At 51.1% G+C, this 57,671-nt stretch carries 37 protein-coding genes (1 of these 37 running past the window's edge); 8 read left to right on the top strand and 29 right to left on the bottom strand.

Features of this window, described 5'->3' with window-relative positions:
* From ICL55_RS33100 to ICL55_RS33070, 7 genes are all read right to left on the bottom strand, one after another.
* On the bottom strand, window positions 1-656 hold the 5' portion of the coding sequence (locus tag ICL55_RS33100) for a SusC/RagA family TonB-linked outer membrane protein (RefSeq protein ID WP_246496822.1). Its footprint begins 2,458 nt before the window's first position; only the first 656 of its 3,114 coding nucleotides appear in the window; it begins with the start codon at window positions 654-656; its stop codon lies beyond the left edge, outside the window.
* A 321-nt stretch (window positions 657-977) separates the two neighbouring features.
* On the bottom strand, window positions 978-4,166 hold the full coding sequence (locus ICL55_RS33095) for a PVC-type heme-binding CxxCH protein (RefSeq protein WP_188105970.1): 3,189 nt from the start codon (window positions 4,164-4,166) through the stop codon (window positions 978-980).
* 40 nt (window positions 4,167-4,206) lie between these two features.
* Complete coding sequence (locus tag ICL55_RS33090; RefSeq protein WP_188105968.1) at window positions 4,207-5,067, bottom strand: ThuA domain-containing protein; 861 nt, start codon at window positions 5,065-5,067, stop codon at window positions 4,207-4,209.
* A gap of 90 nt (window positions 5,068-5,157) precedes the next feature.
* The gene (locus ICL55_RS33085; RefSeq protein ID WP_188105966.1) at window positions 5,158-6,108 is read right to left on the bottom strand and encodes a 2-hydroxyacid dehydrogenase; all 951 of its coding nucleotides are present in this window, start codon (window positions 6,106-6,108) and stop codon (window positions 5,158-5,160) included.
* Window positions 6,105-6,593: a VOC family protein gene (locus ICL55_RS33080; RefSeq protein WP_188105963.1), complete on the bottom strand. Its 489-nt coding sequence runs from the start codon at window positions 6,591-6,593 to the stop codon at window positions 6,105-6,107. Before ICL55_RS33080 ends, ICL55_RS33085 begins: the two co-directional genes overlap by 4 nt.
* A 15-nt stretch (window positions 6,594-6,608) precedes the next feature.
* On the bottom strand, window positions 6,609-7,775 hold the full coding sequence (locus tag ICL55_RS33075) for a mandelate racemase/muconate lactonizing enzyme family protein (RefSeq protein ID WP_188105961.1): 1,167 nt from the start codon (window positions 7,773-7,775) through the stop codon (window positions 6,609-6,611).
* Window positions 7,776-7,782: 7 nt separating this feature from the next.
* Window positions 7,783-8,667, bottom strand: coding sequence for a sugar phosphate isomerase/epimerase family protein (locus ICL55_RS33070; RefSeq protein WP_188105959.1), 885 nt, complete (start codon window positions 8,665-8,667; stop codon window positions 7,783-7,785).
* A 239-nt stretch (window positions 8,668-8,906) separates the two neighbouring features.
* Between ICL55_RS33070 and ICL55_RS33065 the strand changes: the two genes are divergently transcribed.
* On the top strand, window positions 8,907-9,812 hold the full coding sequence (locus tag ICL55_RS33065) for an AraC family transcriptional regulator (protein ID WP_188105957.1): 906 nt from the start codon (window positions 8,907-8,909) through the stop codon (window positions 9,810-9,812).
* A 10-nt stretch (window positions 9,813-9,822) separates the two neighbouring features.
* Here ICL55_RS33065 and ICL55_RS33060 read toward each other — a convergent pair whose 3' ends face one another.
* Together ICL55_RS33060 and ICL55_RS33055 are read right to left on the bottom strand one after the other, a co-directional pair.
* Entirely contained in the window at window positions 9,823-10,269 is a 447-nt protein-coding gene (locus ICL55_RS33060) for a DinB family protein (protein ID WP_188105955.1), read from the bottom strand.
* A gap of 6 nt (window positions 10,270-10,275) precedes the next feature.
* Complete coding sequence (locus ICL55_RS33055; RefSeq protein ID WP_188105953.1) at window positions 10,276-10,785, bottom strand: RidA family protein; 510 nt, start codon at window positions 10,783-10,785, stop codon at window positions 10,276-10,278.
* Between the two features lie 66 nt (window positions 10,786-10,851).
* On the opposite strand from ICL55_RS33055, the gene ICL55_RS33050 reads away from it, so the two are divergent.
* From ICL55_RS33050 to ICL55_RS33035, 4 genes are all read left to right on the top strand, one after another.
* Window positions 10,852-11,247, top strand: coding sequence for a Fur family transcriptional regulator (locus ICL55_RS33050; RefSeq protein ID WP_188105952.1), 396 nt, complete (start codon window positions 10,852-10,854; stop codon window positions 11,245-11,247).
* Window positions 11,248-11,536: 289 nt separating this feature from the next.
* Window positions 11,537-12,130: a hypothetical protein gene (locus ICL55_RS33045; RefSeq protein ID WP_188105950.1), complete on the top strand. Its 594-nt coding sequence runs from the start codon at window positions 11,537-11,539 to the stop codon at window positions 12,128-12,130.
* A gap of 97 nt (window positions 12,131-12,227) precedes the next feature.
* Window positions 12,228-13,295, top strand: a complete 1,068-nt coding sequence (locus ICL55_RS33040) for an MFS transporter (RefSeq protein WP_246496820.1) — start codon at window positions 12,228-12,230, stop codon at window positions 13,293-13,295.
* A gap of 114 nt (window positions 13,296-13,409) precedes the next feature.
* On the top strand, window positions 13,410-14,486 hold the full coding sequence (locus tag ICL55_RS33035; protein WP_188105945.1) for a heparin lyase I family protein: 1,077 nt from the start codon (window positions 13,410-13,412) through the stop codon (window positions 14,484-14,486).
* A 28-nt stretch (window positions 14,487-14,514) separates the two neighbouring features.
* Here the strand turns inward: ICL55_RS33035 and ICL55_RS33030 are convergent, their stop codons facing one another.
* From ICL55_RS33030 to ICL55_RS33015, 4 genes are all read right to left on the bottom strand, one after another.
* Window positions 14,515-16,566, bottom strand: a complete 2,052-nt coding sequence (locus tag ICL55_RS33030; RefSeq protein WP_188105943.1) for a GxGYxYP domain-containing protein — start codon at window positions 16,564-16,566, stop codon at window positions 14,515-14,517.
* 302 nt (window positions 16,567-16,868) lie between these two features.
* Complete coding sequence (locus ICL55_RS33025) at window positions 16,869-18,812, bottom strand: early set domain-containing protein (RefSeq protein ID WP_188105941.1); 1,944 nt, start codon at window positions 18,810-18,812, stop codon at window positions 16,869-16,871.
* 2 nt (window positions 18,813-18,814) lie between these two features.
* Complete coding sequence (locus tag ICL55_RS33020; RefSeq protein ID WP_188105939.1) at window positions 18,815-20,509, bottom strand: FAD-dependent oxidoreductase; 1,695 nt, start codon at window positions 20,507-20,509, stop codon at window positions 18,815-18,817.
* A 309-nt stretch (window positions 20,510-20,818) separates the two neighbouring features.
* The gene (locus ICL55_RS33015; RefSeq protein WP_188105937.1) at window positions 20,819-21,772 is read right to left on the bottom strand and encodes a hypothetical protein; all 954 of its coding nucleotides are present in this window, start codon (window positions 21,770-21,772) and stop codon (window positions 20,819-20,821) included.
* A 267-nt stretch (window positions 21,773-22,039) separates the two neighbouring features.
* Between ICL55_RS33015 and ICL55_RS33010 the strand changes: the two genes are divergently transcribed.
* Window positions 22,040-22,453 carry a hypothetical protein gene (locus ICL55_RS33010; RefSeq protein WP_188105935.1) on the top strand — a complete coding sequence of 138 codons (414 nt, stop codon included), beginning with the start codon at window positions 22,040-22,042 and terminating at the stop codon, window positions 22,451-22,453.
* Window positions 22,454-22,501: 48 nt separating this feature from the next.
* Here the strand turns inward: ICL55_RS33010 and ICL55_RS33005 are convergent, their stop codons facing one another.
* Complete coding sequence (locus ICL55_RS33005) at window positions 22,502-22,810, bottom strand: hypothetical protein (RefSeq protein WP_188105933.1); 309 nt, start codon at window positions 22,808-22,810, stop codon at window positions 22,502-22,504.
* 476 nt (window positions 22,811-23,286) lie between these two features.
* On the opposite strand from ICL55_RS33005, the gene ICL55_RS33000 reads away from it, so the two are divergent.
* The gene (locus ICL55_RS33000; RefSeq protein WP_188105931.1) at window positions 23,287-24,096 is read left to right on the top strand and encodes a hypothetical protein; all 810 of its coding nucleotides are present in this window, start codon (window positions 23,287-23,289) and stop codon (window positions 24,094-24,096) included.
* A gap of 264 nt (window positions 24,097-24,360) precedes the next feature.
* Window positions 24,361-25,044 (top strand): DUF4386 domain-containing protein, encoded by a 684-nt coding sequence (locus ICL55_RS32995; RefSeq protein ID WP_188105929.1) that lies wholly within the window; start codon window positions 24,361-24,363, stop codon window positions 25,042-25,044.
* Between the two features lie 79 nt (window positions 25,045-25,123).
* Here the strand turns inward: ICL55_RS32995 and fabD are convergent, their stop codons facing one another.
* The 15 genes from fabD to ICL55_RS32920 form a co-directional block, all read right to left on the bottom strand.
* Window positions 25,124-26,269, bottom strand: a complete 1,146-nt coding sequence (fabD, locus tag ICL55_RS32990) for an ACP S-malonyltransferase (RefSeq protein WP_188105928.1) — start codon at window positions 26,267-26,269, stop codon at window positions 25,124-25,126.
* A gap of 23 nt (window positions 26,270-26,292) precedes the next feature.
* A complete protein-coding gene (locus tag ICL55_RS32985; RefSeq protein WP_223151676.1) occupies window positions 26,293-27,585 on the bottom strand; it encodes a beta-ketoacyl synthase N-terminal-like domain-containing protein in 1,293 nt (430 codons plus the stop codon).
* A 71-nt stretch (window positions 27,586-27,656) separates the two neighbouring features.
* Entirely contained in the window at window positions 27,657-27,914 is a 258-nt protein-coding gene (locus ICL55_RS32980) for an acyl carrier protein (protein ID WP_188105926.1), read from the bottom strand.
* A 78-nt stretch (window positions 27,915-27,992) separates the two neighbouring features.
* Window positions 27,993-28,700, bottom strand: a complete 708-nt coding sequence (locus ICL55_RS32975) for an MBL fold metallo-hydrolase (RefSeq protein WP_188105923.1) — start codon at window positions 28,698-28,700, stop codon at window positions 27,993-27,995.
* Window positions 28,701-28,717: 17 nt separating this feature from the next.
* Window positions 28,718-29,695, bottom strand: coding sequence for an acyltransferase domain-containing protein (locus ICL55_RS32970; protein WP_188105921.1), 978 nt, complete (start codon window positions 29,693-29,695; stop codon window positions 28,718-28,720).
* Between the two features lie 33 nt (window positions 29,696-29,728).
* Window positions 29,729-31,105, bottom strand: a complete 1,377-nt coding sequence (locus tag ICL55_RS32965) for a DUF1302 family protein (RefSeq protein WP_188105920.1) — start codon at window positions 31,103-31,105, stop codon at window positions 29,729-29,731.
* 71 nt (window positions 31,106-31,176) lie between these two features.
* Window positions 31,177-31,968 carry an enoyl-CoA hydratase/isomerase gene (locus tag ICL55_RS32960; protein ID WP_188105918.1) on the bottom strand — a complete coding sequence of 264 codons (792 nt, stop codon included), beginning with the start codon at window positions 31,966-31,968 and terminating at the stop codon, window positions 31,177-31,179.
* A complete protein-coding gene (locus ICL55_RS32955; protein WP_188106318.1) occupies window positions 31,956-33,215 on the bottom strand; it encodes a hydroxymethylglutaryl-CoA synthase family protein in 1,260 nt (419 codons plus the stop codon). The genes ICL55_RS32960 and ICL55_RS32955 overlap by 13 nt, the downstream gene beginning before the upstream one ends.
* Before the next feature lie 85 nt (window positions 33,216-33,300).
* Complete coding sequence (locus ICL55_RS32950) at window positions 33,301-35,286, bottom strand: aminotransferase class V-fold PLP-dependent enzyme (protein WP_188105916.1); 1,986 nt, start codon at window positions 35,284-35,286, stop codon at window positions 33,301-33,303.
* Window positions 35,287-35,341: 55 nt separating this feature from the next.
* Window positions 35,342-35,965, bottom strand: a complete 624-nt coding sequence (locus ICL55_RS32945; protein WP_188105914.1) for a class I SAM-dependent methyltransferase — start codon at window positions 35,963-35,965, stop codon at window positions 35,342-35,344.
* Window positions 35,966-36,051: 86 nt separating this feature from the next.
* The gene (locus ICL55_RS32940) at window positions 36,052-37,206 is read right to left on the bottom strand and encodes a cysteine desulfurase family protein (protein ID WP_188105912.1); all 1,155 of its coding nucleotides are present in this window, start codon (window positions 37,204-37,206) and stop codon (window positions 36,052-36,054) included.
* A gap of 11 nt (window positions 37,207-37,217) precedes the next feature.
* The gene (locus ICL55_RS32935) at window positions 37,218-38,039 is read right to left on the bottom strand and encodes a C-GCAxxG-C-C family protein (protein WP_188105909.1); all 822 of its coding nucleotides are present in this window, start codon (window positions 38,037-38,039) and stop codon (window positions 37,218-37,220) included.
* An 18-nt stretch (window positions 38,040-38,057) separates the two neighbouring features.
* Window positions 38,058-51,665, bottom strand: a complete 13,608-nt coding sequence (locus ICL55_RS32930) for an SDR family NAD(P)-dependent oxidoreductase (RefSeq protein WP_188105907.1) — start codon at window positions 51,663-51,665, stop codon at window positions 38,058-38,060.
* Between the two features lie 62 nt (window positions 51,666-51,727).
* Window positions 51,728-52,966 carry a hypothetical protein gene (locus ICL55_RS32925; RefSeq protein WP_188105905.1) on the bottom strand — a complete coding sequence of 413 codons (1,239 nt, stop codon included), beginning with the start codon at window positions 52,964-52,966 and terminating at the stop codon, window positions 51,728-51,730.
* Window positions 52,967-52,987: 21 nt separating this feature from the next.
* On the bottom strand, window positions 52,988-57,671 hold a 4,684-nt coding region (locus ICL55_RS32920), incomplete at its 5' end, for an SDR family NAD(P)-dependent oxidoreductase (RefSeq protein ID WP_188105903.1).

Below are 57,671 nucleotides of genomic sequence, written 5' to 3'. Positions count from 1 at the left end.
TTGATGTAATCGATGGGCGTACTGCCGTTCCTCAAATCCACCGGGTTGAGTATCACGCCATCAATGACATACAGCGGATTATTGGACACGCTCAAAGAACTGGACCCACGGATACGGATATTGGTCCTGCCGCCCGGCCGGCCAGAATTGGATGATACGTTCACGCCCGTCACGCGGCCGGACAAACTTTGGTTCAACGAAGAAGCGGGGCGCTCCTGCAGTGTTTCCGCCTTCACGGTACCCACTGCTCCGGTCAGATCTGATTTCTTCGTGGTCCCGTAACCGACCACCACCACTTCATCTATCTTTTTCACCTGTGGCACCAGTCTGATCACCATCTCCGCGGTAACCGGCACCTCCTGCGTGACATAACCTATATAAGATATGATCAAAACGGCGTCGTTAGAGAGACCTTTAAGGACAAAGTTCCCTTCACCGTCCGTTGTTGTCGCCTTGTCGGCGTTCTTTACTTTAATGCTCACTCCTGGTACGCCCACCCCGTTCTCTTCCAACACCTTACCACGCACATCCATGAGCACATTGAATGGCGTAGCATGGGCCTGTGTGAAGACCGTTATCAGCAGGACTAAAGTGGCATAAATAATTTTCTGGCGTAGCGCCATCAGTTTAAGATTCACCGTGGAAAACTGTTTCATAGTTAAAAAGTTATCAGGTTAAATTTGATCATTCTTTACCCCGGCTACATCTGTTAAAGTCGGCCAGGCAATGGCAATAGCTGCCCATGCCGGAGGATGCCACCGGAACAAACAATTAAAAACAAAGGGAGATGATTGGCTTACCGTTTTTTTTCTGGTTGATAAATATATACCTTGACTATTATAATTAGATATCCTAACAATATTAAATATCCATACTGGTAGTTCCTTGTAATATTTTCGCTAAGTGAAATAGTAATTTAACAAAAGGATAATTTTACAGACGGGCGCAGTAGCGGCGCCCGTCTGCCTATGCACTGGTCATTTCTTTTCCATGGGATGCTCCTTCAGCAATTGTTCGGGAGAATAGAAATCTTTTTTGCTTTCTATTTTTTTCCTCACCTGTTTTACTTTCTCCGGAGAAATAGCTGTTCCCGTGTTACCGAAACTGTTACGCACATACGTCAGCACGGCTGCGATCTCTTCATCTTTCAGCAGGCTGCCGAAGGGGGTCATCGGCACCTGGCCCGGATACTTTTTATTGTTGACTTCTATTGGTCCCAGCATGCCTTTCATCACCAGTTTAATCAGCCGCTCGTCGCTGCCCGTTACCCATTGTGAATGGGCCAGTGGCGGAAAACCAGCGTCCGGCAAGCCTTTCCCGTCCGGCTGGTGGCATGTTCTGCAATAACCTTCTATCGAATAAATCTGTTTGCCCTGATTAAACAAGGCGAGTTCAGCGCCTTTCAGTTTGACGTTGCCTCCCGCTTCGTTTTCTTCTTTTACGTTCTCTCCTTTTAAATGAGCGACGGCGGCGTCATAAGCGTGGACCATCCATTCGTCGAGGGGCATTTTCTTTGCTTCTGCCAAAATGGGAAGACCTTTTTCTTTGCCTATCCAGGAAGCGGCCACAATAGCCATCAGGCGTACCCGGCTGTTTTCATCTTTAGCGGCCTGCAGGAGTAAATCTGCCTGGTCCCGCACCTGATGTCCGGTATAACGCAGCACCTGCACGGCGGCGGCTCTGGCGTGATAGTCCTTTGCTTTCAACACTTGCTTCAGGAGGTCCTGATCTACTTTATTCATTCCCCAGCTTACCCAGAGTCCTTCCAGCAGATGATGGTCGTATTTAGGATCGTTTTTATCGAGTTGGGCCACCCATGTTTTTAGTTTGGCGAGTACCTCGGAAACGTCCCGTCCTCTCAGTTCACGGCGGGTCCTATAGCGGGTCCTGTATTCCGGCAATTTGAGATTATCGAGCAGTTCGTCTATACTGGCTCCGGCGATATGGGCCGGTTTCACCAACGGCCTTGATGGATAGGTGATGCGGTATATCCTTCCATGGGAGTGGTCGCGCAGGGGATCGCGTGCATTGTGCTGCATATGCCCGATGAGGATGTTGTGCCAGTCGATGACATACAACGAGCCATCCGGCGCAAACTCCAGGTCTACCGGCCGGAAATTGGGATCGCTGCTCACGAGCAGGTCCATACGATGATGGCTTTTATAGCCGGTCCCGTCATCCTCCAGGGTGTGTTCCTTCGTGCCGAGGAAACCGATGGTGTTATTGATCAGGAAGTCTCCCTGTACCTCGTCCGGAAAGTGGCGGCTGGACACAAACTCCAGGCCCGATGTGGGCCGTACTTTATGTTTCTCTTCTACCAGCTGTATCGATTTATGGGTGTGCTGGCCATAGCGGGGCAAGACGGTGCCGGGGAGCATCCAGCGTACATCAGGGCTGGATGTTTCCGCAAAAAACGGCTGGCCCCAGTCATCGAACGCAATGCCCCAGGGATTGGGAATTTCCAGTTGAGCCGTCCGCTCCAGCTGGTGGCGTCTGGGGTCGTACCTGTAAAAGCCGCCGTTGGTGGCACGTACGGTACCATAAGATGTTTCCACGTGCGTATGCAGGAAAACGCCTTCTCCGGAATAGATGGCCCCGGAAGGGTCTACGGTAAAGGCGTGGCTGCTATGATGCGTATCATGGTCATCGAAGCCGCTGAGCAGGATCTCTTCTTTATCAGCTTTATCATCGCCATTGGTATCGATGTACCGTTTAAGATTGGTGCCCTGGGCCACGTATACCCCTTCCGGCGCTATTTCAAAGCCGATGGGCAGGTGCAGGCTGTCGGCGAAAGTGATTTGTTTATCCGCTTTCCCGTCGTTGTCGGTATCCTCCAGAATAATAATTTTATCGTTGGGCTTAGCATCTCCCGGTTTATAGTGCGGATAGCTGGGCATAACGGCCACCCATAAACGTCCTTTATTGTCAAACGACATCTGCATGGGTTTGGCCAGGTCGGGGAACTGCTCTTCGGAGGCAAAGAGCTCCACCTTGTATCCGGGCGGCACTTTCAGCTGATGTACGGCCTCTTCGCCGGTGAGATACCGGAGACTTCCGTTTTTAGCAGGATTGTAGTTGGTTTTAACGGTTGGCAATACTTTGGTGTGTTGGTCGGCTGCCGCGATGTCTTTTTTCTTTCCTTTAGAAGCCGCCAGCCACACTGCTGAGTCCCGGATCGCCGTCATTTCACGGATCTTCTCTATTTCAGCCGGATAGTTGTCCGGGCCATACGGATCGTACCGGCGACCAAATACATGCACGCCATTGGGGATCTTATAATCGTTGAGCCACATCCAGTTTTTTTCCTTCACTGCATCGTGCACCAGTTGTCTGTTGGCATCGGCCCTGGGGGAAGCTTTCCCGAAGATCTGGTCTACCAGCAGGCTTCCCAGCTTCTTATACCCTTCTTCATTCAGTTGGGAGCCGTCGATGGTCAATGGCTCCTTTGTCTCCTGATACCATTTTTTAGATGGCGTAAAAGCATCTACAAACAACACATGATGTTGCCTGGCCACCTCTTTCATGGCTTCGGTATACAGCGCCAGGTTTTCATTTTCTTTCTGTCCGTTGGGCAGATCGTATTTATCAGAGAGGTCTTCGAATGCGATCGGTGAAACGAGCGCCAGCTGTGGCGCTGACGTACCGTTGTATTTTTGTTGAAGCGTCCATTTGATGAAGGCGTCCAGTTCTGCTTTGTAAGCGTCCAGGCCAGCTTTGCCTTCGAATGATTCGCTGTAACCGAAGAAGGCGATGATCACATCTGTTTTGAGTCTGGTGAGCCATTGGTCGGGTGTTTCAAAGCGGCCCTGGCTGTGGTTGTCCATGGTTTCCACCTGTTTGGCCAGCTCCGGACGGAACTTCTCCGCACCCGGGAAAGCCCAGGGAGAATTTCTGCCGGAATGAGGGCGGAAGCCCGGTGTTTCGCCCCCATCGCACATATTGCGGATGAAGAGGTTATATTCCGGATAACGGACATAGAGTTCCGTTTCAAAATTATCGTAGTTGATCATTCTCGATCCCAGGTTATTACCGATCAGGGAGATATGTGATCCGTTGGAAACCGTAAGGGGCGCATGGCCGCCGGAACTACAGGCATCCAGTATCATTATCGCCAATACCAGGGGCACAAGCGGTACGTACATACCGATTTTAGATAGTCTGGACATTGTTCATCTATTTTAACGGGAATGAGTAAACGTTGGGTACTTATTTCGCTACCCGGTAGGGCACCTGGATGTCTATTTTGCCTTTCCATTTGCGGGGAACTTTCAGTCCCAGTTCATCATGGATGGCGTTGATCACGAGCCGCTGGAAAGGCTCCTGCCGGAAGTCTTCCGGATGGCCCATGGTGGTCATAAACACTTTGCCACCGAAGGAGTTGGTGCCTGTCCAGGCCACGGGATTTTCGATCGCCGCCTTATCGGGGTTGACCGCTTTGCCCATGAGCAGCCACGTAGAGCCTTTCACAGGGTAATCCGGCAACACACGGTACAGCCAGGAACGGACGTGGAATTTTTTTGCGACGCCTGTCAGTATCGGATTGGCTGCCTGGGCGGGTATCACGCTAACGTCTGTGCTGCTTTCATGGCCATAGTGCGTATGTTTTGCGGCGCCGCCCCAGCCCGGAGGGGCATTTAAAGCGAATTCGCCGAAGGCATTCCATTTTTCGCTGGCATGACCTTCCGGAAAATGGAACGCATGGGTGGTAGTACGGAAGCCCATCACCGGTTTGCCGCTTTTCAGGTAAGCTTCGATATGCGCAAGCTGTTCAGCCGGAAGCCTGCGCCAACGCAGATAGAAAACCGCAAGGTCCGCCTGTTGGAGGACTTCCAGGCCCGGAATATTTTCTTCGCTGTTATAATCAGGCGATGCTTTGAGCACAATTGTTTTCATGCCATAGTCTTTCTCCAGCGCAGCGGCTATGAGCGGCATGGTTTCTTCGCTGCTGTACTCATGGTCTCCGGTCACAAAAACTACCAGCGGCTTTTTCGCCTTTCCGGAAGATTGAGCAAGGAGTGCGCCGGCAGTGCCGGCGATCAGCAATAAACAAAGGAGAATTTTTTTCATTGTATGGCGGATTTTTTCTCGCAAAGGGCGTAAAGGTTTTTAAATTAAGTACGCAAAGAGCGAAGATCATTTTTTGCTGATGATGCTTTTTTATTGAATCGCGTGCCGGTTAAAAATGCTGTCCGGGTCCGGGCCCTTGCCGGTGAGGGCAGCCACCACATTGTTGATGGTGGTCATACATATATGCCTGTACGTAGTAGCGGTAAGGCTGCCGGAATGCGGCGTGACAATTACCTGCGGATGCCGGACCAGTTCCCGCGACTGCACCGGCGGTTCGTCCGGTAATACATCCGCCGCGTATCCTGCCAGCTTCTTTTCCTGTAAGGCCTGCAGCAGGGCGGTGTGATCCACCAACGCGCCTCTCGCGGTGTTGATCAGCAGCGAGCCTGCTTTCATTAGTCCGAGCTGTGTAGCGCCGATAATGCCGTTCGTTTCGTTATTAAAAGGAAGATGAAGGCTCACCACATCTGAACGTTGTAACACCGCTTCCATGGCCAGATACGGATAAGGCTGGTCGCTGGCGGATTTGCTCCAGTAGCACACGTCCATGCCGAAAGCCGCTCCCAGCCGGGCAACCCGTTTTCCGATATTGCCCATGCCCAGTATGCCGAGTGTTTTACCATGCAGTTCATCGCCGGCATATTGGTTGCGCCAGCTCCAGTTGTCCTGTTTCACCTGTGCCACCGACCCGTACATATCCCGCATCAGCATCAACATCAGCGCCAGCGTATGTTCCGCGATAGTGGCGGCATTACTGCCCGGAGCATTGATGACCATTATTTTTCTGGCAGAAGCTTCCGCAACGTCTACGTTGTCCAGTCCCACGCCGCATCTGGCAGCTACCTGCAAGTGCGGGCACGCGTCCATCAACGGTTTATTGATCAGCCCCTTCCCTCTGGTAATAACGGCATGGATCTCCTCCCTCGCCAGTATTTCTTTTACGTCCGTGTCATTATATCCCGTGTATACGTTCACGTGGTCCTGAAGAACAGCCAATGCCTCTTCCGCAATCGTTTCGAGCAGTAGTACGTTTTTTCTCATCTGTCGTGATATAAAGTAGCATCATCGGAGCGGTATCCTCTGAAATCATTTCTGTTGGAAACGTATAGTCCTTCTTCATACAGTTCATCCGTAAATATCCGCGGATCGATGTCTGCGCCTGGCGTGGAAGAGATCTCCACCAGATTGCCCGCAGGGTCGCGGACAAACATCTGCATGGCCCCGTCAGGCAGTTTCCTCACCTTTCCCCATGGGTTGATATCAATCACATTCAGCGCTTTCATGCGAAAGAAAAGGCTGTTGAAATCATCCACCTGCACACAGATATGCCCACGGAAGGAGGTTTTATCTTCCCATTCGGAGATATGCAATTGTTGTTCTTCATTGAATTTGAAGAACATCACAGGATAATCAAACCTAAAGGCGGCAAGCTGTGCTAAGCCCAATTCATGCTGATAGAAGGCCCCGGCTTTTTCCAGATTGTCTACGATCAGCGTAACGTGGTTAATTTTAAGTGCTTTAGCCATATATCTTTATTTACACTATACTTTTTGTTTAAAATCCCGTACAAAATCCCAGTCAGGGCTCACTCCCAGTCCCGGTGCGGTAGGCGCCGGCAGATGGCCGTCTGTCACCGTAATTTGTTCTTTTACCAGTTCATACATCATAGGGTTGCCACCGAGGGAAAACTCAATGATCGTCGCCGACGGTGATGCAAAGGCCACATTCAGTCCGGCCATAAAAGAGAACGCCGATCCCCAGCAATGCGGCGCCAGCTCCAGCTGATGCACGCTCGCCAGATGCGCTACCCGCACCGCTTCCGAGATACCGCCAATGATAGCGGCATCCGGCTGTACCACATCAATGGCCCGTATATCCAGCAGCTCATTGATATCGAAACTGGTATATTCACTTTCACCGGCGGCGATGGGAATATGGGTAGATGCCCGCACTTCCGCCGTTCCTTTTCTGTTATCGGGACTGATAGGTTCCTCAAACCAATAGAGGTTACAGTCCCGTACACCGCGACAGAATTGTTTCGCTTCCGGCACACTGAAAGTGCCGTGGGCATCTGTCATGAGTTTGATATCCGGCCCTAAGGCAGCCCGGGCTGCTTTCACCCTGTCGATGCTGTTCTGTACCGTCTTATCCATCACGCCCACGCGCATTTTAACGCCGCCAAAACCTTTGTCCACGTAACCTTTCAGCTGTGCGCCGATGTTGTCCGCGTCTGCCCAGCCACCGCTGGCATAGGCCGGCATCCTGTCTCTGCAGGCGCCCCCCAGCAGGTCCATCACCGGCACATTCAGCATTTTTCCTTTCAGGTCCCACAAGGCAGTGTCTATACCGCTCATAGCAGATACCGTGAGGCCTCTTCTGCCGAGGACGGGGAATTTCCGGCCTCTCGATAAAGCATAGTGGTCGCGCGTGCCATTATACATTTCCTCCCAGAGACGGGTGATATCTTTCACGTGCTTCCCTATCAAGGCAGGTTTCAGTTCATTTTCGATACAGTTCACAATCGAGGCGCATACCCCTGAAGATCCCACTGCTGCTTTGGCCTCACCAAATCCCTGCAGACCGTCTTCTGTGGTGATCACTACCAACGTCATGTCAAAATTGGCCAGTAGTCCGTAATCTGAAGTATGTTGTTTTTCTTTTGGGACGGGACAACGCAACCAAAATGCCTCTACATTAGCTATTTTCATCAGTTCTCTAAATAAGTTTTGATAAAGTATTAAAGGATTGAGTAGTGAGCATGGTGTAAAATGCTTCCGTGACGGACGTGCTGCCGTGGTCTACGAGAAACTTCGCCTGTTCAGGTGAAAGGTTCTCCGGGTGCTCATCGATGGAATCCGGATAAGGGTTGGCCGGTGTACGGTCCAGCGGCGCGCAGAATTCCACGGAAAGCACGCCGTCATACCCTACTTCTTTCAGCGTGGCAACGATCTTCTCCCAGTTGAGATGTCCCATCCCCGGCGCCATTCTGTTGTTATCGGCCACATGAAAGCCGGTCAATCTGCCTTTCGCCTTCCTGATGGAGGCATACATATCCGTTTCTTCCATATTCATGTGGAAAGTATCCAGACAAACGCCGCAGTGGGGACCTACGGCCGTCGCCAAAGCGAGTGCCTGTTCAGCCCTGTTGATGAAATAAGTTTCAAAGCGATTGATGGGTTCTATGCCGAGCAGTACGCCGGCCGCCTCGCTGTAGTCATATATCTCTTTCAGTGCGTCCACGGCCCATTTCCATTCTTCTTCCGGCCGGCCATCAGGAACAATTTTTCCCACGGTGCCTGGTACGACCGATACCATGTGCCCGTTGAGTTCCTTTACCATCTTCACCACGTCTTTTACGTATTGTACCGACCGTGCCCGCTGCGCCTCATCTCTGGCCACCAGGTTACGCCCACCCAGCATCAGCGTTACTGACCCCCAGCAGGACAAGCCATGGTCCTTCATGAGCTGGTTGATGTGTTTCGTATCATATTGTTCTGGATTCCCGGCGATTTCCAGCCGGGTATATCCAAGTGCAGCCACTCTCCTGATGGTGGTCTCTATTGTTTCGGCGCGCATCCAGTTGTGTATTCCCAGTTCCATAACGCATGAAGTATATGAGTGATTAAAAATTTTGGTTTATCTCTAAGAACGGCCAATAGCAAGGCATTGATAGTGCATCAACTGGTTGGGTCCATAACGGGAAAAGAATCATTGCTTCACAAACATATTCAGACTACCGTTGAAATAAAAGTACTGCATTTGCAAAATATTGATACTATATTTACCTTAATTCCGATTTCCCACGTTAGAAAATAAATAGTGTACTAAAAACACCAATTATGAAAGTTGCCTACCGACACATATCTACTCCGGAAGATGCCAGTTTTGTGATCAAGGAATTTTGCCAGCCACGCTTCACCAACACTTTTCATTTTCATCACGGGCACGAGTTAATCCTGATGGTAAAAAGTTCCGGCAAGGTATATGCGGGCAACAAAGTCATCAACTTCAGCGAGGGAGAGATTTACATGTTCGGTCCCGGTTTGGTCCACTGTTTTTGCAACGACAATACGCCTCCCGGCAGTGGTGAAGAAGTAGCCCACGCGATCATCGTACAATTCACAGAAGACTTCCTTGGCAAGGATTTTTTCGACAAACTGGAATTAAGGAAGATAAAAGAGCTGATGCAATTATCCGAGCGCGGCATTCAATTCAGGAAACTACCGCCGGTGCTCAGTACGATGTTTTTTCAGTTCCAGGCGAATCAGCAAATGAAAAATCTCATCATATTGCTGCAGCTGCTGGATGGGCTGTCTCAACAAAACAGTGACGATGTATTGCTGCTGACAGATGACCCGAGAAAGATACACTATAAGGACGTAGATTCAAAGAAGCTGGAATCTATATTTAAATACGTGCTGGAGAATTATCATACGCACGTGGACAGTAAATCGGCCGCCTCACTGGCATGCATGAACGAAGCCGCGTTTTGTCGTTACTTTAAAAGGCGGACCAGCAAAACATTCTCGCAATTTGTCAATGAAACGCGCATCAGTCACGCTACCAAATTGCTGATCGGTACAGATCATGGCATCGCTGAGATATGCTATGCCTGCGGATTTGACAACATCTCCTATTTCAACAGGCAGTTTAAAATCTACCAGGGCAAATCTCCCCGGGAATACCGGAAGGCCCTGGTGGAAAGCAATGCGGGCGCACCGAGCTTCCGGCCTACGGGAGATTGATCAGCAACAGTTATATTTTCTCATAAAAAATAAAATCAGTCATCACAGGCTGCAGTCCGCTCAACCGGAACTCCGTGGCTATTTGTGCCCGGTGATAGGTGGAGTGATTAATGATATGAAAAAGTATCTCCGACACCTTTTTGCTGAAAGGCTTCCCTTTGATCTTAGCATGCCGGATAATATCATTCAGGTCATAGTCATCTATAATAGATAATGTGTGTGCATAGCTTGTTTTATCCATATCCTGACATTGCTGTATGGTATGTACCTCCCAGATATCGGGGGCAGCGTCCCTTGCTGCTATCCTGTTATTCCAGATCAGATGTCCGTTGAGGATATGACAATATAACTTTATCGCTTTTTCAGACGCCTGGTCCGTGTGAGCACGTAATACCTCCAGCAATTGTTGATTGACGCCATGGTTATATTCAAATAATTCTTTGAAGAATGTTTTCATAGCCTGTTATTGTTCTTTAGAAATCAATGCTTCTATTTCTATTTCAATCATCGCATCCGGCAATCCCAGTTCTTTTACGCCAATCCAGCTGCCGGTAGGGAAATGATGAGTATATATTTTCTGCCGGTAGGCGGCGTTCTTTTGCAGAGCCGCCATACTCGTGGTATAGATGTTCTCCAGTACCACATCATCGAAAGTGCAGCCATAATGTTTAAGTACTTTTTCCAGGCTCGCGTAACAATTGGCCATTTGTTGTCCGTAATCGCCCTTCCCTACCGGGTTTCCTTTATCATCGATGCTGATGACGCCACCCACCTTCACGATATTTCCCATCCTTACCGCCTGCGTGTAGCCGTACATTTTCTCCAGTTCCGGGCGAAGCAGGAAGTACTCCGGTTTGGCTGTCTCCGTTTTGGGCGCCTCCTTCCTGGGCATTTCCTGGTTGCAGCTGTACAGGGCTGTCGCTATAATGATGGCTGACAGCGCTTTTCCATATGCATGAATAGGTCTGATCATGGTGGTTATTTTTTTGCAATAATAGCAAAAAATCTTATTATTGCAACTAAGTCGCAATAACAAAAAATGAAAAGAAGGAATACACAAGCCCAGACGGACATCCTGAACGTCCTGAAATTCACGGACAGGGCTTTAAGCCATGAGCAGCTGCAGGCGGAACTGGAAGCCAAAGTTGACAGAGCCACTATCTACCGCGTACTAAACCGGTTCTGTGAAGATGGGCTGGTCCATAAGGTCATGGACGAAGATGGCAAGCAGCACTTCGCTTATTGCGCCGGTTGCGATAAACCGAATAACAAACATCAGCACAACCATTTTCACTTTAAGTGCCGGAAATGTGGCACGGTGGAGTGCCTGCAACACAAGATACATATCCCCCTGCCGGAAGGCTATGTGATCACGGATTTTAACGGGATGATAGCCGGGTATTGTAAGCGGTGTGCGGAAGAGCGGGACGTTTGAGAGGCTTCCGGAGGTATTAAATCAGTAACAAGAAAAGAATAGCCCCCACGGTGCTGCCGGCACGAAAAACAAGCATCCCTTTTACTGTAGCTGTATTGCAGTATTCCTCCTCCGAGCGCTGCATCAATTTGTGTTGTCTGATTTTTTAAAATATTTTAATTTATTCTAAATTTATCAAATAGCACATATTGAAGTGATTGATATTGTGCCAGAAAATAAACCCAAATAGCAGATACCCAACTATATTCTATTATTCCAACATTTTACATCAAACAAATCTCCCCTATCAATGAAAAAAGGACTAAAGATCTTCCTGTATGTTTTTATCGGTCTGGTGGTACTCGGATTTATCGCCAATTTAACGGACAAGAAAAAGAAAGTAAGCGCCACAACCACTACCACCCCAGAGGGAAGCCCTACATCAACCGAAGAAAAAAAGGAGCCGGTGGAAGAGAAAAAAGCTTCAGCATGGGCCTACAATGAAGAAGAAGATAAAATGACTTCTAAGAAAAAGTACTTTGCTCAGGTTGACGCAAAAGAGCTATTGGAATTCGACTTTCCTTACAACGGAGGTTCTACCGCTACCTTGCTCCTTCGCAACAAAGACGGGGAAAACAATATTCTGCTGATGGTTTCTAAAGGACAATTCATGAGCAGCGTAACCGGCGGCGCCGTGAAAGTGAGATTTGACGAGAACCCGCCCATGACCATCCAGACCTCTTCTCCCAGCGATGGCAGTGCTAAAACTCTGTTTCTGTCTAAAGAGAAATCGCTGATTGCCAATCTTAAAAAAGCAAAGAAAGTATTGATAGAAGCAGAATTTTTCCAATCAGGCCTCCGTCAGATGGAATTTGACGTAGCAGGACTCAACTGGGAACACTAAGCTATTATGCTTATCTATAAAAAAGAGCTGGCTAATAGCCGGCTTTTTTTATTATCTGATTAATTTTACGCTTTCAATATCTCATTCCTGCATTCCTATGAAACAATTTTCGTCTTTCGTTGAATATGGATTTCGACGAGCCCTTATCACCTTTGCCGCGGTTTTCTGTATCTTTTTATCTGTTGTGAATGTCTCTGTTAGCAATGTGGCCGGCCCTGATATCAAAGCAAACCTGGGTATTTCATTTGACCAGGTGAACTGGATCATGGCTGCTTATTTCGTTGGTAACTTAGTGATCATGCCAGTCAGTGCCTGGCTTTCGTGGATGTTGGGCAGAAGAAATTATTTCCTCATTACGGTCCTTCTTTTTACGGTTTGTTCATTTTTCTGCGGTCATGCCACTGGTATAGGCGGGTTGATTATTTTCCGGTTTCTGCAGGGACTTGGCGGCGGCGGTATGTTGGTGTTGTCGCATACTGTTATCACAGAAAGCTGGCCTGTTGAAAAGAGGGCTACTGCACAGGTGTTTGTCATATCAGGCATCCTGGCGGGCAAAGTATTGACAGGGCCTATCGGAGGGTATATCACCGATAACTATTCATGGTCTTTTGTCTTCTTTGCCAATATTCCGGCGGGTATTATTGCGGGCGTGTTTGTACTGGCGTTTGTCAGAAACGGATCTTATGAAAGAGCAGCTATTGATATCACACTGGCAGGGCTGATACAAAACGTCCACATTCGTACAGCGCTTGTATTATCCTTCCTGACAGCCGTTGGCATCACCGGGTCTACTATTAACCCTACCTCTTTGGTGGTAACAGGCATACCAGCCCCCATCAATATTTTATGGTTTACCGTCCTGGCGGTAGTGGTGCTACTGGTCGTTACCGCGGTTGTCATTGAAAATACCAATGGATTGCGGTATGTCATCACAGCGGGCTTATTACTGCTGGCCATCAGTTGTTATATGTCATCCAGCTTCGCTTCGGTGGACCTCAACTGGCTACTGCCTGTCCGCGGTATAGCTATTACGTCGCTATCGCTGGCAGTGAGCACTTTAATGCTTACCAGACTGAAGGGCGAACAGATCGGCCAGGGTGTGGCGCTATATAACATGATGCAGCAACTGGGAGGCGTTATTGGTATTTTACTGTTTTCCGTATGATCTACCTGTATCGTTCGACCAATCCAATACCTGTTTTGGAGAAGATGGTATCTGTTTTATCACTGCCGGAGCATTATATTGGTTATCTCTCTATAACCCTTATAAACTACAGTTATGAAAACACCTCCGGCAATTGCCACCCTCCTATTGGCCAGCAGCGCCCTGTTCACCCTTACGCACTGTACCAAAAACATGAGCGACCTTGACGGTAAAAATGCTGTTACTGCTAACGGCCATCCTGTCGCTGCCGTCAATGTGCAGTCGCTCCTGTTTGATGGCGACGCTGCATTAGGCGCTTCCAACGTCTGGAAAGTACTCAACGTGGAAGGTTCAGGCACCATCACGGTGGATACGGACCCCACCTACGGGCAGGTATGGAAGTTCTACAAACCTGCCGGCAGCCACCGCACCGAAGGACACGGCGCTAAAAACTATCAGGCTGCGGAAGGCGATGACATCTACATCGGATGGCGGTCTAAGCTGGACATACCCGCCAATCAGAACACCAATGCGATATTCCAGTGGAAAGCGTATGGCTCTACCCTCCCCATGACGCAGAACTTCCCGATCGTAGTCAGCACCAATAGCACGGGCAACCTTCACCTGATGCATTACGCCCCTGGTAAGATAGGCACCGAAGTATGGGTAACACCGCTTTCCCGCAACACCTGGAATTCCATGGTGCTACACATCAAAGTATCCAGAGACGCCAGCATCGGGTTCATCGAGTTCTGGTACAACGGTGTCAAACAAACGCTCGTGAACGGTACCCAGCGATACCCCGCACGCACCCTCGATGCCGACTACTGCGATCCTAAATTCGGCGTGTACGGCGGAGATCCGGCCGACATCACCAATTATGTGCATGCTATTAAAATTGCCTCCTCCTACGCAGAGGCCGCACCGGACGGCGGCAGCAGTAACTTGTCCGCCACCCTGTACCAGAATTGCAGCTACGCCGGATGGTCCGCCGCTTTCGGCACTGGCTCCTACACCGCAGCCACTATTGCTGCCAAAGGTGGCATCGATAATGATGCCTCTTCACTCAAAGTACCGGCAGGATTAAAAGTTACCCTGTTCGACGGTGACAACTTCACCGGCGATTCGCTGGTATTAACCGCTGACGGCAGCTGCCTGAAGAACAATAACTTCAATGATAAGGTGTCTTCCTTAAAGGTAACATCCAACTAACCTACGGTACGTATATCCATCTCCGTTACTAATGCCTGAAATGCTGGACCGGCGCCCCTGAAGACTTCATCGTCCCACTGGTGGCGCCTGCCGGCAGCCCATTGGCCTCGCGGATCAGCTGGAAGATATGATCTGGCCGCACCAGCACATAATCTGCGTTCAGTGAGTTAGCAACGTTTTTAAAACTGGTAGGCGTTACGTTCTGCCACGGTTGCGCCTGTATGATAATGAAGCGCGGGCTGGTCCTGTTCCATCCGGCAGCGGCAGCGGCGATATGATCTTTCATGGCCTGTTCATTGGTGCAGTAATTACAGGATAGTGCCATTCCGGGCAGGCTATTGTTGTAAATCGTCAGGCCGCCACCGGTATTTTGTGCTGTCATACCCAATAATGACGGGGCTTTCAGCGCGAAAGTCTGCCCCGTGTTCTGATTGATACCACCGGTGATGGTATTCCAGATCGTTACCACCCGGAAGCCGGCACGCTGATTATACGTTTCAGTTTTGGCCACAAACTGATTCAGCAACTGCTGATCAGGCCAGCTATTGGGGTACGTATAGCCGTAACCGGAAGGACCGGATATCAGGTTGTCGTTATTGGTGGAAGACTGCCACAGGTAGTTGAGCGCACCGGGCATGGCATCTACCATGGCGGGCGACAGCGTCCATCCGATGGGAACAGCGCCGCGGTCCGGATTGCTCCACAGCTTACGCATCAGGTGCTCGATGTACTGCAGGTTATCGCCATCGCTCAGGATAAAGGCGACATAGAGTTTATTTTGCAACGGCGGTTTAGGCGGCATGGGCTTGATGTTGATCGTTCTGGAGGTGCCACTGTGCAATGTCAGGTTAGTGCACCAATCGCTCGCAATAGTGGGAATGCCATAGGTAGAAGAACGTTCCACGCCCGGCCCTTCTTCCGGCCACCATCCCATAAAGTTGGCGCCGGCAGGCATCGCGGCGAGGAAACTATTGAGCAGGGTACTTTCTGCCGGCACGGCGGGGTCCAGCCATATCACCGCCGCCCCCAGCGCGGCAGCGTATTCGCGCAAGGCTGCCTTGTGCGCCTCAGGATTCAGCCCTATCAACAAACGATGATCGAGATGAGGCCAGTAAGTATTATACAACGTTTGATACACCTGTAGCTTGCTGGTGAATTGCCCGCGCAGGTCCACCACAATAGGGATATTATAAGGCGCGGCCGTTAGCCGCGAAAGCAGCAATGGTGATACTACCAGCGCGCGACGGTCTTTGGCCAGCACCGTGGCCAGGTTAACGGTATGTATCTGTGCGGGATCGTACACGATCAGACCGGATATCTCACTGCGGTATTTGGCGATAAGGCTCCATTTATCGGTGACCTCAGACCAGTTCAGCCCCAACGACTGCAACCAGGTATAAGGCCCCTCTGCGAAAGCATCCCCTTCATAGGAGAAAATACGTGGCCGCGTGCTGTTAACGATGCCTTTCAATGAAGCAAACAAATACATCTCGGCAGAGGAGCTGTTCTGCTGAACGCCCACCCAGTCGACTTTTATGTACGCGGCGCCCCGCCAGTATATTCGTAGTTCTATAGACTGATTGTCGGCCGGAATGGTAAAGGGCAACGTAAAATTCGTATAGTTGGAAGCGATAGGAAACTGCTGCCGCGTAATGGTCTGTGAAGCCAGCACCTGGCCGGTGGTAGCGTTCCTTACGTCGATATCCACCACCGGGTCATTATTGGCGGTGTTGTTATCGATCTTCATCCGGAACTCGGCGATGTTAGGGCCGGCGGGCAGACTGTTGTCGTAAGGCCCATACACCATATGCTGATTAGGTGCATCGATACCGGTCTGGCACAGCCACCCGTCAGTTTCCAGCCGTCCGGTTTTATGGCTGAGAGACGGCCCTTCGGCTTCCCATCGGGAGGTGGTTTCACGGAGCATAATTAAGTCCTGCGTTTGTGCCGGCGCAGGGAAAGAAGGCAGGACCTGATTCGCCGGCCAGGAAATCTGGGCGGACAGCTGCATGGTCAATAATAGCGGTAAAGGCAACAGCACAGCGATGGTCCTGATAAACAGACGTTGTGGGTTTGACATAGATTTTAAATTAAAACGATCGTTAACAATGAGGGAATACGGCAATAACGTGGAGAACAGGAAAATTTAGTTTAGGTCAACCTATTTTAATTTGATCTGTTCTATTATAAAAATAATCATTAAACCTTAAAAAAAGTAGCATATGCAACTCCAAACACTGCTAGAAACTGTACTGATGTTAATCGTCGTTATTTTAGTGACGCTTTCGGCTATTATTACGCTCCCTAATAGCGGTATGTAATGTAGAAAAAGGCTTGCAGGGAATGCCTGCAAGCCTTTTGTATATGCCAGGAAATATCATCTCAATACACCAGCTCCATCTTCTTCTCCAAAAAACCATCTCCATAAGCCACGCCAATACGATCTCCTTTTTTGATCTTCACCCTGTCCTGTGCCAGCAGCAGGGAGGACTGCGCCACCTTCAGTACTCCTTTAAATTCCTGACTGCCGGCGGTGAGGGAAATCACCCCTTTTTTCTCTCCGTTAACAAATACCGTAAGCGGTAGTAACCCTGTTACCGGCGCCTGCCACGAAATATACAGGCCATCCTGCTTACGGGTAAACGACACCGGGTGGTTATCATACCAGCTCAACACGGCGAGACTCATATTCCAGGCGGTGTTATGCGCAATCCACCCTTCCAGGTGCCGGTCTTTCCCCAGCGGATGAAAGGGATACATTTCTGTTCCGGGCACACAGCTCAGCGAGCCACGACACAGTTCCAGCCGTGCCGTCACATCCTCAATATAGCCGTTGGGGTAACCTTTGGAGATGCCCCTGAACCCTTTTTCAGGGTGATGTGCCGCATGAGCGTTCAGCGGATTACGGCCATAGAGGTTATCAAAATGCGCATACGCGATCTGCTCCAGCCGTTGTTTTTTTGCAGGATTTTTCACGATCGATGCTGCCAACAACGCCGACGCAGGAAAGCCGGCCACGTTGCCTACTTCGTTGTACGACGGCACGGCCCACGCTGTGTCCCCATCGTACTTTCTGAAGTCCCAGGCATTATCGGAGCGGCGGACCACAATATCCGCCCACTGCTCTATTTTGGCTTGTAGTCCCGCAGGCGCCTGGTCTTTGTAACGCAACAGGTAGATAGCAATGCCCGACATGAGCATATGTTCGCTCATGCGTTGCCCTTTCGTCACCAGCGGATCTTCAAAGTTCAGCGAATCTATGATCCAGGCTACCTGTTTGTTCGCTGCCTGCAGATACGCGGCTGCGCCGGGAAGCTTTTCTCTTTTAGCCACTTCATACATCAGCAGATTAGGCAGCACGGAAAATCCAGGTGCATGGCGGCCTTTGGAGGAGCCTACTTCGCGTTGTACTTCCAGTAAACCGACTTTCTCCCAGTTGCTGCGCGCGAAATATAATGCCTGCTGATAGAGTTCCCGGGAAAACCATTTATCGACATACGGATACGCATATAGGAAAAAGGCGAACTGCGCAAGTGTTTGCGGATGCAGCTGCCGGGGCAGTGAATCGCCGCTGGGGTCCTTTGTTTCGGGGTTCATGAGATAATACCCGATGCCCCAGTGCACATTCATGAGCACATCCGGTATCTGTTTGCCCAAGGGCTTGTCCACCGTCGTAAAGTATTTCCGGGTAGATGCCAGGGCTGTTTCATCGGCCAGTCCCTTTATGAGTTTAAAATCCGGTTTCATCACCATCGCTTTCAGGCTATCATAAGAAACGGTGGCCGGCATGTTGTTATAGGCTGCGGGGTTAGACAGGTACATCCATATCAGGGAAGGCACCTCATAAGCGTAATAGGTGCCATCGCGCCAGGGGCAGCCACCATAGGCAGAATGGTGAACGCCTGTGACACTGCGACAATCATTCATGAACCACACGGAAGGCGCCAGTCCTTCTTTTTCTATCAGGAACGGGGCAATCCGAAAAGGGTAAGAAGTGCCATCCGGCAAACGGCCTCCTTTCACCTGTATCACATACGTCTGTGTCGGATCTGCCGGCCTGAAGCCGGTAAAATCACCGATGCCGTTATGTGTTTTTCCCTTATACAACGGCGTGTTGCCGGCACCGGTAGTAATGTAAAAATCGACACTGCCTTGCGGCGCCGTGGGCACAGTAAAGCGTTTGGGCGCCGAAGTGTTATAGCCTGTCTGGTTCACGCACACCCAGTGGGCAGCAGGACGGAAGGTAGCGTCCTGCGCATCGGCCATTGATACGGCGAATAGAAAAATAGAAACGGCCAGCCATGCCGACCTGATTTGTTGCATCATATTTACCGATTGAAAATGATCTGTCTGTCTTCCAATAAACGGGCACGCAGCAGGTCGTAAGGCACTTCCTGCACGGTAGTCTGACGGTCTATCGCCAGGCTCGCCGCCGTGGCGGCAGACTGGCCCAGCACCATGAAAACCGGCTCCATCCGGATGGAGCCATAGGCCGCGTGTGTAACGGAGGCGCAGAGCGGCACCAGCAGATTGCCACATTCTCCACGCCGCGGTATGATCGCACGATAGCTGATGCCAAATGGCGCCGGTATGTGCACGAACATGCCACCTTCGCTGGTGACGAAGCCTTGGGGTGATACGAAGAGTTTGATGGCGTGGGAATCCATGTGATATGATCCAAGCCCTACAGGGTCCGCCGCCACTTCCTTACCCAGGGTGGTGTGCTCAGTGATCACGACATCGCTGACCATGCGACGGGCCTCCCGGATATAAAGCTGAAACGGCCAATGTCCTGTATCCGTAAACTCGTCCTTTGCCAGTCCCCATGGAACATATTGCCGACGAACGGCTTCAGGGATGCGCGGATGGTGTTGTAAAGTCCAGATCAGTCCCCGCTGCCACTGTTCATGCATTTTAGCGATGCGCTCCCGGGTAACATAATCTGCCTCCGGATAATCGTGGTTCATGCCCACAAAATCCGTGGAAATATAGCCGTTGTTGTTAGTGTCGGTTTTACCATTCGGTAGCAGGTCAAGCTTTAGAAAACTGCCACCCAATGCCGTTTTGAAAAATTCGCTCTCCATCCCTCCTGCTTCGATGAAGCGGAACAGCAACTCATAATCTTCTTCCCTGTAATCAGCCGGTTTTTCAAAAGGTACCCTGTTTTCGGGAATGTTGGTCAGACATAACCGATAGTTGTAAGCCTGCACCCCTTCATCGCCTTCCCCTACTTTCCCGCCCCAACCGGGATAAACACGGTCCAGGAGACCGCTTTGGGGATGGCCTTTTATTTTGTACGGGTCGATACCTTCCGGAAACCTGCCCGGAAGCGGCAAAGGGCGGATGCCGTTGTTCGTTTCATGATACCGGTCATTAGGTTCCCGCCCAACTGTATAAGACACACCGGATGCAGCCATCAGATCGCCTTCATAGGTAGCGTCAATAAACATTTCAGCCGTAAAGACACGCCCCGATTCCATTTTGATGCCGGTGATTTTTCCGTGCTTCATGCTCACGCCACTGCCGCGATGAAGCCGTTCATGCCGCACAATGGTCACCTGTGCTTCCGTTGTCATTTGATTGAACAGCCGTTCTGCCACGGAAGGTTCTACGATCCACATCGTTTGATCGTTTGGTGGCAGCGGCACATGTTGCTCTGGCATGTGGTGCTTTTGCTCCCATTTCCAGGCGGCGTCCTGCTGATAATGTTGCCAAACCCGGTGGAAATACTCCCGTGCCAGTCCGCCTATCGTTTGCGGATCTCCAACGTCTACCCAGCCCAGGCCTCCGCTTGTCAGTCCGCCGAGATGGCTTCCCGGCTCTATCAACGCTACTTTGCGTCCCATGCGGGCAGCCTGCACGGCGGCCATTACGCCGCCGCTGGTACCACCGTAAACGACGATATCATATACGTCCGCCGCCGGCTGAAAAGCCGCTCCCTGCAAGCCCAACAACGGAACAGCTGCGCTCAGCGCCAGCAGGCCGGTGTTCCGGATAAAATTACGTCTGTTTAAATGGTCCATCTGTTTACCGGTTGCTCGTGGGAAAATTCCCGGGATGTAGGAAGATGTTTTCTCATAACGGTGGAACCTGGTCCTGGTCGGTGATCATACCTGGTCGCTAAAAGTACTGTCTAATATTGATTTAAATTTTGATAAAGAATTTGATGGAACAAAATATTTCGGGAGATATTTTTCGTGGGAACGCTCCCATTATTATGGGACTGTTCCCACGATGGAAGTGTGAGGGAGAAAAGAAAATACAAACTTAAAAACAAAGCCTTGCAGATAACTCCTGCAAGGCTTTTATGCCCGTCACCGTTTCGGGTGTTGTCAATAATAGATATCTACGATGCCGTTAGGCGTACCCTGTGTTACCACCGTAGAATGCTGGCCGCAATCCGTAACAGCATTGTCTACAGACCATGACAGGGGCGCCTGTGCGCCGCCCACTCTCAGATCGATACCACTGAGCCTTGTTTTGGCGGTATTGGGATAGTTGGAGCAGGTAACCACTCCATACGCTTCCATGGATTCCGCCGCCCAGTAGAGGGTGGGAATGTTGTTCACGGTAAGATTAATAGAAGGATAGCCGGTAAAGACTGACGTATAGCTGCGGGTGCTGCCGCTACCGCCAATGAGGCTCATGATGCCCTGCAAATTGGTGCCCGGGTTCACGCGTATCAGGTTGCTGTATACCGTGTTCGTACCTACGTACCAGTTAGCAATGGCCCAATAGTAACCACCGCCGGCAGCAGAGGGGCCCCACTGCAACACCGGCTGCAGGATGTTGTTGGCATTCTGCAATCCGTTGAAGAGGAAGATGGTCTGGCCGGAATTCACTGTCGGAGCGGGAGGGACCGTCCAGCTGGTAGCGAAATAAGAGATGGCCGAAGCGGTGTTGTTCGTCCAGTAGGTGTAAGTGATCCAGCCGGAACCCAGCGGGAATATGCCACCACCGGGCTTTTTGGATTTTTCCGGATTGAACGGCACCCTGGCGGCATCCTGTTCGATGGCGCCGTAATCGGCCAGCACCTTACCATTGCGGTCGTATTTACGCAGCCTGTTACCTTCACCGCTGAGGTATTCTCCGGTTTCAATATGATGTACCTGTGATTGGGCCACCCAGCCTGCCGGCGTAAGTACCTGGCCCTGGTGATCGTTTATTTGTACTTTGTCGGCCGGCGTGGCTGCGTTGTTCTCAGCTGAGGTGCCGTTCTGCTCTTTCTTACAGGCAGAAAATACCATGGCACTCAACAGCAACAAAGAGAGGATGTATTTGCTCATAAATAGGGGTTTGGGTTAAGAAATATGAGAAAAGGAGAAACGGATAGATCGGGCGACTACTAAAATAAAGCAAATCACTGCGAACAGGCGGTATATCCCGCCACCATGGCAGTCTTTAGGGGTTTATGCCTCAGGGGCCGGTATTGGGGTCGTATCCGGCTCGTTTCATCATAAAATAACATCTCATTCCGGAAAAAAAATCTATCTTAAATAGATAATCGAAAACCTGAGTTTTATTTTGAAAACCTGAATGTTAAATTTTAACCGATGAGAAAAACAGTTGTTTTAAGTGCCCTGTCAGCTTTATTTTTTGTACAAAGCCATGCCGCTTCCGTTACGGAGAAAACAGTAAACCCGTCGTCTGTTACAGAGAAGCCTGCCGACAAGATTTCACAGGAATTTAATGTCCGGATAACCCTGGTGGATATTCATGGGGCGCCTGTTACAGGAGGTTCAGGCCTGCGCGGCTATTGGGCGCAGAATGTAGCCACCGGTGAGTATTATTACCCCGGTGGACAGGAAGATGAAGACAAATTTGAAAACCTCCCTGCCGGCACATACACCTTTGGTGCATATCCTGGCAACTGGGATGGCGCTGTTTCCAAAACAGTAACGCTCAGCAGCGGAAATGTAGGCCCTGATGGCTACATCGTGGTAACATTAACCTATTGGGTAGAATAGATCACCTGCAAAAAATCAAATAAAAAGACCGGCCATAGGTCGGTCTTTTTATTTGCCCGGGCGGGCAACTTTCTGCAAACTAACATTCTCACATACGGCATATACCGCATAGAAGAACATCAGGGTAAATATGGTGTATTTGCTGGTATTCGCTCTGTTCACTACCGCATAGATGGTGATACCTGCCAGACAAAGCATCATTCTGCTGATCATGGCTCCGTATACACGAAGCATAAACACAGCATTGCTTTCTGCCTGTACGCCTTTGCGGCTCATGTTGTAGGTAAATGCTGACAGTAAAGCCAGTGCGAGGTTTCCGAAGAGCAACACATTGTGGTGTACTCCATTGTCCAACATCCAGTTCTTAAATAAAAATAATACGCCGTTCAGTAAAATAAAAACGCCAATGACTCTAAAGTAAAATCTATCCCACATTTCTGTTCAAAATTCTGTTCTAAAGTTGTGAATGAGGGCGCAAAGTTAAGATCAAAATAGATAACTGCAAAATGATAGCAGTAAAAAGAAGGATAATAAGGCATTATCCGCATAAGAATAGCCCCAAAAATCCCCCAAAGACCGTAACCAGTGTAAACACCAACTAATTAAAAATAATTAATATACTAAAAATTAGTGTTATTGCAATTACCTGCTTAAAGGAAAGCGCCGTTTACATCGAAACTGAAATATCCTGACTCCCCTGCCTGGTCACTTCCAAATTCCCAAGGCACACTCCACTTAAACAATAAGTTATCCTAACTACAAATGATCTGGTAAAAACTGTTTTGTTGTAGATTGTGATTCAATATTGTCGATCACCCCCAAACAAAAAAAGAATGTCTACTCCAAACACACCCGGAATTTATGGCCGGATCAAAGACAATTTAAGCATGATAGTATTACTACCTACGCTGCTGGGAGGAATCTGGCAGCTGGCAGAACTGCTGTGTATACACCCTTCCTGTATTCGTTTTTTTTCCGTAACTCAGTTAATTCCGGACGGCCTGCTTATTCTATCTGTCCTCTTGCTCATATGCCTCCTGAACGTGCTTATTATACAGTTACCCAAATGGGCTGTCCATACCATTCTGGGATCAGGCAGCATGGCCGGTAATAATAAAGAGCAGCCGGATCAGGAAGGTATAAAACCAGTACATCCTGTGTTTGGAAAGGATGAGATAAAAGTGGTTATCACATTTTCCCTGTCGGTTATCATGTTGTCACATTATTTTTGGGTAGACACGCTCCAGGCTGCATTCAAAGGTAAAAGAATCAGCTTATGGGGAATCATGAAAATTACCGTATTCTGCCCGCTAATATTTCTCATGTTAAAACTGATCTACCAAAAAATCAGGGCGCATTTTTCCCCGGCTGTAGAAATCATCATCTGTATAGTTCTTGTGATTTCCCTTGCTCCTTCCATTATGCTCTTTCTTTTCTGTCTGAAAGTGTTTCATAATTCATTTTTACTTCCCGAGAATTTTAAAAACACTACTAACATAACTCCCACCTCCACCCCAGCCCGGGAAATAATATATTTCAATGATAAATACATCTTCCTTAACAGAAAGGACGGACAATACCCCGACACTATTGAAGTGAGGAAATTTGAAGATTTTATACAAAACACTTCACCACAACCATAGTTGACAGATCGGAATACGCAATGGCATTTGTATACCGGATAAAAAAACTTATCTTCGCTTCCACAGTGCCGGAAGCCATGTAAACCCAATCCATGCTTATACATTCCGGCTGTACCTGTAATAACGAAAACCCGTATCAGGCAAGACATTCCGGACAGGGCGTTTAAACCTACAACTGCTGACCGCGCAGCGATGTAAAATTATCAATGATGCTCTGCTGCCTGAAACATCAAAACAATATTCTGGCCTGTAAAAAAACAACTTATGGATCTAATGCTAAGAAAGGAAAGACTCGCAGGTTTCTTATTTTTAGTAGGTATTCTTTCGGGGATATTTAGTGTTTCCCCTGCAATCGACTCTGCAAGGTACCTGACAGAGGCGGCCGCCAACAACAACAGGGTCATCCTGTCAGCGATCTTTCAGTTCATCATGTCGCTGTCGTATGTGGGGATTGGCATTCTGCTATATCCTGTTATCAAAAATTTTGGCAGTAGTTTATCCATTGGCTTTCTCAGCCTGCGCATAATAGCTGCCACGCTGGTGATCGTTGGTATCATCCTGCTGCTATCGGTATTGGTGGTTAGTAAGACATTCAGGGAAAATGAAGCGCAGGCTGCGTTTCATTATGCAGCGATGGGGGAAGTATTGAAGGTGACCCGTGATTATATCAACCACGTATTTATGATCCTGGTTTTATGCGCAGGCAACATCATGTTTTATACCCTGCTGCTGAAGGCAAAGCTGGTCCCGCAATGGCTCTCAGTATGGGGCCTGGTCGGCAATTTATTATCTGCACTGGCCAGTATCTTCAGTCTGTTCCAGCTGCTGGACATCATTACCACGGAATACCTGGCCATGAATGCACCGACCGCCCTCCAGGAAATGATCCTGGGAGGCTGGCTGATGATGAAAGGATTTGAGAAAAGGCCCGTGGCAGTGCCCACATAGCTGTGGCACAGCAATGCCTGTCCGGGCAGGAATTCCCCGGACAGGCATCAAACGCTTGTACGTTTCTTCAGCGATCAGGTCACTGGTTGACCGCCTTCACTTCTCTCAGGTCAAAATAACCGTTATAGCCTTTCATATATACCACCGCACGATGGCCGAAAAGCATCATGGCTTCGGTCCTGGTCTCCAGTTCATTGTCATAGTATGCCGACAGCACTTTGGTACCGGGCGGGCATGTTTTATTCCACCTGTCGATGAGCGCCGTTGTGGCTGCCTGTTGCTGCTGACGTGCCATCGCTTTTTCACTGAGCGCCACAGGAGGTGTTGCGGCCACCGCCTGCTCAATGCCTGGTTTGGCAGCGGTTTGCGCGGCAGGCGCATACTTTCTTTTGATCGCTGCGACCAGCTTCGTTAATACATCTCCTACTCCCAGCTCTTCAAATTCCATCTCTCCCTGTGATAACAGGTAGGTAATACTATCTACCCATCTTACACAACTGGATAACTGGCCGGCCAGATTCTCCCGTACATTTTCCGCGGTATAAGGCAGCCCTGTTACATTGGCGATCACCGTTATGTTGGGGGCGGAGAAAGTGATCTGTTGTATGAACTCCCGGAATTCATCTCCGGCGGGTTTCATATAGCGTGAGTGGAAAGCACCGCTGGTATTCAGTGGAATAAATACTGCGCCGGCCTTCTCAAAATGCGTTTGTGATTTATTAAGATCTTTCTGCAGGCCGGATACCACGATCTGATTGGGTGAGTTCAGGTTGGCAATATCAATGGTGGTGAGTTTTGCCTCTTTGAGCACTTCCCGTATCGCCTCTTCCGGCGTATTCAGAATAGCCGCCATGCCGCCGTTTTTGGCCTGGCTCATCAGTTCCCCTCTCTTCTTTACCATTTCGAGGCCACCTTCGAAGCTGATCACGCCGGCGGCCTGCAAAGCGTTATACTCACCCAGACTATGCCCGGCGAGATAGTCGGGCAGTTTTCCTGTCGTCTCAATTTTTTTCAGATACGACAACGCATTCACCACAAACAAAGCGGGCTGCGTATACTGTGTCTGATTCAGTTTGCGTTCAGGATCGTTCACACAGAGTTCTTCTATGGAATAGCCCAATATTTCATCTGCTTTTTTTACCAGCTCCGGAAAATGGCCGAAAAGGTCTGCTCCCATTCCTTTTACCTGCGAGCCTTGTCCGGGAAATACGTAAGTCTTTTTCATTTTATTTGATTTTTAAGACGTTGTTATAATTTTTCTCCATCCTGTTCCCGTCTGAAAATGATGCTGGTATTGATACCGCCGAAGCCGAAAGCGTTGCTCATGGCGATATCTGTGCTGTGCTGGACAGCGGCAGCACCGCAGAACTGCAGATGGGTGCAGATGGGTGTTTCCAGATTTTTATTGCCGTGCAGAAAACCGCTGCGTAGCTGCTCCACGGTGGCAATGGCTTCCACGAGGCCGGCAGCGTACAGGCAATGGCCTGTCAGTCCTTTGGTGGCGTTGAGCCATAAGCGGGAAGCATGCTCGCCGAACACCTGGCCGATCGCGGCCGCTTCCGTTTTATCGCCCAACGGAGAAGAGCTGCCATGTGTATTGATATAGCCGAGGTCTGTAGCGGATAATCCGGCCTGCCGCAAGGCCGACAGCATGGCTTTGGTTTCGCCGTTGATATTCGGATCGGCGGAGCTGTTAGCGTCGAGGTTCAGGGAGCTGCCCATGATGGTGGCCATGAGCGGCACGCCCCGCCTCCGGGCGCTTTCAGCGGATTCTATGATCACGCAGGCGCCGGCCTGTCCGTAAATAAATCCTTCATGCGCGCTGTCGAACGGCCGGCAGGCTTTCTCCGGCTCGTTGGCATAATGCTTCCCTCCCATAGCGCCGATATTGACAAAGCCCTGTATATCCATCGGTGAAAGATCAGCCACCACGCCCATAACAAGGCAGACATCGGCCAATCCAAGCTGTATCAGCTGGCAGCCTTTGATAATGCCTACGTTACCGGTAGCGGAGGCGCCCCCTACGACAAAGCCTTCGCCTTTGATGTCAAACAGTTCGCTCAACACCCCTACCTGGTTGGTTTCCAGAAATTCGAGCGCATAGCGTGGCGACAGGTATTCCGGGTCCTTCCTGAATTTGGGCATGATATCGTACTGGTAGTTCTGTGTGCTGTTTTGCCCCGCTACGATGAGTCCTGTCCGGTCCGGGGACGGTCTGTCACTGAACAGCCGTGCACTATGCCATGCCTGCAGGGCTGCGATCAGCGAAACCTGTATCGTCAGCGGCGCCCGGCGTCCCAGCCGCCTTGCCTGCTCCAGCTTTTCTGCTGGTATGTCCTGTAGGCGTTCCAGCGATCCCAGAAAATGAAAATGCTGTATGTCTGCGACAATATCCACGGATACTGCCGGTTCTCTCACGGAAGGTACTTTTCTGATACCGGACTTACCGGCTTGCAGCGCCGCGCTGAATTCCGCAAGGTCGTTGCCTATGGAAGAGATAATCCCCATTCCGGTGATGCCTGTTTTACTGAGTGCCAACATAATACTGCCGGGTTAAAAGCGTGTACGTGTCCGGACATAGGTCCGGCATCCTTTTGAAAGAAAAGAAGGAGTTATTGCGCTGCGCGTTCGGTATAATGTTCAGCCAGCACTTCTACCAGCCCTTCAATGTTATTGACGGCAGCAAAACTCATCAGTGGCAATTTCATTTCCAGTGCTTCCATGGAGAGGGTCACTACTTCCATGCGGTCGATGGAGTTGGCGCCCAGCTCCCTCAGACTTTTTTCAATGGTAATCTTCTCTGGCTGCAGATCAGGGAGTACTTCTAAAATGACGTCCTTTACGATCGAATAAATTTTTTCCTTTTCCATAGTGATTTTTTTTGTTGATAAAAATGTGTGCATCCTGCAGGCTACTGTCGTCCTGCGGGGTGATGGGGTATCTGGTGGTTAATAAAATTTGAAATGTCCGCTGGTGTCCTGCCCTTTCCGAAGACGGTACGCGGCAAAGTCATGCGGATTTTTAAACTGTAGGTAGATGTTATCTTTCAGCAGCTGCTCAAATGGTTGCCCGGGTGGTTTACCATACATATGACCGGGGTAGATCCTGGTTTCCGGCGTCAGCATCTTTTTAAGGCGTTCCAGGCTGTCAAACATCGCATGTGCCGCGGGTATGTCTGCGCACAGTCCGCAGCCTTCCGCAAACAAGGTATCGCCACTGAAAAGATGATTGCCGATGAGGTAACAGGTGCTTCCTTTGGTATGTCCCGGCGTGAGGATAGGTTGAATGATCATCCGACCGACGGACCATGGCATCATCTGTATGCCGTTTAACTGCTCTATGTTAAATCCGGAGGTATGTATTTCTTCGTGGGACATCCAGACGGGGCAATGGAAGGCGGCTGCCAGCGGCTGCGCCAGATGGATATGGTCCGGATGCGCGTGAGTGACCAGAATGCCGCTCAATGTACTGCCGGTGTCTGCAAGGGCCGCATATACCTTTTCAATATCCCAGGCAGGATCTATGATAACAGCGCGGTTGGTCACCCTGTCCACCACCAGGTAGCTGTAGTTGACAAAGGAGAGGTACTTCATCCGGAGTACCACCACTTCTGCCACCTGCAGCTGATTCGTTGTGTCAATAAAATTTATATCCATATTCCTGAAATTTTCTGTCATTGATATACTCCCGGCATGTTGTGCAGGCCCGCCAGGGTATGCTGCATCTTCTCCAGCCCCATGATATCCCGCCCGAACTGATTCACCACCGGGATGGACATAGCACCGGAATCGGCCGGCAGAATATATTTCACCAGCGTAGCCAGTGAGCCGCTGGCACTGAGATCAATGAACACCGCCTCTCCTGCTGTCAGGGTATTGACGACGGTATTTTCAAAACTTACAGGATAGCGGATGGCTTCCCAGAAATGTGCAGGGTGCAGCTCTTTCAGGACAGTAGCTGTCAGGGAAGAGATCAGAGGGATACTGCCGGGTATCATCGGTACTTCCCGGACAAGCTGCCGGCAGGCTTCTCCCACCGGATCTATCAGCGGCGTGTGAAAGCCCCTGCACACAGGCAATTGCTGCGATATGATATTCATCTGGTTGAGCGCGGCCCGCAATGCCTGCATGGCAGCCGGTAATCCGCTTACGACAAAATTGTTTTGAAAGTTGGTGCCTGCCAGCCAGCACTGGCTGAAAAGCTCCGGATAATCCGCCATGATCATTTTGGGCGCGAGGATGGCCATCATTTCTGCTTTGGGCGTTTGTTCCGCCAGCCTGGCTATCGCTATCATCAGCCGGATGCCGTCTTCCAGGGACACAGCGCCGGCCGACACTGCGGCAACAGCTTCTCCCATACTATAACCCAGTAGCAGGTCCGGACGTATGTCCATCTCCCGGAGCACCTGGTATAAACTATACTGAAAACACAACAACGCGGGGTTGGTATGAAGGAGGTTGTCAAAAGGTTCCCCCTTTCCTTTTCCCCGGTACAGTATAGCCGTCAGCGATGTCTGTAGCAGCGGAGCGGCAATGGTGTCGCAATGGTCCATCCAATACCTGAACCGGGCGTGCTTTTCGTACAGCTCCCTGCCCATGTGATAGTATTGGGTGCCCTGGCCGCCAAACATGAATATGATACGTTTGTTCATGGAAATTGCTTTTCTGATAACAGCGTTGTAGAATTAAAACTGGTATTGAAAGGTAAGCCCCAGCAGCTTTTCATCGCGGTACCGGTAAAAACCGCTTTTTTCGTTGTTAGTTACCGGGAAGTTCAGATAAAAGTCTGTGGTGACATGATCATTCCAGTTATAGGATGCTGTCAGCAGGTTGAAAAAACTGGAGTAAGGTCCGTTGTACATCGTCACGCAATTGATCGACAGGTCATCGTTCTTCAGCTTCTTGCTGAGGACAAACAGTATCATATAGTTGTTCTTCGGCAGTCCCACCACCTCATTATCCCGGTCCATGATATGATAGTTCACCGCTTCCAGTCCCAGTGTCAATGTGCTGTTGACGGTGTAATCCACTCCCAGTGAAGCATCGAAGGCGTTCCTTTTCACGACCTGAAAAGCGGCGTCATTGAAGGTTTTGGAGAACTTCATGGCGGCCTCGCCTTTGATCAGGAAATTCTTGATCGCATAGTTGAAAGTAGCGCCGCTGATAAAATACGGCTCCTTGCGCTGAAGCATCAGCCCCGGTTTAACCAGGCGAACAGCATAATCATTGTTGATCAGCCGCGCGGCCATAACGCTTACATCACTTTTGCCGAAAGTCTTTTTCCATCGAAAGCCTGTTTCAAAAAAGAAGCCGCGCTGTTGTTCCATCTGGTATTCAACGCTGCCGTTAAAAGGATCGATGTAGTAAGCAGTGCCGGGCTTGGGATGCTGATTGAATCGCGGGGCCGGGTTAAAAAAGACGGTCCAGTTACCAAACGAGGTATACTGATCTACCATCAGCATCAGCTGCGCAAACCGTAGTTCATCGACATTCAGGTTTAGCGGTTCGCGGTAGTCCAGTGGACTTATCTCATTCGTTACAATGGCAAATTCTGATTCGCCCCAGTCTACCGTCTGCATTCCCAGCTTAATACTCGTTTTACGGATACTGGCCTGGATATAGGCATCTCTGGTGAGAGAGCCGAAGGCTATGTCAACGGCAGTTGACTTATCGTTCATCCAGAGTTCCGTTGGCCTTGTCCGGTGGTCGCTTTTCAGGAAGGAGAACAATTTTGTTTCCGCCTGCAGCGAGATGTGGTCAGAGAGTGATTTAGAGTATTTCAGCCCCAGGGAGAAACGGTTTTTCCGGATCCTGTCGGGCCTGGTGAACTTATAAGCCACCTCGTAACTTAACCGGAGACGCAGCGGGCCGAAGACGTAGGTGTTCCAGAAAGAAGGCGGTGTCTTTTTCCCTTCTTCCGTTATTTTTTCTTCGGTCGTATCAGGATCTCTGGTGATGGTAGAATCGCTTTCAACAAGTTCCTGGCCATAGCCAAAGGAAATATTGAGCAGCAGGAAAACAATAACAGTGGTAACATTGCGGATGCCTGGGCGGATCTTCATAGTTTCTTCTACAATAATTTACTCGGTTTGTGTGGTTATTTTGATGGTATTGATAAGGTAGCCATGCTGTGTCAACTGCCTTCCCACGGGAACTGCCCTGTTTTCACGAACCTGGCGATTTTGTCCAGATTTTGCTGATCAGAAAAAACTTCGATATTGGCGGCCAGCGCGTGCGGCTTTGCTTTGTCGGAAAAATCGTGTAGCCGTTGCAGGTAGCGTTTATAGCGGGAGATGGCCTGTTTGGACAACAACCGCAATCGCAGCAGATGTTTCCGCAGCAGGTTTTCACTGTTGGCCTCACAGGCATCTGCCAGTCCCCACTCCTGCGCTTGTTTCGCTGGTATGGGCTGCGTCATCAATGTCATGTAATTAGCCCTGGAGAAGCCTGTACGCCGGATGAGGAAAGGCATCACGCAGGCGGGCATGAGCCCGAAGAGCAGTTCAGACAAGCTGAAAACAGCTTTCTCCTCACACAGCACCAGGTCGCAGGCCGCCACAAAGCCGATGCCGCCGGCATTGGCTTTCCCCCGCACATGCGCGATGGTCACATAAGGGCCGGTGGCCAGCTGCTTCCAGAGGTCATAGAGCGGTTCAGGGTTTTGTTCCTGATACCGCCCGCCGTTTTCAACGCCTTGCTGGATCTCTTTAAAATCCGCCCCGAAACAGAATACTTCCGGGGTGCCTTCCACGACCACAATTTTGGCCCTGTCTTCGCACTGTTCCAGCACCTCCGAAAACTCCCTGATCAGGTCATCATTGATCGCATTGTTGGCTTCCGGGCGATGAATCTGAATAAAGCAGATGTCTTCTTCCAATCTGACTTTAATGGTCTCATATCCGGTTGTATGACTTAAGATACCCATTCGTAAATCCTTTTAAATTCTTTAATCTCTTTCAGGAAGAGTGTTTCCCTGCCGAGCGCTTTCCTTGCCTGCGGAACGAAGTCCGTATTGAGCGTCACGTTGCGCGTGCCGAACCTGACGGCATTGCTGCCTACCAGCAGGTTTTCATATTCATCCATCTGCAGCTCATACCTTTTGTCCAGCTGTTCTCTGATGTTGTGGCGTTTCAGTATCTGCTGGCTTTCGCTGCTGACCACCCCGCTGAAGAACTCTGAGCAGCAGCCCGACCCATAGGAAAAGCAGCCTACACGCTGCGGCGCGTCGAAGTTGCCGTTTTCGATGGTGCTGACCAGCGACATCATGGCCGTGGCGCCCATGATGTTGCCGATGCGCTGGCAGTAGACCAGGCCTGGCACTACCCTGTCGTCGAAGTCAGCTTCGATGTCTTTGGTCTTAGCTTTTACCGCCTTGCGCATCAGGTTGCGGTGAGCGCCTTTGACCATACCACCGAACGGCGTATGAAAGGCCAGGTAGCGGAAAGTACTGGCATAATTGGCTTCCGGCACACGCTTCTGGTATTCGAAGTAGGCGTTTTCACAGCAGTCGAGGTACGACAGCAGCGACAGGTCGGAATCTCCGGCTTCGCCGTCTGTGGTAGGCCGGCAGGTGTCCATGACCTGAAAGCCGTAGTAACCGTTGGCCCCGATGTCGGACTGGAACACGTAGGGTGTTTCGCTGACCAGCATGGCCACTGCGCCGGCGCCGCCGCTGGGTTCTGCAAACGACCACTCCATTGTGAGCGCATCGCCGCCTTCTTCAATCATAAAGCGGGACACGTCTGTGGCAATGACCAGCGCCTTCGCTCCCGGCGAAGCCTGAGAGAGAATGAAGTTGAGCGCCATCTGATAACCGGCCACGCCGGAATAACAGGCGTTTTTCAGTTCAAACAGGCGGCAGTTGCGGTTGAGGTTCAGTATCTCATGAAAATAGGTGCTCATCGATTTGCCAAAATCGAAAGACGATTCCGTGCAGGAGATCACCAGTTCAATACGGTCTTTCTCTTCAGGGCTCAGCGCGTCTATCAGCGGCTTGGCAGCATTTACGCCGAAAGTAACCGGATCTTCATAAGGTAACGCAACGGTTTTTTCTTTCATCAATAGGTTATTAAACCTTGATGTGTCCAGGTTGCGATGTGTCGCCAGCTTTTCTACATTCAAAAATGCTGTGCCTGCAAAAACATTCATCGCTTCAATTCCTGCTACGCGCATCATAACGTTGTCTGTTGTTAAAGGGTTAAAGAAAATTTCCCTGACGGAGATGCAGGGCTGTTATCACGTGGACGGATACAGGTTATTATCGGGGGTAAGCATACACCCGGTGAAGGGCAGCCTGTGAAAACTCATCGAGTTGCAGCTGCAGGTTGCTTTCCGCCTGTGCCATCACTTTCTTCTGTTTGCTGTCTGTTTTAGCTTTGAGCTGACTGACCACCTTCTGCAGCACCTGCGTCAGGGTATCGATGTCTGCTTCGGTATTTTCTATGCCAAGGCTTACTCTTACTACGCCGGGGAGCTGTGTCTTGGGGGCCACCGTCAGTACAAAACGCTGTACCTGCTCCAGTACCGGGGTGATTTCTATCAGCCGTTTGATCAGCAGGTGGGCGCAATGGCAGCCGTAACGCACGCCGATGCCACCTCTGCGGAACATCTCTTCTGCGAGCTTGTTGTGCAGGATACCTTTCGTTTCAAAAACAATCACGCCGATTTTGTGCTCAAATTTTTCTGACTGTTGGTCGCTGATGCCGAAAAGTTTGATACCTGGTATTTTGGAGAGATGGTCCAGCGCGCGTCTTGTCAGCACCTGTTCTTCTTCATGGATAACATCCAGGCCTATACGACGCAGCAATACCAGTGCTTTACCCAGGGAAGCGATGCCACCGATGTTATCTTCTCCGGAGGTCTGTATCTGTCTGATTTCTTCCGGTTTGTATTTCAGTAGTCCTTTCTTCACCACCAATACGCCTGTGCCGAAGGGAGCATACACCTTATGGGCAGAGAAAGCCAGATAGTCGATGTTGTTTTTCGCTATTTCCACTTTACGGTGTGCCACTACCTGTGCGCCATCCACCATGAGGCGGGCGCCATACTTGTGTACGATGGGACTGATTTTTTCAATGCTGTTGCAGGTCCCCAGTACGTTGGAAGCACCGGTCAGCGCCACTACTTTGATCCGTTTTTTGCCGTACTTATGTTCCTGGTTGTATTCCCGCAGGTTTGTTTCCAGCTCGGTCAGGTTAATAAACCCGTCGGCATCAACAGGCAGTCTTACCAATGCATTATTGGAGGCCATCCGCCAGGGCAGGTCGTTGGAAGAGTGTTCCAGCAGGGAAATCAGCACTGCCGGTTCTGTATCGTCCACTTCGCGGCTCAGGCTTTCTGATACCAGGTTGATGGATTCCGTAGTGTTTTTGGTGAAGATGACATCGTAGTTTGCCGCATCTGCGCCCAGCAGATCGCTGCAGATCGCTTTTACTTCACGGATAGTTTCCTGTTTCCGTTGTTCCGGCAGCCGCAGCGCCTGGCGGAAGGCATTCCATATCGGCAGGAAAGTGCGGGTACTGGCGCTGTTATCCAGGTTCACAAAGTGTTTGCGGCCTTCCATGGTGGGCACGATCAGCCCACGGCCGATCAGCGTTTTGCGAAGCTGCTCCAGCAGTTCCCGGCCTGCATAGTTTTCCAGTTCATCTTTATACAGCAGTTCGGCTACGCTCAGGTCTGTACGGGGAAGTTTCCGGAAAACATCTTTTCCGTAGCGTTTCAACATCAGCAGGGCTTTGCTGAAAGCAATCACATTGATGATGGCAGGCGTGCCGGCTTCAAATTTATCGGGCCCGGTATGCCAGATGATCCATCCTGCCGCTACCAGCCGGGCGGTTCCTCCGCCGCATTCTGACGGTGCTCCTTTCGGCACGGCTTTCTTATCAATAGCGATAGCAGTGATGCCCAGCGGCAGGCCTACTTCCAGGCTTGTCAGCAGCTGGTAGCTGCTCGGGTTGAGCTGCGAGGTCAGTTCGTAGGTCCTTTTGGGTGAACAAAAAATAACGATGTATTTTTTGGGGTCCAGTCCCATATACTCCAGGGTGACATCTCTGGCGTGATCATATAAATGCGAAGACACCATGGAGTTGTGCCCGCTTCCGCGATGTACGTTGGAATAGGTTTCCAGCGCTGCATAGATGCCGCGCTCCAGTTCAGCGAATGCCGCCTCTGACCTGTTGCTTTCAGGCATGCCGTTTCCGCCTGATCGGATCTGATCAGGTGCGTTGTACTTGGTAGTTTTCATTTGGATTTCGTTTGTTTATTTGTTTAACGAATCAATTTTACAGGAGTAATTTTGGTTAGGATGACTTCTTTGCTACAATAAAATATTGCCGGCCCTGCTGCCGCAGGCATTCTGATACGGCGATCCTGAATCCCGCTGCGGTCATAGCCCCCTGCAGATCGTCGACACCCAGCAGGCTGAGTGCCGGGATCATTCCGGTTTTGCTTAACAGCGACAACGCGAATCCCGTCACGCTTTTTTTGCCGAAACATGGAGTGACAGAAATGAACAATCCTCCGGGCTTTAATAAAGTGTGTATCCTTTTCAGTGCTCCGGGCATATCATCCAGCAGATGCAACAGGTAGATGCCCAGGACCACATCAAAAGAGCCCGGCTTAAATTGCTCGTCAAACAAAGAGGACTGTGAGTAGTCTACATTCCGGATACTGCGTGCCTGTGCATTACGCTGCGCTATCCGGATCATTTCAGCGGAGATGTCGATACCCTGCACGGCGTATACATCGCCGGCAATTTCATTCGCTAAAATACCGGTGGCGCAGCCGAAGTCCAGAACGGCATCCTGCTTTTTCAGATACTGCCTGGTGCCGGAAAGGATTTTCATGCGGACTTCCTTGTCCTTCATTTCTTCTTTGTCGTACCCGGGCGCACTCTTGTCCCAGAATTTTTCTGATTTCTCCATACTGAGGGTTTTACAGGTTATTATCTGTCAGGTTATTTTGCAATGACTGTAACGGGGAGGATGCTACGTACAGTTACGTTACAATATCATTTATTTTGCTCAATATATTGCTTAATTACCTTTAATGCGTATCTGATGTCCTTATCTTTTGTTTCTATTCCCAAACTTATCCTGATAGATTCCTGCGCAGCCTCGTCGGTGAGGCCTATCGCCTTCAGCACATGAGATGGTTTTTTTAAGGAAGTGCTGCATGCTGAGCCCGCAGAAACAGCGATGCCATTATAATCCAGCATTTTCATCAGTTCTCCGCTGCCAATACCGGGAAAGCTCACGTTAATGGTGTTCGTCAGGCAGTTGTCCATAGGGGAATTGATGATCAGATCTTCCTTCATTGTTTTCAATTCGCTGAGAAATATTTTCTTCTGGGACTGATTTTTCGCAGCGGCTGTTACCAGTTTGTTGATATGCTTACAGGCTTCTCCGAAACCGGCGATATTATGGATGGACTCCGTACCGGCGCGCATACCTTCTTCCTGGTGACCACCATGCAGAAAGGGTATCAGCGGGCTGCTGATCCGGGCGTACCAGGCGCCGATGCCTTTGGGACCATAGAGTTTATGCGCAGAAAAGGTGGCGTAGTCAACACCCAGTTCTTTTACATTGACAGGAATTTTGCCCAACGCCTGCACACAGTCGGAAAAAACCAGCGCACCTTTGGATTTGGCGATGGCAGCCACTTTTTTCACATCCTGTACGGTGCCGATTTCATTGTTTGCCAGCATACAGCAGACGAGGAAAGTCCGGTCATCCACCATGGCTTCCAGTTCCTCCAGTATGATATGTCCCGCGCGGTCTACCGGGCAGTACTGCACCGTTATGTTTTTACCCTTCAGATATTCCAATGTATTGATAACAGAAGGATGTTCTATCGGAGTAGAAATGATTTTATTTTTCTCCGGATAAAAATGGTCGCTGACTGTTTTTAACAACGCGTTGTTGGATTCTGTTGCACAGCTGGCAAAATAGACTTCATGCGAATGCGCCCCAATGGCCGCAGCCACCTGTTCCCGGGCCCTTTCAATGATCTGCGCCGACATTTTCCCTTTAGCATAACCGGAAGAAGGATTGCCCCAGTAAGATTTCATTACGCGGTTCATAATACTGCGTACCGGCGAGGCGATGTGGGTGGTGGCGTTATGATCGAAATAAACGTTCCGTTTACTCAATAACCGTTTTATCATGAAGATCAGTTTTATAATGCGGCAAGTGCGTCGATGAGTTTTTTACATCCGCCGTTTTTAATGTACTCGGAGTGATCGTCTATATCTTTGAACTCCCTCCCGGTGATCTTGCTGCACTGCACTTCGGAATCCGTTTGTACATAGAAGGCCCTCAGCATTTTTTTTGTTTCGTCGCTGTCGAAGGAGGAGGCTGATTTACCAGGATTCTTTTTAATCCAGTCGACCATTTTATACCAGATGGCCGCGCTGAGGGCGCCGCATTCCTTGCCGCTCAGGCCCAAGCCACCGGCATACCCGGCCACCATCAGCATTTCTTCTTCCGTACCGCCCATTTTCCTCACTACTTCTGATGCGCAGCTAACAGATCCCGGACAGAAACTGACCGTGTCGTCGGTCAGTCCTTCTTCAGCCGATTTGATGGCTTCCGGCGCCCATTTACCGGCGAGTTTCAGGCAGGTAAAGGCTTTACCGGTGAACAATACTTTCAGCGGGGCCAGCTTGCCCGACAGGTCCATTTCTGTAATGTCGCGGCAGCTGATGGTGTTGGTGCGGCTCCTGAACGACTCCATCAAATGCTGCGTGGCGGTAATGGCCATGGCAATGGCCGTGCCGGTATCTTTATTTCTGCGATAGGATTCCGCGCCGGCGGCCAGCACTGCGCCACCGATCATGCCGCACTGATAGCCCTTGTTCAATAATCCTCCCGCAAACGGAGAGGCGGCCACTTCTGCCACCTCATTGGGAATGCCATACTCGGCATTCAGCAGTGAAACAAACGCGGTGCCGCAGGTTCCCCTGGATAGTACTTTTAAGCCGTCTTTAATAGCTTTCATAAAGGAAATTTTAGTGAGTTATTTAATCAGGTATTGATCTTGGAGCAACACATCCTGCACTTTGTCCATCCGGGCAAATGCTCTCACATAGAAATTCTTGATGCTGGCTAACACATCTCCCCCTTCGCTGATGATTTTTATGTTGAACTTTTTAATATCAGCATGCACACTGCCTTGTGTATCGGCGTGTTCCACATAGGCGTAACAAGTGGATGGCAGGGAGCGGAATATCTCTATTTCATCGATGGCAAACGGCACATAGGGCACGTCGGATTCCATGTTGCTAACCAGTCCGGCTACGGTCTGCAAGGCGCCGTCTACCAGGCACGGATGCAGCATAAAACGGTCTGCCTCTGCTTTCAGCGGATCGGCCAGCTGCAGTCTGGATAACGCAAAGGAATCGCTGACATAAAACTCCCGGATGGTTTTAAATGCTGCCCCGTACTGAAAGCCTGCCTGATGAAAGAGACGATAGTAGTGAGCGCCATCCTGCGGTGCGGGGCATTGTGCTTTCAGCTGCTGTATGGCGATACGTTCTGCTTTTTTGGCGTGAGAGCTGCCGTTGCGGAAGAACAGTTTTCCTTCGGAGTGCACCACGCTTTCATTATGACCGTCGAAGGAGGTGATGCTGAATGCCGTACCGCTGCTGCCGGGCTTCAGGAAGGTCTGGATAAACTGTGGCCCTTTGCTGAAACTTAACGGGGACACCCATACGATATCCCGAATACTGCTTACTTTCTTTTCTCCGGCGAGGCTACCACAGATACTGGCGATTTCAATAAATCCGGAGCCCGGGAAAATTTTCTCTCCGTTCACCTGATGATCAACTGCATAAAATGCGTTGTCTGACAGCCAGGAGCTGAAGCTCACTTCTCTCAGCGTAGATGAATTATAGGACACCAGCGGATGCAGTTGCGTGCTGGGTGGCTCCTGCACTGGTTTTACGGTCATTATCTCCTGATCTGCCCAATATCTTTCCTTCATAAAAGGATAGGTGGGCAGTGACATGCGGCGGGGCTTCTTACCGGTGTACAGGCTCTCCCAATCTATGGCTACCCCGGCCACCCATAGCTGTGCCAGCTGATCGAGGTTACCGGACCCGAAATATGCGATGATCTCAGCCTGTTTGTCGGCCGTTAATTTTCTTCCCTGTCGCGGGTCAGCCTGACCTTGATAAAGGTTTTCTGTTGATTTGTGTTGCCGCCAGGCTTTCAGGCGACTGATCAGCATGGCCCTGTCAGCCACTACCAGCGCCAGTCTTTCCGGCATCGCTTCCCTGCCCGCCTGTAAGGTAAAGGACAGATCGGAAAGGTCCACCTGTTTTTCTTTGCCTACAAAGGCGAGCAGCCGGTTGACACATTCCTGCAACCGTTCTGTGTTCTTTGCGGAAAGCACGATCAGGTGCGGGCCTTGCGCGCCGTTGTCATGATTATTTACCGCCTGGTATTCTTCCAGTAACAGACAGGCGTTTACACCGCCGGCACCGAAGGAATTGATCAGCGCCCTGCGCGGATGTCCCTGGGCGGGCTCCCATGGCGCCAACCGATGTTGCAGGTAAAACGGCGAGTCTGCAAAGGCAATATTGGGATTCACTTCGTTGGAGTGGATGGTAGGCGCCAGCTGCCGGTGTTTCAGCTGCAGCAGCACTTTCGCCACACCGGCTATCCCCGCGGCCGATTCCGGATGCCCGATATTGGCTTTCACGGACCCGATAGACGAGAATTGTTTTTGCTGCGTCTGCTGCCGGAATACGTTGGTCAGCGCTACTATTTCAAGACTATCGCCCAGCTGCGTGCCGGTGCCATGTCCTTCAACGTAGCTGATGGTTTCCGGATGTACGCCCGCTTTGCGGAGCGTATGTTCAATCAGGTTGGCCTGTGCGTTGGGGTTAGGTGCGGAATATCCGTTTGACCTACCGCTATGATCGAATGCGCTGCCGGTCAGTACGCCGTAGATATGGTCGTTATCTGCTATTGCTTTACTCAGTGGTTTCAGCAGAACGGCGCCTACCGCTTCACCGGGAACAAAGCCGTCGTCGCCGGCGCCGTAGCTGTGGCATTTTCCGCTGCGGGCCACCATCCGGCTCCTGCAAAGAGAATGATATTTCGAAGGATGCAGGTAAAGGTTGACACCACCGGCAACAGCTACCTGACATTCCTGTTTTCTGAGACTTTCACAGGCCAGGTGGATGGCCACAGAAGAAGAAGAACAGGCGGTGTCCACCGGCATACTCGGTCCGTTAAAATCAAAAAGGTAGGAAACGCGGTTGGCGATGGACCAGGGATGTGCGCTCGGCACCGACTGCCCTTTACGCCAGCTTTCGGCTGCCAGCAGGTTGTAGGTGTTGGTGGTGACACCAACAAAAACGCCCACGTCAGCACTTTTACCTTTGGGATGTTTTTTCTTTAAACTGTCGCGGGTATATCCGGCATCTTCAATAGCTGTCCATACCGACTGGAGGAACAGACGCTCCTGTGGGTCCATGATCCTGGCTTCTTCCGGTGTAATATGGAAGAACTCCGGATCAAATTTATCCGCGTCGCTGATAAAGCCGCCCCACTTGCAGTAGATTTTTCCTGCTGCTGCCTGCCCCGGATCTGCATCATAGCTTTCTTCCCAATTCCAGCGGTCTGCCGGCACCAGGTCTGTCAGGCTTTTGCCCTGTTTCAGGTTTTCCCAGTATTGATGCAGATCTTCTGACTGCGGGAAACTACCATGGATACCGATGATGGCGATAGGCTCCGGCGCTTCATCATCCTTAACCGCCGGCGTCGCCGTTGCGGCCACCGATGCCGGTATAGGCGTTACCGTTACTGCCGCCACGGTATCCTTCACCGGTGACGGTACCTGCAACAGTCTGCGTAACGCGGCCGTTTCTTCGCGCACCAGGTACATGGCCAGTTCTGCTATGCCGGGATATTCGTAGAGCAATGTTTTGGGTAAAGGGCCCAGGTCTCTTTCCAGGCTGGTATTGATGCTGCTGATAGCGATCGAATCAATGCCAAAAGCTTCCAGCTTTTCCGCCGGGTCTATCCGTTCGGGGTCCAGCTTTATTTCTTTACCGATCAGGATGCGGAGATAATTTTCCGTTTGTTCATAGAGCGAATCGGTGTCCTCTGTACTGGCGGGCGACTGCCGGCTTTTTTCCGGCAGGGCAGCATGCTGGCTGAATGCAGCCCTGATGGCCGATGGGAAGCCGTACAACGGCAATCCCTGTAACACGTTTGCCTGCAACAGCACTTCCAGGCATTGCATACCGGCTACGGTCGGCATAGGACAAATACCGGTTTGTTTTTCCATCAGCGCAACGTCTGCATCCGGAATATGCATACCGCCATCCTGCCAGTAGGGCCAGTTAACGGACAAGGTCCTGCCGCAGCGTTGCTGCGCTTCCACCAGCGCTGCTCTTTGCGTGGCAAATGCATCCATGAAGTGATTGGCGTAGGCATAATCGCACTGGCCTGCATTACCCGTTACGCCTGCCATGGAAGAGAACAGGATAAACAGGTCCAGCTGTTCATCTTTTGTGGCCAGGTCTAAATTGACAGCGCCATCAATTTTCGGGGCCAGCACTTGCGTCATTTCTTCGGGTTGCTTACGGAGAATAAATGCATCCCTGTTTATGCCTGCGCTGTGAATGACACCGTTGATTTGTCCGAACTGTTCTCTGGCAGCGGCCACCACGGCCATCATATCTTCCTGTTGGGATACGTCTGCCTGCAGATAAAGCACGGTACTGCCTCCGGACTGTAAGCGGGTTATCTTTTCTTCCAGCGCTGCATTCAATGCGGAGCGCCCGAAGAGCACCAGTTTACATTGATAATTTTTCACCAGGTACTCGCTGATAATGAGCCCCAGTCCACCAAGGCCGCCGGAGATAATATACACGCCGTTCTGTTTGAACGGAAGGTTGTCTGTGTTATGCTGATGGTGATGGAGTTCTGTCAGTCTGCTTACCCAACGCTGGCTGCGCCGCCCCTGCTGATGGTATTGATAGCGGATTTCCTGTTGCTGCCAGTTGTCCTGCCGGCACTCCTCCAGGATAATACGCGCCTTGTCCGCCACCGCTATCTCGCCCTCTGTTTGTACGGCCACTACTTTAGCGCGGTAGTGCGGATTTTCCAGCGCCAGGGTTTTGAAGAAGCCGCCCAGTGCGGTATGAAGCGGCACGGTCTGTGTGCCTGCGAAGAAGGACACGATCCGGAGTGCCATCCGCTGCGGCTGTGCCATGAATGCCTTGCACAGGTTAAATAGGGTGTATACGCCATGAAGCAGCTGCTGTGCCGTATCTTCTTCGTTATAAGCATTGGCGTGGTGAATCACCCGTACCGGAAGTTGTCCGCTGGCCGCGAGGTACGCCGCCAGTTGTTGGAAATGTGTTTCCTGCTGTGGATCTATCGTGAATACGGCCGGCGTTGTCTCCTCGTAAACAGCACCAGGTTTTACCAGGATAAAGGTATGTTCACCGGTGTATTGCGTTGACAGTTCATTACACAGCTCACCGGATGTATCCAGCACCAGGGTTATGCCTGCTGTGGGGATTGCTGCCGGCGATACCGGCAGATCTTCTTCCACCCATTCAGGGCTATAGTAAAGAGATTGTTTTTGCTCTGCAGCCAGCGGCGCAGCGGACGGCATGGTCACTATCGGCGTGCTGACCCAGTAGCGTTCTTTCGCAAAAGGATAAGTAGGTAAAGACATCCGTTGGGGACGGCCAAGCTGCCAGAGCAGCGACCAATCGATATCAGCGCCGGCCAGCCAGAGCTTCGCCAGCTTTTCCAGGTTCCCGGTGGCCATCACCACATCCAGGAAGGCCCTGCCCTCTTCCCCTTCCAGCAGAGCACGGGTGTCTGCCGGCGCATCTTTCGTATTGCCGTGCCAGATACCTTCCGTTGCGTTAATATTTTTCTCCTGCCGGGAAATCCACTGTTGCAGCTTCGTGAGCAGCTCTTCCGCCGTGGCAGCCATTACTGCCAGGCGCTCCTGCATCGGCGTTCTGCCCACCTGCAAGGTGTAAGCCATCGCCGCCAGGGACATGTCTTGATGATTGTCCAGGAACGTAACCATCCTTGTGGCATATTGCTGCAGTTGCGCAGCATTCCTGGCAGATAGTACAAACAACCGGGGAACAGGCAGCGGCGCGGTGTTTTCGTGTGCCTCGTTGCGGACATGCTCTTCGATAATCAGATGCGCGTTGGCACCACCAGCACCAAAAGAGCTGATGCCGGCTCTTCTCGGGTAAGCCGTAGGACGTTCCCAGGCAGCCAGTTCCCGCTGTACGTAGAAAGGTGATTGATTAAAATCGATATGACTATTTAAAACAGCGGCATGTAAGGAAGGCACCAGTTTTTTATGCCGCAGCTGCAATAATACTTTGGTGACAGAAGCTATCCCCGCGGCAGACTCCAGGTGCCCGATGTTGGATTTCACAGAGCCGATGGGGCAAAACTGTGCCTGCGTGGCAGCGGCGCCAAAAGCGCTGATCAACCCGGTGATTTCGATAGGGTCTCCCAGCGCGGTGCCTGTACCGTGGGTTTCCAGATAACTCAATGTAGCCGGATCTATCCTGGCCTTCTTCAACGAAGTGAGTATTAAATCACCCTGCGCATGCGGATTCGGGACGGAGTAACCGTTTGTTTTTCCACCGTGATTAATGGCGCTGGACTTAATGACACCATAGATCTGATCTCCGTCTTCAATAGCTTTATCAAGCGATTTAAGCAGGATAGCGCCTACGCCTTCACCCGCCACGTATCCGTCGCCGCCTTCGCCAAAACTCCGGCATTTACCATCGCTGGCAGCGAAATTACCCTGACTGAGCAGCAGGTATTTGTGCGGATGTATCGACACATTGACGCCGCCGGCAATCGCCGCATCAATTTCCCCCTTGCGTATTTCCTCACAGGCCTGATGGATGGCTGTCAAAGAAGAAGAACACATGGTATCCAGCGCGATGCTGGGTCCATGCAGGTCAAAGAAATAAGAAATCCTGTTGGCGATGGAAGCATAGGAAGAACCCGGAACGACCATATTCCCTGCCAGCATGGCTTCTGCGCCATACAGCTGGTACTGTCCATACATCACACCAACGTAAACGCCTACACGGCCAAGTCCGGCAATAGCCGCCTTACTGTAACCGGCATCTTCGAAGGTCTGCCAAACTGTTTCCAGGAACAGCCGCTCCTGCGGGTCGGTCAGCTCGGCTTCTTTGGGAGATATGTTGAAGAACAGCGGATCGAATTTATCTACATCTTTCACAAATCCGCCCCACTTGCTATAACTTTTGCCGGCCTGGTTGCGCCTGGCATCAAAGAAGCGGTCGGCATCCCAGCGGTCGGCAGGAATTTCCGTGATACAGTCCCGTCCATTTTTCAGGTTGTCCCAGAATTCTTCGAGGTTATCCGCCATGGGATATTTACCGCTCATGCCTATAATGGCTACTTCCCTCGGCGCTGCTGCCTCCTGCCTGAAACGACGGCGTACGGCGGTCGTCAGCGGTTGTTGTCCCGGTCCTTCCGGTACCGGGGCGGCGGATACAGTGATGGTCTGTCCTGTATCTATTTTCTCCCGGATGATATGCGGATAAGCTTTCACCAAAAATGCGGCTAAGCTTTTTATCGTCTGGTATTCAAAAAACAATGTCCTGGAAAGCACGCCGAAGGTGGTTTCCAGCATGCTGGTCAACTTCATGGCCAGGATAGAGTCAATCCCATAATTTTCCAGCGGTGCTTTCGGGTCCAGTTCCTGCACCGGCAGTTTCAGCACGCCCGCAAACTGCGTACGGAGGAAAGCGATGGTCTTATCTTCTGACAGACCTGAAGTTGCCTGGTGAACGGGGGCGGCCACTGGTACAGGAGTTGTCGCTTTTTGTTGTTGCGGGAAAAGGATATGGCGCATTTTACGGCTCTCTCCTTCCATCACCAGCACGTGACTGCTTTCCTGTGCCATACTGCGATAGAAGGCCTGTATGCCGGAAGTTGTCTGCATCGGCATGATGCCAGTGGCCTGCCGCAGCATCTCCAGGTTGTGCTGATCGATACGCATGTGTCCATCTGCCCACAATGGCCAGCTAATGGAGAGGGTGCGTCCTTTCCTTTGCTGCTGTAAAGTAAGCTGCTGACGGTAGGCCGCGAAAGCATCCATGAAGGCGTTAGCGGCAGCGTAATCGGCCTGTCCCGGGTTGCCCATCACGCCGGACAATGAAGAGAACAACACGAAGAAGTCAAGGTCTATGTCCTTGCTGGCTTCGTCCAGGTGATAAGTACCGGCTACTTTCGGCGCCAGTACAGCGCTGAATTCTTCTGTTGTTTTCTTCAGGATAAAGTTATCCGATACCATTCCTGCGCTGTGAATGATACCGTGAACCTGCTTGTATTTGTTTTTGATATCATTCATCAGGGATTGCACCTGATCCATATCTGTGAGATCGAGCGGGTGATAAACGATCTGGCCCGGATGGGCAGGCAATCCGTTGATGACGGCCTGTATGGCTGCTGTCATGGCAGCGCGGCCGGTTAATATAATGGTAGCGTCTTTGGTGCGTTGTAAAATTTCTTGGGTGAACAGCAGCCCCAGTGCCCCCAGTCCACCGGTGATCAGGTATACGCCTTTGTCCCGGAATACCGGTTTCGTGTCTTCGCTGGATGCCGGCGCTTCCTGCCAGCGCAAAACATACGGTTGGTCTTTTTCGTATCTGACAACAGCTGCTGGTCCGGCAGCGGCCTGTTTCAGCCTGGCGGCCAGTCCAACGGTGTCAATGTCCCGCGCTACCAGCACCAGCTGTCCGCGCAGCCGCGGATTTTCCTGCGCTGCCGTTCTCAGTAAACCAGACAGCCCTGCCAAAAGTGCCTGTTCCTGGCCGGTGGTCATCACCACCTGCACCAGGATATCCCCTGCCGGTTGGGTCTTCATGATTTCCCGGACCAGCTCAAAACAGTGGAGGGCATACGTGCTGTAACGCGCGGCGATAGGCTGCTGTGTAACTTCGGGTTGTATACAGCGACTGTCGCTGATCAGTGTTTCAAGATGACCGGCTGATATAGCAGGCATCTCACAAAGGAAGACGTGTCGTTGTTGGAATGATGTCGTTTGCGACGCTGTGGGCACTTCCGCTTCCCATACCGGGCCCGCGATCAGCGTATGAATATCCTGATGGCTGGTAGCGTTCAACTGACGGGAGGCCAGGCCACGCCATTGCACACAGACATTGCCCTGTTCATTACAGAGATCAATATCCAGCCGTACAACAGCGCCGGTGGCGTCTTTTGCGGTACGTATCCACGCAAACATTTCTGCGGTGGTGGCAGACAAGATCCGTAAGCTGTCCAGTGCAAAAGGTATCGAAGGTGATGATGGCAATGCCCCGAGGTTGTCTGCCAAGCCGAAGGCGGCTTGCAGGGCGCTGTCCATCAATCCGGGATGTAATATAAACTGGTGCTGATCTGTAGTCGTTGCAGGTAAATGCAATTGCGCCAGTAACTGCCCCTCTCCCCGATGCACGGCAGTGACGCCCTGAAATGCTGGTCCATAGGCTAGTCCCATCGGAGCAAAGAGGCCATACAGCCTCTCGCCTGCCATACTGCCTTGCTCCATCCGGCCTTTCAGTTGCGCTATATCCAGCTGCGACGGCGCAGGATGGTGAACAAAAGCGGCGGTCCCTTCACAGTGAACGGTCACTTCATCTCCGTTTGTACTGCTGATTTCAAAATCTATTGCATCGTTATCTTTTACCTGCAACACAATATCTACCTGTAGCGGACCTGTTACGATCAGCGGCTGCAGCCAGGCGGTATGACGCAGTTCCAGGACACCGGCGCCCTGTCTGCCCGGGGTAGCGTTTTCTATCGCTGTCCGTGCCATTTCCAGGTAGGCTACTGCCGGCAATACTTTGCTGGCAGCACCGTTTATCATTATCTGATGATCTTCCAGGAAAAACTCCTCTCCGCTAAAGACAGCGCTGTAGCGCTGACGCTCCAGATCTGACGTATTGCTGTGCAGCATCGGGTGAATCACGGTGGCGGCGATGGCGGGCCGGTTACCTGGCGCCTTGGTGGCTATATCAATCCAGTATCTGTCTTTGGCGAAAGGATATGGCGGCAAACTGATCCGTCTGGGCTGATAGTTATCGTAACATCTGCGCCAGTCGAGATGCAGCCCTCTGGTCCACAGGTCCAGTAGCTTGGATAATTTCTTCTGGGCTATCCATTTATCAACCGTCTGCTCAAATGCCGTGTCGGCATGGAAGAGCGACAGCGTATCCTTCTCCTGGCCGCTATGTCCATGGTATACATCATCGATATGTTCTTCTCCGCGGACGAAGGCCCGGAGTTTTTCCAGCAGGTCTTCCACCGAACTAACGAGGAAGCCTGCACGAATATCCATGGCTTCCCTGCCGGTTTGCAGGGTATAGGCCATCGCATGCAGGTCAGCGGCTTCTCTTGTTTTCTCCTGTGTGCCGGCGGCCGGTTGCAGGAAATCAGCCAGGTCCTGCGCTTTCTGCTTCAGCTGATCATGGGTCCTGGCAGACAAAGGGATGATGACCTTATCGTCAGGGTCGGCGAAATCAACCGGTTGACTGATCATTGCCGGTGCTATATACTCCTGGATGATCATGTGTGCATTGGAACCTCCGGCCCCGAAAGAGGATATACCGGCCAGCCGGGGCTGCGGCACACCGTCTACCACCGGCTGTTCCCACGCTCTCAGGGTCTGGTTAACAACGAAGGGCGTCTGCTCAAAATCGATATGGGGATTTAACCGGGATGAATGCAGAGAGGGCACGATCTGCCGGTGTTTCAGCTGTAGCAGTACTTTGGTAAGCCCTGCAATACCGGCAGCCGACTCACAGTGGCCGATATTGGATTTAGCAGAGCCGATCAGGCAAAATCCGGCATCCGATGTATGACGTTGAAATGCCTGGCTGAGGGCTGCAATTTCAATGGGATCTCCCAGTCTGGTACCGGTACCATGGGCTTCTATGTAGCTGACATGGCGCGGATCAGTGTTGGTGGCCCTTAACACATGGCTGATGAGGTTTGACTGCGCCTGTGGATTAGGGACACTGTAGCCGTTGGTTTTACCACCGTGATTTAAGGCACTGCCTTTGATAACGCCGTAGATATGATCTCCGTCACGCACTGCGTCGGACAATCTTTTCAGTACTACCACGCCTACACCTTCTCCCGGGATATAGCCTTCGCCGCCTTCTCCGAAGCTCTGGCAATGGCCGTCGCCGGAGATATACTGACCAGCGCTGATCACCAGGTATTTATTGGGATGTATGCTGACATTCACGCCACCGGCGATGCCCATGCTGGTGCGTCCCTCCCGTAGGTCCTGGCAGGCCAGGTGAATGGCGGTCAACGAGGAAGAACACATGGAGTCTATCGTCATGCTGGGGCCATGAAGATTTAAGATATAAGACACCCGGTTGGCGATACTGGCGTAACTACCGGGAACGCCCATACGTTGCCCGTTTTTAGCGGCTTCCGCACCAAAGAGCTGGTATTCACTGTACATCACACCGGCGTAAACGCCTACCTGTCCCGGCAGGCCGAGGTCGTGCGGCACCTGCAGCGTGCTGCGGGTATAACCCGCATCTTCTACGGCCATCCAGGCATGTTGCAGGAACAGGCGCTCCTGCGGGTCCAGTATCTCTGCTTCCAGCGGGGAGATGTTAAAGAACAGCGGATCAAATTCATCCACGCCATCGATGAAACCGCCCCATTTGCTGTAGTGATGACCGCTTTTACTGCGATCCTGACTGTAATATTCTTTCCAGTTCCATCTGTCTGCCGGCACTTCCGTAATGGAATCCTTGCCGTCGCGCAGGTTGTTCCAGTATGCCTCTATATTGACAGCTCCCGGATAACGGCCACTCAGTCCCACAATAGCGACAGGCTCGGCGGCAGTCTGTTTTTTACTGTCGGTCACCACCCCCGTCTGCCGACGCCGTTTGATCACCGCGGGCGATGGCTGCTGCACCCGTGGCGGGGTGGCCACAGCTGCTTTCGGCTTGTTCCCACTACTGCCCGTGAAGAGTGCTGTCAGCCTGGCGGCATGCGATTTTATAAAATACGCTGTCAGCGCAGCGATGGTCTGGTATTCAAAGAAGAGCGTCTTCGGGAGCGCGCCGAAAGTTTGTTCCAGCTGATTCGTCAGGCTCACCGCCAGAATAGAATCGATGCCATATTTCTCTAATGGCGCATGAGGATCGATCTTATGGGCGGGAAACCGGAAGAGTTCAGCCAGCTGCTTCTTAATATAATCACGTGTTTTCTCCTCCAGGCTTTCTGCGTCCATATCGGCAACAGGACATACCTCTTCCGTAACGGCTGTTGCGGGAACGGCCTTCATCAGTAAGGTCTGTTGCAATAAATGCAGATCTCCTTCCGCTACCAGCAGCTGATGCTGCGGTGCCTGAAGGCTGCGGTAAAATGCCTGTAGCCCGGTCGTTGTCTGCATGGGATGCATACCTGTCTGTTGCCTTATTACCTCCAGACTGGCCACATCCGGCTTCATGCCTCCTTCCTCCCACAAAGGCCAGTTGATGGCGACTGTTTTCCCCTGTCGTAATCCCGCTGTCATCAGCTGCTGACGGTATGCGGCGAAATGGTCCATGAAAGCATTGGCAGTAGCGTAATCGGCCTGTCCGTTGTTGCCGGTAACAGCGGCGATGGAGGAGAACAATACCAGGAAATCGAGATCAATATTTTTACTGGCTTCGTCGAGGTTACAGGTACCGGTCACTTTAGGGCTTAGCACCTGGCTGAACGCTTCGGTTGTTTTCCGGAGCATAAAGTTATCGGCTGTCATACCTGCGCTGTGAAGGATACCGTTCAGCTGTCCTAATGTCTTTATAATGGTGTTGATCGTTTCCTGTACCTCGTCCAGATTGGTGACATCCAGCTGTCGATAGAAAAGCCGGTCCGTACTGTTGGGTATGTCCTGCATGGCTGCCTGTTGCCGGGCGGTCAGCGCAGCGCGGCCGGTCAGCATAACGCGGGCATGGCTGGTTTGTTGCAGTATTTCTTTTGCAAACAATCCTCCGAGCATTCCGCCGCCTCCGGTGATGAGATAAACGCCGTTGTCCTTAAACGCCATGGGAGATGATTGCTGTGCCGGCAATTCCTCCCAGCGTAATACCTGCCGGACACCTTGTTCATACCTGATTATTTCTACCGGGGCCACGGCCTGATTTTCCTGCATCAGCGATAACAGCCCTGGCGCGGAGATCGTAGGATCAACGGTAATCAGCTGACCTGTCAGGAAAGGATTTTCTATGGCAGCGGTTTTTATCAACCCGGAAAGTGCCGTTAAAACCAGCTGTTCTCTGTCGGCAGGCGTGATGATACGCACCCGTATGTTGCCCTGCGGCTTTCCGGCCAATATATCTTTGATCTGTTCGAAGCAGGCGACTGCATAACTGCTGAAACGGGCCGCCATACTTCCCTCCTGTGCTGCTTTTAATGTCACGATGCGGATTTGCGGAAGCAGCGATTGCAACGCTTCCGCATTTACAGCTGGCAGGGCGCAGAGGAAAAGATATTCCTGCTCGTATCTGCCCGTATCTGTAGTACCGGTTACCGCCTGCCATACCGGCGCTGCGTGCAGTATATGCCGTGACGGCTGGTGCAACTCACCGGATACAACGGTATCGGCTATACGGGAAGAAAATCCCCGCATCTGTACCGCCACGGTGCCGTCGGGATGACATAAGTCTATATCCAGCCGGATTACCTTATCATGGGCGCCCTTGTTATCAGCGTAACGTACCCATGCCCGCATCTCGCCGGCACAAGCCGTAAACACCCGCAGCGTATCCAGCGCAAAAGGCAAAGATACCTGGTCAGGCAACTGATGCAGATCGCTGAACAAACCGATGGCTGCCTGCAGGGTACTGTCCATCATACCGGGATGCAGCACATACGGACTGTCTGCGGTCACAGGCAGACTTAGTTCGGCCAGCAACTGTCCATCTCCCTGGAAAATTGTTTTTATTCCCCGGAAAGAAGGTCCATAGTGCAGGCCATAACGTGCATAGATGTTGTAAATGGCTGACCCTTCCAGCCGCGCTCCGTGCAACTGCTCCTTCAGCCGGTCGATATCCAGTTTCACGGAAGCAGACTTACTGAGAAACGCCGCCTGTCCCTGGCAATGGACCATCTCATCCTCCCCTTCTACAGCAGCACTGCACACTTCATAAAATACTTCCAGCTCATCTGAGTCATTTTCTCCGGCAGACAAGGTGATGCTGACTTCCTTCGCATCATCTACCACGACAGGCTGTGCCCAGATAACATTACGCAGCTCTATGACCGATTCCTCCGCAACGGGCATCGCCTTCCGGAAAGCTACCCGCGCCATTTCCAGGTAAGCGGTAGCAGGCAGCAAACGCCGTTCTCCTATCTGATGATCTTTCAGAAAAAATTCCTCTCCGTTAAAAACGGCCGCAAAGCGCTGCCGGGTTAAATCGGACGTATTGGTATGTAACAGCGGATGTATGATATCTGTGTGACCTTGGGTAGCAGTGCGGAGGCTGAACTGGCGGATAAGGTCCAGTGCATCTGCTTTTGACAGTCGTTTATGCTTCAGTTCTGCAACTACGTATTCTATGAAATCGATCATAATAGCACTTTCTATAGGGTTCTTGTTTTAATGAATGCGGAGCGGAGGAAGTGGCCGGCGGCTCAGCCGAAAGTCCGCGGTGATACCGGATCACCCAGTTCGCAATGTGACAGGATCTTCTCCCGTTCTACTGTTTTCGTGAAATACATGACTGCCAGTTTCTCCGGTTTTGCTTTGAAGACGACGGCGGAGTCCAACGGGAATGCAGCCTTTGCATCATATAATGGAAGATGGAGCACCTGTTCGCACCCGTCCAGGTCGTGACTTTTCTGGAAATCATTCCAGCTGCTGATCAGGCTAAGCCGGCAGCTGAGTGCTTCTCCAAATTTAGGATAGGGCTTTGCAGCGGCCGAAATAGGCAAGCCTGCCTGGAACGCCTTGCGGATATTGGCAGGACGCGCGCATGTTTCATCATCGAACAAAAGTCCGCCGGCATAGTTTCCCGCGTCATTGCTATCGATGTCTTTGATCCAGCTTCTCAGGTTCACCGCCATAATACAAAGGCGGGAACCGGTAGCCTTTGCAAAACTGGAACTAAGGATATCGTTGGTAGAAACAAATTCTACTCCTTCCGCATGATTCCCGTTAATGCGGCTCTTGGCCTGACTGATTTTTTCGGGCGCCACATAAAAGGCATGGCATTTTGTTTTTTTACCGAACATCGCACCTTTCACCAGGTTTAGAATGAAAGGCACAGAATGGAAAAATTTAAAAGATTGTTGCCCTACAACCTCCACCACACGGTTAGCCGCCGCCTGTTTACGTTTCACTACCAGCGCTTCCACCGGGTCTTTGGTAAACAGTTGGTTGAAGATGCGGTAATAGGTATATCCATCGGCCGCCACATGGGAAATAGAAAAGATCAGCGCGAAACCTTTCTCCGGCGCATGCATATCGGGAACAACCGTAAGGCGGGTGATGCATTCCTGTTTGTTCACCAGCTTAATGCCTTTCTGTACAATGGCAGATCTGGCGGCGGTAAACAGTTCTTCATACCCCATATCGGAACTGATCTTTACATCAGCAGGATTGTCAAAAAATATCCGGCCTATCATCTCCTCAGATAATGGATCAATGGGATATGCCAGCTGCAGATTTTTATGCTGCCTGTTTTTTACCACGCGGCCGGCCAGCCAGGGATTAGCCTGCGCTATTTCCTTCAGCCGTGCCCGTAAGGCGGTAGTAGCGGCCACGCTGTCTCCTTTGTAAAAGGTGATGGTAGTGATCCCGTTTTCACCTTTGATGATGGTAGAGGATTCCTCATCCAGCAGGGGTATGATCATTTCATTGATGCGTTGCATAGTACGATAGATGTTAAGGGTTTATTTAGTATATGCGATGTGTTTTAATAAGCTGACGGCTTCATCTGTTTCGATAGTTTCATTTTCGATCTGGCTGATCAGGTCTGCAATAGCGCCGAAATGCCGGTCGGTATTCGCAGCACCACCGGTAACAGCCGGCCTGGGGGCAGTTTGCGTGAACCAATATTTCTCCCGGGCAAACGGATATTTAGGTAAACTGATACGCGCCGGTTTCACTTCTCCGTAAAGTTTATTCCAGTCCAGCTGCAACCCTTTGACCCATAATTCCAGTAGTTTGGCGAGTTTCCTGTTGGCGATCCACTTATCCACCGTCTCCTGTAGGTCCGCATCTGCATTGAAGATGGACACTGCGTTATCATAATGTTTCACTTCTCCCCGGTAGCAGCCTTCTATTTCTTTTTCGCCGCTGAGATAAGCGCGAAGCTTTGCTGCCAGCTCCTGTACAGTGCTGACAATGAATCCCAGCCGCACGTCCATCTCTTCTCTGGTCACCTGCAGGGAATAGGCCATCGCCATAAGGTCACAGGGCTGATCAGGGTGAAGGATGAAGTCGAGCAGGTCCGCAGCCTTCTGCAATAGTTGCTCCGATGTTTTGGCGGACAAGGTGATCATCACCTGCGTAGTATTTTCCGGACAGGCAGCCGGCGTAACCGGCGATATATATTCTTCAATGACCACATGGGCATTGGTGCCACTGCGGCCGAAAGCGCTCACGCCGCCCATCAGGGGCATGCCGGATGCTGTTTCCCAGGCCTTTGTGGTTTTATTGATATAGAAAGGACTGTTTTCCTGTGAGATGTAATCATTTTCTTCCTCACAATGAATGCTGGCAGGTATCTTATGATGATGTAATCCTTTCAGCAGACTGACTACGCTTACCAGTCCGGAGGCGGCCATAGTATGTCCCAGGTTGCTTTTACAACTGGTCACTGCACAGTAAGGTGTTGGTGTGGTTGCGCCGTTGCTGAGTTTTTTGAAAGCTTCCTGCAAGGCGTTCAGTTCCACCGGATCTCCGAGTTTGGTACCGGTACCATGCGCCACAATGTGTGAGATGTTGTGCGGATCGATATTATACCGGGTATAAATATTCCGGATGAGTGTTTCCTGGCTTTTGCCGTTAGGCGCGGTCACGCCGTTCGTTTTTCCGTCGAAGTTGATACCGCTTGCCTTCACCACGCCATAGATGTGGTTTCCGGCGGTTATTGCTGCTGACAATGGTTTCAGCATGAGCACTACTACTGCTTCACCGGCGCCGATGCCATTGGCATTTTTCGAAAAGCTGAAACACTGTCCGTCTTTCGACAGCATCCCCGCCTGGCTCATCTTGGCGTAGAATACGGGCGACAGGATAAAAGAAGACACCCCCGCCACCAGCGCTGCTTCACACTCGCCGTTGCGCAGGCTCATGACAGCCTGATGTAAGGCCACCAGCCCGGAGGAGCAGGCCGTATTGGTAGCAATGGCCGGGCCGTGTAAATCGAGGTAGTACGAAAGCCGGGAGGAAATCATGGCGTTGCCGCTGTTGCCCACCCCCTGTTCGTCTGCTGCCAGTGCATCATACTGACTTTCTTCCATGCCTACGAAAACGCCGGTCGATGTTCCCCGCAGCGAGGACGGATCTATCTGCGCATCTTCAATAGCCCGGTAGGCTTCCATCAGCAGCAGTCGCTGTCCGGGATCTGTGGCCGCTGCTTCTCTCGGTGTGATCTCAAAAAACAGCGGGTCAAATTCATCTACATGATTAATAAAACCACCCTTATTGGTACTGATTTTATTACCGGGATCTCCCGGCGTTGTAAAGTAGTCGGTCCAATTCCAGCGGGACAGCGGAATCTCACTGATCCCACTTTCTCCTTTCTCCAGCAAGGACCACAGCTGATCTACCGTATCTGCTTTAGGAAAACGGCCGGACATACCGATAATAGCAATCGGTTCTTCTGCTACGCGAAGAGCCGCCCTTCCGCCGGAAGCCCGCTGCAACCGTTGTTTTCGGAGCGCCAGCGTGTTGCGTACGCCGTTGACGGCAGTTGCGTTTTCCGGATGCAGCGTTGTTTGCTGCGGGCTGTTGTAAAATGCTGCCATATGCGTGGCATGCTCCTGTACAAAGTAGCTGCTCAGCGCTTCTATGGTGGCGTAGTTGAAGAACAATGCAGGTGTTACCGGAACGGCAAAATATTCTTTTAACTGTTTGGCAAAAGTGGTGAGGCTGATAGAATCAAATCCGTAATCCGCCAGGTTTGTGATACCGTCCAGTTTCTCCGAAGATATTTTCTGGCTGGCAGCCACCAGCCTGATCAAATCATGATAAACGCACTCTTTTACGGAAAGGTCCTGGTACTGTGGTTTCCAGCCTTTGCCCATATGTACAGCCGGCGCGGCCAGGGACGACTGCCGCGGCTGTTCCACCGCATACAGGCGGTGCAGGAATTGTTCCATGCGGGAAGGTTTTCCTTTCAACACCAATGTCTGTGTATTATCTGAGCGGATAATTTTTTCCCATATCCGTATTCCTTCGGAGGTCTCTAATACCGCCTGTCCGCTGCTCTTCAGATAAAAGGCGGCCTGCGCTTCATCACCTTTACCCATACCGCCGTCCTGCCAGAAAGGCCAGTTGATGACCGTTGTTTTACCGGTATGCTGCCGGCGGTATTGTGCATAAGCCATCTGGAAACGGTTGGCCACAGCATAGTCGCAGGAGCCGAAATCTCCGAGCAGCGCAGCCGATGATGAAAAGTAACAGACAAAATCCAGCGGATGATGTTCCAGCAACTGGTCCAGCAACATGGTGCCGGTTGTTTTAGGCCGCAACACGGCGTTGATCTCTTCAGTCGTTTTCTCATAGAAGGCCGCAGAGCCTTCCACGCCGGCGGCATGAATAACACCGGACAGTTCACCAGGCAACTGTTTTACCCAGGATGTCATGGCTTCCCTGTCGCTGATATCTACTGACGCGTAATCTGCCGCGATGGCGCCGGCTTGTTTCAGCTGTGTGAGCTTTTCCTCCATATCGGGTGTCAGCGGCGTTCTACCCATCAGTATCAGTTTAGCCTGATAGGTTGCAGCGAGGTATTGCGCCAGGCTGAAACCCAGTTTCCCGCCACCGCCGGTAATCAGATAACAGCCGTTTTTCTTCAATACCGGCAGCTGTGCTGTATCCTCAGGCGTTGCCGCCGCTATGGCCGGTATGAACCGCTGTTGTCCTTTATACCAGCTGATACCGGGGCGTTGCATGGCGGCCAGCAGCTGTTGCGGTGTAAAGGCCGCTGCATCAGTGTACAACAGCGATATCGCCACATTAGGCAACAGCATTTTCAAAGATCGTTCAAAACCAATCCAGGAGTAATCCCAGCATGTGGCCGGGATGGATGGATCATAATGTCCTGCCAGCAGGAGATCTACCGGACAAGCTAATTCCTTCACTACGCGGAGCAAATTAAATATAGCATCAATGCCTGTTTCCTGTTGATCTTTCGCCCAGGTGTAGATAAGGGTAACTGGTCCGGTCACAGCACTGAGTACCTGTTGTATATCCGCAATATGGTTGAAGCGGCAATGGCGGATGTTATCTGCCACCGCTTTGTATTTGTTTCCCTGATATACGAACATGGCGGTGGCCAGCGGGCCGACGGCCGGATCGTTGACGATCTTTTCCCGGAGGTCCGTATCGGCAAAAATGATGACCGTCCTGTTTTCCTGCCGGGGAACAACCACAGGCATGGCCTGCTCTTCCCAGTGTTCGCGGAAAAACATTAGTTGATGGGCTTCTTCCTGTGTGGTCTTTGTTTGCGGATGGTTTACAGCAACAGCGCCCTGTAACATCAATCCTTTTATCTGCATACAAATTTTTCCCTGCTGGTCCAGCAAATCAACGTCCAGCGTATTACCGGAGAGATGATGTACCCAGGCCACCATCGTATCGGTGCAGGCCCCCATTATACGTACCCTGTCAGCGGCAACGGGCATCAAAGAAGGATTGAACTGGTGCGATACCGCCAGGATAGCTGCCTGCAGCATACTTTCGGTAATAACCGGATCAAGCATACAGCCTCCCTCCCGGTGTGCCCCGGAACGTGGCCACTTCAACTCCGCCAGCAGCTGGCTGTCATGGCGGTAAACAGCCGTGATCACTTCATGAGGCGCAATAGCCACTGGCTTCATTTGTGCCATGAGCTGCCGGACATCCTGCCTGCCAGTCTCCGGCTGATAGCTGTAAACAGCCTGTCCCTGAAACCGGAGCATCTCTTCTTCTTCCGTTCTGGTGTATATTTCAATGTCAGTCGTGGCGGCGTCTGTTGCAAACAGCGCCGTGACGATGTCATGATTGCCTGCTGTCGCCGCCGGCTGCGTCCATACCAGATGGTGTAACTCTACGACTGCCGCTGCGTCCTGTGGCGGATTAGCCAGCAGCGCGGCAGCGCGGGCCATTTCCAGGTAGGCTGTAGCAGGTATCCGGCCCTCCCGGATAAAATATTCCGCTCCGGTGAAGGTGGTGGTATAGCACTGCTGATGGAGGTCAGAAGTATTCCTGTGCAGCAGCGGATGAAGCACTGCCGTGGTGCTGACCGTCGCGACGTTCCTACCAGTCGTTTCAAGCCAATAACGTTCTTTGGCAAACGGATATACCGGCAGGCCTATACGTTGGGGTGTAGCGCCAGGATAAAAACGTTGCCAGTCAAGCGCTAAC

The organism is Chitinophaga varians (assembly GCF_014529945.1).
GTDB classification, from domain to species: Bacteria; Bacteroidota; Bacteroidia; order Chitinophagales; family Chitinophagaceae; genus Chitinophaga; species Chitinophaga varians.
This window is presented reverse-complemented; position numbering and strand designations above follow the sequence as displayed.

Bases quoted from the DNA above. Each gene is read 5' to 3' on its own strand.
- ICL55_RS33095 (WP_188105970.1), bottom strand. From the start codon at position 4,166: ATGTCCAGACTATCTAAAATCGGTATGTACGTACCGCTTGTGCCCCTG.
- ICL55_RS33090 (WP_188105968.1), bottom strand. From the start codon at position 5,067: ATGAAAAAAATTCTCCTTTGTTTATTGCTGATCGCCGGCACTGCCGGC.
- ICL55_RS33085 (WP_188105966.1), bottom strand. From the start codon at position 6,108: ATGAGAAAAAACGTACTACTGCTCGAAACGATTGCGGAAGAGGCATTG.
- ICL55_RS33080 (WP_188105963.1), bottom strand. From the start codon at position 6,593: ATGGCTAAAGCACTTAAAATTAACCACGTTACGCTGATCGTAGACAAT.
- ICL55_RS33075 (WP_188105961.1), bottom strand. From the start codon at position 7,775: ATGAAAATAGCTAATGTAGAGGCATTTTGGTTGCGTTGTCCCGTCCCA.
- ICL55_RS33070 (WP_188105959.1), bottom strand. From the start codon at position 8,667: ATGGAACTGGGAATACACAACTGGATGCGCGCCGAAACAATAGAGACC.
- ICL55_RS33065 (WP_188105957.1), top strand. From the start codon at position 8,907: ATGAAAGTTGCCTACCGACACATATCTACTCCGGAAGATGCCAGTTTT.
- ICL55_RS33060 (WP_188105955.1), bottom strand. From the start codon at position 10,269: ATGAAAACATTCTTCAAAGAATTATTTGAATATAACCATGGCGTCAAT.
- ICL55_RS33055 (WP_188105953.1), bottom strand. From the start codon at position 10,785: ATGATCAGACCTATTCATGCATATGGAAAAGCGCTGTCAGCCATCATT.
- ICL55_RS33050 (WP_188105952.1), top strand. From the start codon at position 10,852: ATGAAAAGAAGGAATACACAAGCCCAGACGGACATCCTGAACGTCCTG.
- ICL55_RS33045 (WP_188105950.1), top strand. From the start codon at position 11,537: ATGAAAAAAGGACTAAAGATCTTCCTGTATGTTTTTATCGGTCTGGTG.
- ICL55_RS33040 (WP_246496820.1), top strand. From the start codon at position 12,228: ATGAAACAATTTTCGTCTTTCGTTGAATATGGATTTCGACGAGCCCTT.
- ICL55_RS33035 (WP_188105945.1), top strand. From the start codon at position 13,410: ATGAAAACACCTCCGGCAATTGCCACCCTCCTATTGGCCAGCAGCGCC.
- ICL55_RS33030 (WP_188105943.1), bottom strand. From the start codon at position 16,566: ATGTCAAACCCACAACGTCTGTTTATCAGGACCATCGCTGTGCTGTTG.
- ICL55_RS33025 (WP_188105941.1), bottom strand. From the start codon at position 18,812: ATGATGCAACAAATCAGGTCGGCATGGCTGGCCGTTTCTATTTTTCTA.
- ICL55_RS33020 (WP_188105939.1), bottom strand. From the start codon at position 20,509: ATGGACCATTTAAACAGACGTAATTTTATCCGGAACACCGGCCTGCTG.
- ICL55_RS33015 (WP_188105937.1), bottom strand. From the start codon at position 21,772: ATGAGCAAATACATCCTCTCTTTGTTGCTGTTGAGTGCCATGGTATTT.
- ICL55_RS33010 (WP_188105935.1), top strand. From the start codon at position 22,040: ATGAGAAAAACAGTTGTTTTAAGTGCCCTGTCAGCTTTATTTTTTGTA.
- ICL55_RS33005 (WP_188105933.1), bottom strand. From the start codon at position 22,810: ATGTTGGACAATGGAGTACACCACAATGTGTTGCTCTTCGGAAACCTC.
- ICL55_RS33000 (WP_188105931.1), top strand. From the start codon at position 23,287: ATGTCTACTCCAAACACACCCGGAATTTATGGCCGGATCAAAGACAAT.
- ICL55_RS32995 (WP_188105929.1), top strand. From the start codon at position 24,361: ATGGATCTAATGCTAAGAAAGGAAAGACTCGCAGGTTTCTTATTTTTA.
- fabD (WP_188105928.1), bottom strand. From the start codon at position 26,269: ATGAAAAAGACTTACGTATTTCCCGGACAAGGCTCGCAGGTAAAAGGA.
- ICL55_RS32985 (WP_223151676.1), bottom strand. From the start codon at position 27,585: ATGTTGGCACTCAGTAAAACAGGCATCACCGGAATGGGGATTATCTCT.
- ICL55_RS32980 (WP_188105926.1), bottom strand. From the start codon at position 27,914: ATGGAAAAGGAAAAAATTTATTCGATCGTAAAGGACGTCATTTTAGAA.
- ICL55_RS32975 (WP_188105923.1), bottom strand. From the start codon at position 28,700: ATGGATATAAATTTTATTGACACAACGAATCAGCTGCAGGTGGCAGAA.
- ICL55_RS32970 (WP_188105921.1), bottom strand. From the start codon at position 29,695: ATGAACAAACGTATCATATTCATGTTTGGCGGCCAGGGCACCCAATAC.
- ICL55_RS32965 (WP_188105920.1), bottom strand. From the start codon at position 31,105: ATGAAGATCCGCCCAGGCATCCGCAATGTTACCACTGTTATTGTTTTC.
- ICL55_RS32960 (WP_188105918.1), bottom strand. From the start codon at position 31,968: ATGGGTATCTTAAGTCATACAACCGGATATGAGACCATTAAAGTCAGA.
- ICL55_RS32955 (WP_188106318.1), bottom strand. From the start codon at position 33,215: ATGCGCGTAGCAGGAATTGAAGCGATGAATGTTTTTGCAGGCACAGCA.
- ICL55_RS32950 (WP_188105916.1), bottom strand. From the start codon at position 35,286: ATGAAAACTACCAAGTACAACGCACCTGATCAGATCCGATCAGGCGGA.
- ICL55_RS32945 (WP_188105914.1), bottom strand. From the start codon at position 35,965: ATGGAGAAATCAGAAAAATTCTGGGACAAGAGTGCGCCCGGGTACGAC.
- ICL55_RS32940 (WP_188105912.1), bottom strand. From the start codon at position 37,206: ATGATAAAACGGTTATTGAGTAAACGGAACGTTTATTTCGATCATAAC.
- ICL55_RS32935 (WP_188105909.1), bottom strand. From the start codon at position 38,039: ATGAAAGCTATTAAAGACGGCTTAAAAGTACTATCCAGGGGAACCTGC.
- ICL55_RS32930 (WP_188105907.1), bottom strand. From the start codon at position 51,665: ATGATCGATTTCATAGAATACGTAGTTGCAGAACTGAAGCATAAACGA.
- ICL55_RS32925 (WP_188105905.1), bottom strand. From the start codon at position 52,966: ATGCAACGCATCAATGAAATGATCATACCCCTGCTGGATGAGGAATCC.